At 69.2% G+C, this 57671-nt stretch carries 48 protein-coding genes and 1 tRNA gene (2 of these 49 only partly in view); 29 read left to right on the plus strand and 20 right to left on the minus strand.

The window, feature by feature from the left end:
• The 4 genes from MTAB308_RS03645 to MTAB308_RS03660 all read left to right on the plus strand — a co-directional run.
• A protein-coding gene (locus MTAB308_RS03645) for an alpha/beta hydrolase (protein WP_216823642.1) crosses the window boundary here: on the plus strand, positions 1–707 show its 3' end. 814 nt of this gene lie to the left of the window's left edge; 707 of the gene's 1521 nt are visible here — the last part of the coding sequence; the start codon falls outside the window, past its left edge; the stop codon is at positions 705–707.
• 146 nt (positions 708–853) lie between these two features.
• The gene (locus MTAB308_RS03650) at positions 854–1519 is read left to right on the plus strand and encodes a TetR/AcrR family transcriptional regulator (protein ID WP_077098182.1); all 666 of its coding nucleotides are present in this window, start codon (positions 854–856) and stop codon (positions 1517–1519) included.
• A gap of 98 nt (positions 1520–1617) precedes the next feature.
• Positions 1618–3744, plus strand: a complete 2127-nt coding sequence (locus tag MTAB308_RS03655) for an Rv1355c family protein (RefSeq protein ID WP_077097970.1) — start codon at positions 1618–1620, stop codon at positions 3742–3744.
• 67 nt (positions 3745–3811) lie between these two features.
• Entirely contained in the window at positions 3812–5695 is a 1884-nt protein-coding gene (locus MTAB308_RS03660; protein WP_077097972.1) for a putative bifunctional diguanylate cyclase/phosphodiesterase, read from the plus strand.
• A gap of 57 nt (positions 5696–5752) precedes the next feature.
• Here the strand turns inward: MTAB308_RS03660 and MTAB308_RS03665 are convergent, their stop codons facing one another.
• Complete coding sequence (locus tag MTAB308_RS03665) at positions 5753–6352, minus strand: class I SAM-dependent methyltransferase (RefSeq protein WP_077097974.1); 600 nt, start codon at positions 6350–6352, stop codon at positions 5753–5755.
• Positions 6353–6430: 78 nt separating this feature from the next.
• Between MTAB308_RS03665 and MTAB308_RS03670 the strand changes: the two genes are divergently transcribed.
• Positions 6431–7501: a GGDEF domain-containing protein gene (locus tag MTAB308_RS03670; protein ID WP_077097976.1), complete on the plus strand. Its 1071-nt coding sequence runs from the start codon at positions 6431–6433 to the stop codon at positions 7499–7501.
• 22 nt (positions 7502–7523) lie between these two features.
• Here the strand turns inward: MTAB308_RS03670 and MTAB308_RS03675 are convergent, their stop codons facing one another.
• Together MTAB308_RS03675 and MTAB308_RS03680 are read right to left on the minus strand one after the other, a co-directional pair.
• Positions 7524–8897 carry a cytochrome P450 gene (locus MTAB308_RS03675; protein ID WP_077097978.1) on the minus strand — a complete coding sequence of 458 codons (1374 nt, stop codon included), beginning with the start codon at positions 8895–8897 and terminating at the stop codon, positions 7524–7526.
• Positions 8898–9009: 112 nt separating this feature from the next.
• Positions 9010–9726: a hypothetical protein gene (locus MTAB308_RS03680; protein WP_077097980.1), complete on the minus strand. Its 717-nt coding sequence runs from the start codon at positions 9724–9726 to the stop codon at positions 9010–9012.
• Positions 9727–10331: 605 nt separating this feature from the next.
• On the opposite strand from MTAB308_RS03680, the gene MTAB308_RS03685 reads away from it, so the two are divergent.
• Genes MTAB308_RS03685 through MTAB308_RS03695 form a run of 3 tightly spaced genes read left to right on the plus strand, consistent with a single transcriptional unit; the run spans position 10332 to position 12202 of the window.
• A complete protein-coding gene (locus MTAB308_RS03685) occupies positions 10332–10760 on the plus strand; it encodes a DUF6653 family protein (protein ID WP_342744137.1) in 429 nt (142 codons plus the stop codon).
• A 10-nt stretch (positions 10761–10770) separates the two neighbouring features.
• Complete coding sequence (locus tag MTAB308_RS03690; protein ID WP_077097982.1) at positions 10771–11004, plus strand: hypothetical protein; 234 nt, start codon at positions 10771–10773, stop codon at positions 11002–11004.
• Position 11005: 1 nt separating this feature from the next.
• Positions 11006–12202, plus strand: coding sequence for a winged helix DNA-binding domain-containing protein (locus MTAB308_RS03695; protein WP_077097984.1), 1197 nt, complete (start codon positions 11006–11008; stop codon positions 12200–12202).
• Between the two features lie 61 nt (positions 12203–12263).
• On the opposite strand, the gene uvrA is transcribed toward MTAB308_RS03695, so the two are convergent.
• The gene (gene uvrA / locus MTAB308_RS03700) at positions 12264–15167 is read right to left on the minus strand and encodes an excinuclease ABC subunit UvrA (RefSeq protein ID WP_077097986.1); all 2904 of its coding nucleotides are present in this window, start codon (positions 15165–15167) and stop codon (positions 12264–12266) included.
• A gap of 121 nt (positions 15168–15288) precedes the next feature.
• Between uvrA and MTAB308_RS03705 the strand changes: the two genes are divergently transcribed.
• On the plus strand, positions 15289–15975 hold the full coding sequence (locus tag MTAB308_RS03705; RefSeq protein ID WP_077097988.1) for an MBL fold metallo-hydrolase: 687 nt from the start codon (positions 15289–15291) through the stop codon (positions 15973–15975).
• A gap of 13 nt (positions 15976–15988) precedes the next feature.
• Here MTAB308_RS03705 and MTAB308_RS03710 read toward each other — a convergent pair whose 3' ends face one another.
• Positions 15989–16432, minus strand: coding sequence for a universal stress protein (locus tag MTAB308_RS03710; protein ID WP_077097990.1), 444 nt, complete (start codon positions 16430–16432; stop codon positions 15989–15991).
• Between the two features lie 294 nt (positions 16433–16726).
• Between MTAB308_RS03710 and MTAB308_RS03715 the strand changes: the two genes are divergently transcribed.
• Both MTAB308_RS03715 and MTAB308_RS03720 read left to right on the plus strand, forming a co-directional pair.
• Positions 16727–18310 (plus strand): mannosyltransferase, encoded by a 1584-nt coding sequence (locus tag MTAB308_RS03715; protein ID WP_077098186.1) that lies wholly within the window; start codon positions 16727–16729, stop codon positions 18308–18310.
• Positions 18311–18348: 38 nt separating this feature from the next.
• Entirely contained in the window at positions 18349–19068 is a 720-nt protein-coding gene (locus tag MTAB308_RS03720) for an MgtC/SapB family protein (protein ID WP_077097992.1), read from the plus strand.
• A gap of 2 nt (positions 19069–19070) precedes the next feature.
• Here the strand turns inward: MTAB308_RS03720 and MTAB308_RS03725 are convergent, their stop codons facing one another.
• From MTAB308_RS03725 to MTAB308_RS03735, 3 genes are all read right to left on the minus strand, one after another.
• Entirely contained in the window at positions 19071–20468 is a 1398-nt protein-coding gene (locus MTAB308_RS03725) for an MFS transporter (RefSeq protein ID WP_077097994.1), read from the minus strand.
• On the minus strand, positions 20465–22633 hold the full coding sequence (gene uvrB, locus MTAB308_RS03730) for an excinuclease ABC subunit UvrB (protein ID WP_077097996.1): 2169 nt from the start codon (positions 22631–22633) through the stop codon (positions 20465–20467). Before uvrB ends, MTAB308_RS03725 begins: the two co-directional genes overlap by 4 nt.
• Before the next feature lie 123 nt (positions 22634–22756).
• Entirely contained in the window at positions 22757–24835 is a 2079-nt protein-coding gene (locus tag MTAB308_RS03735) for a serine/threonine-protein kinase (RefSeq protein ID WP_077097998.1), read from the minus strand.
• Positions 24836–25012: 177 nt separating this feature from the next.
• On the opposite strand from MTAB308_RS03735, the gene MTAB308_RS03740 reads away from it, so the two are divergent.
• From MTAB308_RS03740 to MTAB308_RS03770, 7 genes are all read left to right on the plus strand, one after another.
• A complete protein-coding gene (locus MTAB308_RS03740) occupies positions 25013–27739 on the plus strand; it encodes an ATP-binding cassette domain-containing protein (RefSeq protein ID WP_077098000.1) in 2727 nt (908 codons plus the stop codon).
• An 85-nt stretch (positions 27740–27824) separates the two neighbouring features.
• A complete protein-coding gene (locus tag MTAB308_RS03745; protein WP_077098002.1) occupies positions 27825–28265 on the plus strand; it encodes a ribonuclease FAU-1 family protein in 441 nt (146 codons plus the stop codon).
• Between the two features lie 58 nt (positions 28266–28323).
• On the plus strand, positions 28324–28725 hold the full coding sequence (locus tag MTAB308_RS03750; protein ID WP_077098004.1) for a DNA polymerase ligase N-terminal domain-containing protein: 402 nt from the start codon (positions 28324–28326) through the stop codon (positions 28723–28725).
• Complete coding sequence (gene ligD, locus MTAB308_RS03755; protein WP_077098006.1) at positions 28722–29720, plus strand: non-homologous end-joining DNA ligase; 999 nt, start codon at positions 28722–28724, stop codon at positions 29718–29720. The genes MTAB308_RS03750 and ligD (MTAB308_RS03755) overlap by 4 nt, the downstream gene beginning before the upstream one ends.
• Positions 29720–30613, plus strand: a complete 894-nt coding sequence (gene ligD / locus MTAB308_RS03760; RefSeq protein WP_077098008.1) for a non-homologous end-joining DNA ligase — start codon at positions 29720–29722, stop codon at positions 30611–30613. The genes ligD (MTAB308_RS03755) and ligD (MTAB308_RS03760) overlap by 1 nt, the downstream gene beginning before the upstream one ends.
• Positions 30606–31385 (plus strand): Fpg/Nei family DNA glycosylase, encoded by a 780-nt coding sequence (locus MTAB308_RS03765; protein ID WP_077098010.1) that lies wholly within the window; start codon positions 30606–30608, stop codon positions 31383–31385. The genes ligD (MTAB308_RS03760) and MTAB308_RS03765 overlap by 8 nt, the downstream gene beginning before the upstream one ends.
• An 11-nt stretch (positions 31386–31396) precedes the next feature.
• Positions 31397–31813 carry a hypothetical protein gene (locus tag MTAB308_RS03770; RefSeq protein WP_077098013.1) on the plus strand — a complete coding sequence of 139 codons (417 nt, stop codon included), beginning with the start codon at positions 31397–31399 and terminating at the stop codon, positions 31811–31813.
• Here the strand turns inward: MTAB308_RS03770 and coaE are convergent.
• From coaE to polA, 3 genes are all read right to left on the minus strand, one after another.
• The gene (coaE, locus tag MTAB308_RS03775; protein WP_077098015.1) at positions 31810–33024 is read right to left on the minus strand and encodes a dephospho-CoA kinase; all 1215 of its coding nucleotides are present in this window, start codon (positions 33022–33024) and stop codon (positions 31810–31812) included. The two genes, MTAB308_RS03770 and coaE, sit on opposite strands and share 4 nt — an antisense overlap.
• A gap of 12 nt (positions 33025–33036) precedes the next feature.
• Positions 33037–34482, minus strand: coding sequence for a 30S ribosomal protein S1 (rpsA, locus tag MTAB308_RS03780; RefSeq protein WP_077098017.1), 1446 nt, complete (start codon positions 34480–34482; stop codon positions 33037–33039).
• 172 nt (positions 34483–34654) lie between these two features.
• On the minus strand, positions 34655–37318 hold the full coding sequence (gene polA / locus MTAB308_RS03785) for a DNA polymerase I (protein ID WP_108637196.1): 2664 nt from the start codon (positions 37316–37318) through the stop codon (positions 34655–34657).
• Positions 37319–37427: 109 nt separating this feature from the next.
• Between polA and MTAB308_RS03790 the strand changes: the two genes are divergently transcribed.
• Together MTAB308_RS03790 and MTAB308_RS03795 are read left to right on the plus strand one after the other, a co-directional pair.
• Entirely contained in the window at positions 37428–37868 is a 441-nt protein-coding gene (locus tag MTAB308_RS03790) for a Zn-ribbon domain-containing OB-fold protein (RefSeq protein ID WP_077098021.1), read from the plus strand.
• Positions 37865–39073, plus strand: coding sequence for a lipid-transfer protein (locus MTAB308_RS03795; protein ID WP_173842116.1), 1209 nt, complete (start codon positions 37865–37867; stop codon positions 39071–39073). Before MTAB308_RS03790 ends, MTAB308_RS03795 begins: the two co-directional genes overlap by 4 nt.
• A 233-nt stretch (positions 39074–39306) precedes the next feature.
• Here the strand turns inward: MTAB308_RS03795 and MTAB308_RS03800 are convergent, their stop codons facing one another.
• A complete protein-coding gene (locus MTAB308_RS03800; protein ID WP_077098188.1) occupies positions 39307–39933 on the minus strand; it encodes an ANTAR domain-containing response regulator in 627 nt (208 codons plus the stop codon).
• A gap of 94 nt (positions 39934–40027) precedes the next feature.
• On the opposite strand from MTAB308_RS03800, the gene MTAB308_RS03805 reads away from it, so the two are divergent.
• The 8 genes from MTAB308_RS03805 (at position 40028) to cydC (ending at position 48545) form a co-directional block, all read left to right on the plus strand.
• A tRNA-Leu gene (locus MTAB308_RS03805) sits at positions 40028–40101 on the plus strand.
• 10 nt (positions 40102–40111) lie between these two features.
• The gene (locus tag MTAB308_RS03810; RefSeq protein WP_077098025.1) at positions 40112–40609 is read left to right on the plus strand and encodes a DUF488 domain-containing protein; all 498 of its coding nucleotides are present in this window, start codon (positions 40112–40114) and stop codon (positions 40607–40609) included.
• 34 nt (positions 40610–40643) lie between these two features.
• Positions 40644–41972: an adenylate/guanylate cyclase domain-containing protein gene (locus tag MTAB308_RS03815; RefSeq protein ID WP_077098190.1), complete on the plus strand. Its 1329-nt coding sequence runs from the start codon at positions 40644–40646 to the stop codon at positions 41970–41972.
• 30 nt (positions 41973–42002) lie between these two features.
• The gene (locus tag MTAB308_RS03820; protein ID WP_108637180.1) at positions 42003–42617 is read left to right on the plus strand and encodes an HdeD family acid-resistance protein; all 615 of its coding nucleotides are present in this window, start codon (positions 42003–42005) and stop codon (positions 42615–42617) included.
• Positions 42618–42666: 49 nt separating this feature from the next.
• Positions 42667–44133 carry a cytochrome ubiquinol oxidase subunit I gene (locus tag MTAB308_RS03825; protein WP_077098029.1) on the plus strand — a complete coding sequence of 489 codons (1467 nt, stop codon included), beginning with the start codon at positions 42667–42669 and terminating at the stop codon, positions 44131–44133.
• A gap of 11 nt (positions 44134–44144) precedes the next feature.
• A complete protein-coding gene (gene cydB, locus MTAB308_RS03830) occupies positions 44145–45194 on the plus strand; it encodes a cytochrome d ubiquinol oxidase subunit II (protein WP_077098032.1) in 1050 nt (349 codons plus the stop codon).
• Between the two features lie 47 nt (positions 45195–45241).
• A complete protein-coding gene (gene cydD / locus MTAB308_RS03835) occupies positions 45242–46855 on the plus strand; it encodes a thiol reductant ABC exporter subunit CydD (RefSeq protein WP_077098034.1) in 1614 nt (537 codons plus the stop codon).
• Positions 46842–48545, plus strand: a complete 1704-nt coding sequence (cydC, locus tag MTAB308_RS03840) for a thiol reductant ABC exporter subunit CydC (RefSeq protein ID WP_083746432.1) — start codon at positions 46842–46844, stop codon at positions 48543–48545. Before cydD ends, cydC begins: the two co-directional genes overlap by 14 nt.
• A gap of 11 nt (positions 48546–48556) precedes the next feature.
• On the opposite strand, the gene MTAB308_RS03845 is transcribed toward cydC, so the two are convergent.
• Positions 48557–49408 carry a LysR family transcriptional regulator gene (locus MTAB308_RS03845; RefSeq protein ID WP_077098036.1) on the minus strand — a complete coding sequence of 284 codons (852 nt, stop codon included), beginning with the start codon at positions 49406–49408 and terminating at the stop codon, positions 48557–48559.
• Positions 49409–49576: 168 nt separating this feature from the next.
• On the opposite strand from MTAB308_RS03845, the gene MTAB308_RS03850 reads away from it, so the two are divergent.
• Positions 49577–50488 carry a DMT family transporter gene (locus tag MTAB308_RS03850; RefSeq protein WP_077098194.1) on the plus strand — a complete coding sequence of 304 codons (912 nt, stop codon included), beginning with the start codon at positions 49577–49579 and terminating at the stop codon, positions 50486–50488.
• On the opposite strand, the gene MTAB308_RS03855 is transcribed toward MTAB308_RS03850, so the two are convergent.
• The 7 genes from MTAB308_RS03855 to trpB form a co-directional block, all read right to left on the minus strand.
• The gene (locus tag MTAB308_RS03855) at positions 50485–51879 is read right to left on the minus strand and encodes a bifunctional lysylphosphatidylglycerol flippase/synthetase MprF (RefSeq protein ID WP_077098038.1); all 1395 of its coding nucleotides are present in this window, start codon (positions 51877–51879) and stop codon (positions 50485–50487) included. The genes MTAB308_RS03850 and MTAB308_RS03855 overlap by 4 nt on opposite strands.
• Positions 51880–52007: 128 nt before the next feature.
• A complete protein-coding gene (locus tag MTAB308_RS03860) occupies positions 52008–52883 on the minus strand; it encodes an acyl-CoA thioesterase II (protein ID WP_173842117.1) in 876 nt (291 codons plus the stop codon).
• A gap of 36 nt (positions 52884–52919) precedes the next feature.
• Positions 52920–54338 (minus strand): pyruvate kinase, encoded by a 1419-nt coding sequence (gene pyk, locus MTAB308_RS03865; protein WP_077098040.1) that lies wholly within the window; start codon positions 54336–54338, stop codon positions 52920–52922.
• Positions 54339–54401: 63 nt separating this feature from the next.
• Positions 54402–54788: a DUF2752 domain-containing protein gene (locus tag MTAB308_RS03870; protein ID WP_108637181.1), complete on the minus strand. Its 387-nt coding sequence runs from the start codon at positions 54786–54788 to the stop codon at positions 54402–54404.
• 87 nt (positions 54789–54875) lie between these two features.
• On the minus strand, positions 54876–56774 hold the full coding sequence (locus tag MTAB308_RS03875; RefSeq protein ID WP_077098042.1) for a prolipoprotein diacylglyceryl transferase: 1899 nt from the start codon (positions 56772–56774) through the stop codon (positions 54876–54878).
• A complete protein-coding gene (trpA, locus tag MTAB308_RS03880) occupies positions 56771–57586 on the minus strand; it encodes a tryptophan synthase subunit alpha (protein ID WP_077098044.1) in 816 nt (271 codons plus the stop codon). The genes MTAB308_RS03875 and trpA overlap by 4 nt, the downstream gene beginning before the upstream one ends.
• Positions 57583–57671: the 3' portion of a tryptophan synthase subunit beta gene (trpB, locus tag MTAB308_RS03885; RefSeq protein WP_216823643.1), read on the minus strand. The gene runs 1186 nt beyond the window's last position; only the last 89 of its 1275 coding nucleotides appear in the window; its start codon lies off the right edge, out of view — the gene reads right to left on this strand; the stop codon is at positions 57583–57585. Before trpB ends, trpA begins: the two co-directional genes overlap by 4 nt.

Here is a 57671-nt window from a genome sequence, read left to right on the forward strand (position 1 = left end):
TCAACAACGACACCGAATGCGTCAACGGCGTTCGCGGCAACGCCGCCGACCACCTCACCAAAGACGTTGTTCCCTACATGATTTCGAAGTTCGGCGTCAGCCCCGACCGGTCCAACTGGGGCATTGCCGGCTGGTCGATGGGCGGGACCTGCGCCGTGGACCTGACCGTCATGCACCCCGAGATGTTCAGCGCGTTCGTCGACGTCGCCGGCGACTTCTACCCCAACGCGGGCACCAAGGCCCAGACCATCGCCAGGCTGTTCGGCGGAAACGCCGAGGCCTGGGCGGCATTCGACCCGACCACGGTGATCAACCGCCACGGCCGCTACCGCGACGTGTCCGGCTGGTTCGCCATCTCCTCGGACGGCCCGCCCGCACCGCGGCGCGACGCGTCGGTAACCGATGCCGGCGCAATGCGCCTGGTGAGTCGTGACGCCGCGGCCAACCCGAGCAACCAGACGGCGGCCGCCTACTCGCTGTGCGCGCTCGGCCGCGCCAACGGCATCGACTGCGCGGTCCTCCCCCAGCCGGGCAAGCACGACTGGCCGTTTGCGGACAGGGCTTTCGCGGCCGCGCTGCCGTGGCTGGCCGGCCGGCTCGGCACCCCCGGGGTCACCCGGACCCCGCTGCCGGCCGCCTCCGCCCCGCCCGCACCACCCAGCCAGGTCGTGGTCCCCGCCCAGCATTCCGGCACCGCCGGCAAGTAGCGGTCGCGGTCGCTTCTCGAGTTGCTCGTCGAAGCAGGTGGCCGTCCGACGCCTGCTCGCGCGCAACGCAAATGCGGGGGACGATACGCGAATACGGTAATTCGATACCCCCATATTGGGATGCGATGCGGGTGTATTGTCCGGCCGTGGGAACCACCCGCCTGTTTCCGTACGACCCGCCCGAGCCGCCCGAGCCGTCGGCCAAGGAGCGGATCCGTGACGCCGCGTTGAGCTGCTTTGGTCTTCGCGGTATCGCTGCCACGCCGCTGCGCACGGTCGCCGAGACCGCGGAGGTGTCGATTGGGCTGGTGCAGCACCACTTCCGCACCAAGGCTGCGCTGACCGCCGCCGTCGATCAGTACGTGCTGCAAGTGGTCGGTGAGGCACTGCAATCCAGAACGCTGCCCGAGCCACCCTCCGACGGGCTCAACGAAGCCGGGCGCCGGCTCACCGCACTGATGGTGGAACGTCCCGACGTCATGACCTATCTCGGGCGCGCGCTCGCCGAGGGCGGCGCATTCGGGTCGGTCATCTTCGAGGGTCTGCTGGGTATCAGTACGGCCCAGCGCGAACATTTCGTGGCGCAGGGCAATACACACCCGGACCTCGACCCCGATTGGGCGGCGATCAACGTCGTCATCCTGCGCATCGGCGCCATCATTCTGCACCCGTACATCGAGCTCTACCTGGGCAACTCGTTCTTCAGCGAGCCGCAGCTGCGACGCTGGGACGCCTCGGTCACCAGCCTGCTCCGGCACGGCCTATTCCTCGAGGAAACCGAACGCCCAGGCGGCGACATCGTCGCTTGGTGAGCCCATTCGGCGAGCGTTTATTGCCCGCGTCACATTTTTCGCCCGAGCGCGACGTCTGACCCGCCGAGCCACCGGCCGGGTGCTATACACGAACCACCATGGACGCGTCCGAGAAAACCGCCTACACCGCGCAGATTCTCGACCCCGGCGACTTCGGCGACAGTTCCGTGCTGCAACGGCTCAGAGCCGACCCCACCGTGGAGTTCATCGACCACCGCGACACCCAGCTGGCCAACCTGCGCGGCCTTCGGCCGGCCCCGGATGCCGAGTTGCTGGCGGAAGGCGGTCGGTGGGCGTACTACCCGTGGCGGCGCGCGGTCGTGGCGGTGCTGGGCCCCCGCGGGTATCGCGCGGTGCGCCTGGACCGCAATCGCAACAACATCACCCCACCCGAACAGGAACAGCTCGGCCGGCTGCGCATCGGCGTGGCCGGCCTCAGCGTCGGCCACGTGATCGCGCACACGCTGGCCGCACAGGGATTGTGCGGCCGCCTGCGGCTGGCCGACTTCGATCACCTCGAGCTGTCGAACCTGAATCGGGTGCCCGCCAGCGTGTTCGACATCGGCATCAACAAAGCCTGTGTGGCCGCGCGCAGGATCGCCGAGCTCGACCCCTACCTCCCGGTGGAGGTCGTGGACGCCGGCCTGACGCTCGACACGGTCGACGCGTTCGTGGACGGGCTCGACATCGTGATCGAAGAATGCGATTCGCTCGACATGAAGGCGGTTCTGCGCGAAGGCGCCCGCGCCCGCCGCATCCCGGTGCTGATGGCGACCAGCGACCGTGGACTCGTGGATGTGGAGCGCTTCGATCACGAGCCCGACCGCCCGATCCTGCACGGATTGCTCGGCGACCTCGACATCGGGTTGCTGCCCGGCATGAGCAGCCGTGAAAAGGTCCCGCATATCCTGCGACACCTTGAGGCCGAACGACTTTCGCCCCGGGCGGCCGCTTCGTTGATAGAGATCGACCGCACCGTGTCGACCTGGCCCCAGCTGGCCTCCGATGTGGTCCTGGGCGCGTCGGCACTGGCGGAGGGGGTGCGCAGGATCGGGCTCGGCGAACCACTGCGCTCGGGCCGCACGCGCGTCGATATCGCCTGGGCGCTCGACCAACTCGACGAGCCCGACATGGCCCGGCACCGCCCGGCGCCGGCAGAAAATCACGAGCCGGCGGAGCTACCCGGGATACCCGGAGTTATCGCCGCCGCCGCGGTCCGTGCCCCCTCCGGCGGAAACGTACAGCCCTGGTATGTACAGGCCGGGCCCACCGGCATCACCATAGACGTTGCCGCCCAACACACTTCGACCATGGACGTCGGGTTTCGTGGCAGCGCCGTCGCGGTCGGCGCCGCGCTCCAGAACGCCAGGATCGCCGCGGCGGCGCACCACGCCCTGGGGCCCGCCACGCTGACCGATGACGTCGACGGAACGCCACTGCGCGCCACCCTGACATTTGCCGACGGCGCCGACCCGACACTTGCCGACCTCTATCAACCGATGCTGCAGCGTTCGACCAACCGCCACCACGGAACGCCCGAGCCGATCGACGCCGCCACCATCGAGGCGCTCACCGCCGCCGCCCAACGGGAAGGCGCGCGGCTGCGCGTGATCATCGATCGGGACGACATCGTGCGTGCGGCAACGATTCTCGCAGCATCCGACCGCACCCGCTACCTGACGCCGCACCTGCATCGAGAGATGGTCTCCGAATTGCGCTGGCCCGGCGATGCCGACCCCGACACCGGCATCGAGGTGCGCAGCCTCGAATTGGATGCCGGCGATCTGGAGCTGCTCGAAGTCCTGCGCCGCCCGGACGTCATGGCTCACCTGGCCCGGTGGGACGCGGGCAGCGCGCTCGGGGAGGAAACCCGCGACCGGATACTGGCCAGTTCGGCCCTGGCCGTTGTCAGCGTGCCCGGCGGGGAGCTACGCGACTACGCGAGGGGGGGCTCGGCCGTCGAGCTGGTCTGGATCATCGCCCAGCAGCGCGGGCTCGCCGTGCAGCCGGTCTCACCGGTCTTCCTCTACGCGCACACCCCGGCCGACTTCGACGCGCTCTCGCCACAGTTCGCCGATCAGCTAAGGCAGTTGCAGCGTGACTTCCGCGGCCTGATCGACATCCCGGACGAAGAATCCATCGTGCTGGTACTGCGGTTCACGGTCGGACCACCGGCATCGGCACCGAGCCGGCGCAGCCTGGACAGGGCTCGGGTGCTGAGTTGAGCGAATCATTGCTAGACGCGCTAGCTAATACCGTCGCCGCGCGCCAGTTAACGCTACGGTAAGGGCAATGTCGGGCGCATTAGACCACCTGGTCACCGCTGCTGCCGCCGAGTTGATGGCGGCCAGCGCGGCTGACTCTGCGGCGATCAGCCAACGGGTGCTCGGCAACCTGGTGAGCGACCTGGGCGTCGACTTCAGCTTCCTGCGCCACAACGATCACACGATCCGCGCCACGGTGCTCGTCGCCGAGTGGCCGCCGCGCAACGCCGACCCCGACCCGATCGGCGTGGTGTACTTCGCGGACGCCGATTCGGTCTTCACCCGGGCCGAAAACCTCAAGGTGCCCGAAGTGGTACGCCCCGAGGCCGCGAACGCCGACTACCAGAGCAATATCGACGAGGGCACGGGGTGGGGTGCGGTCTCCCTCGCCGCCGTCCCGCTGCTGTCTGGAGACGTGACGACCGGCACCCTGGCGTTCGGCAAGGTCGGCGACCGCGAATGGCTACCGGAAGAGCTCAATGCGCTGCAGGCGGTCGCCGCCCTCTTCGCTCAGCTGCAGGCCCGCATCGTCGCCGAAGAGCAGCTGCACTACCTCGCCGAGCACGACGACCTCACCGGCCTGCTGAACCGCCGGGCACTCATCGCGTACCTCGACAAACGGCTTGCCGCGGGGCAGCCGGGCTCCGTCTCGGTCGTGTTCCTTGCGCTGGACCGATTCAAGGTGATCAACGAACGCCTCGGGCAAAACGCGGGCGACCGGTTCATCGAGGCCTTCGCCGCGCTGCTGCGCGCCGCCACCGACGTTCCCTCGGTGATCGCCCGTTTCGGCGGTGACGAGTTCGTCGTCGTACCGGCCGCATCCATGGACGTCGAGGCCGCCGAGGAATTCGCGCAATCGATACACTCCCGGGTTCAGCGGAAGGTCGTGATCGACGGCGAGATGCTCAGTCGCACCGTGAGCATCGGTGTCGCGGCCGGCATCCCGGGGTCGGAAAGCACGTCCGATCTGTTGCGCCGAGTCGATCAGGCCACCCGGACGGCCAAGAGCTCCGGCGGCAACAAGGTCGCGATCTTCAGCCCGGAGATGTCCAGGACGGACATGATCCGCAACGACATCGAGCTGTACCTGGAAGGGATCATCGACAACGATAGCGACGCCCTGGTGCTGCATTACCTCCCGGAGTTCGACATGCGCACCGGAGAGATCCTGGGCACGGAAGCGCTCATCCGTTGGCAACACCCCACTCTGGGACTGTTGATGCCCGATTCGTTCATCCAGGTGGTGGAATCGATCAACCTGGGCGCAAAGCTCGGACGCCTGGTAATCCGTTCGGCGTGTGCGCAGTTCGGCATGTGGCAATCACGCGGCGTCGGGCACGGTGCCGTGCTGCGTATCAACGTGTCGCCCGTGCAGCTCGTCACGGAGGGCATCGTCGACACCGTCACGACGACCCTCGAGGAGTTCGGCCTCGATCCCAGCACCGTGTGCCTGGAGATCACCGAAAGCGTCGTGGTCCAAGACATCGACGCGACCCGCAAGACGCTGTTCGGCCTGAAGGACATCGGTGTACAGATCGCCATCGACGACTTCGGCACCGGTTACAGTGTGCTGACCTATCTGAAGTCCCTCCCCGTCGACGCACTCAAGATCGACAAGGGGTTCGTCCACCACCTCGACACCAATCCCGGCGACCTGGCCATCGTGCGGTCGACACTGGCGCTGGCCGACGCCTTCGGGCTCGACGTCGTCGCCGAAGGCGTCGAAACGGTGGCGGCGGCCAAGACGCTGTTAGCCCTGGGTTGCTCTCGGGCGCAAGGCTTTCTGTTGTCACGTCCGCTCGACAGCGCGGCGATGGAGTCGCTGCTCGCCAAGCGCGTCATCCCGATGGACTTCTCCGACGCCAGCGACGCGCCGCAGCCTGAAACACCGGGGAGAAAGGACGTTGTCTAGGCCCGCGGGGAGCGGAGCCCACGGCCAATTCCCCTCGCACCCACGGCCGATCGAGGTTTAAGGGCGGCGTTGAAACAGGTAGTAGTACGTCGGGGTCTTGTCGTCGAGTTCCCGCTCGTCACCCGTGGACAGCAGCGTCCAGCCGGGGGCAAATCGTCGTTCCATTTCGGCGTGGTCGATCCCCGGCACCCCGAACCTCCCGCCCGGAGGGAACGCGACGATGTACAGCCGCGCGTCGGGTGCCGCCACGGCGCTGACCTCCCGGACGTACGCCTCGCGATCGGTGCCACTCATGTTGTGGATGCAGCCGTTGTCGACGATCAAGTCGAAACCGCTACCGATCCCCTCCTGGCTCAACTGCGTGACGTCGGCACGGGCAAAGTTGACCGAGGCACCGGCGGCGCCGGCCTTGGCGCGCGCCTTTTCGAGCGGCTTCGCGACGTAGTCAACCCCGGTGACCTTCCACCCGTGCTGGGCGAGGTAGATCGCGCTATCCCCGGTACCGCATCCAACGTCCAGTGCCGAGCCCGTGGGCAGCGCGGGAGAATCGGCGGTTCCCTCGATCAGATCCCGCAGGCCCTGCCCGATCGCATGACCTTCCCACGGCGTGAAACCGATGCGGTAAAACAACCGAAATCGCGTGTGTCGAGAAGCCATAGCGGCAATCATGGCATTGCCGCGCGCGGGGCGCGCGCGGCGGCCGCCGGTGCGGGCGCGAGAAAGGTTCGCTGACCGATGTCACGGCTGAAGGCGTGGTGGAACCAGCCCGACCAGTACGACTGGACCACGACGTTCCTGCGCCAGCGCGGGATCCTGCGCCCGGCGCGAACGATCATCGCCGTCATCGCCGGTTCGTCGGCACTGGTGCCGCTCACCGTGTTGCCGAGCCAACACCACCCCAGCCCCGCGGAGGTGATCACCGGTGCCGTCGCGGCCGCGTTCACCGCCGGCGTGACCGCGTTGTGCCTGACGCGCTGGCCTACGCGCCGGCAGTCGCAGGTCGGCGTAGCGGTGGGCGCGTTGTGCGTAGGCGGGTGGAGCGTCGTCCAGCCCACCGCGGCCCTCGCCGCCCTGGCTTGTACCGCCATGGCGATCCCCGGCTGCTACATCGCGCTGTTCCACGGTCCCAGACTTCTGGTGTTCAACGGTGTCGTCGCCGTCGCGGTCACCACCGTGGCGGTGCTGCGGCTGACCCAGGAGGCCAACGTGGCCAGCGCGGCGTCCGCGTTCTGGCTCAACATCTTTCTCAACCTGTGGTTGCCCCTTGGGGTTTGGGGCATCTCCCGGGCCTTGGGAACGTATGCCCTTCGCTCCCAAGAGGATCCCCTCACGGGGCTGCTGAACCGCCGCGCGTTCACCGACGAGGTCGGCAGCCGCTTGACGGATCCGCCGCCGGAGCACAGCCACCTGGCGGTGGTGATGGTCGACCTCGACAACTTCAAACGCATCAACGACACCCTTGGTCATTCGGCCGGTGACCGCGCCCTGCGGCAGGTGGCCGACCTGCTGCGGGAGCGCACCCCGTCCGATGCGGTCATCTGCCGCGCCGGAGGGGAAGAATTCTTGGTCGCGCTGACCTCGGCGACCCCGGACGTCGCGCCGCTGGCCACCGAATTTTGCACCGCGCTCGCCGAGCTCTCCCCCGAGATCACGGCCAGCATCGGCACCGCAAGCGCGGAACTGCGCCTCCTGACCGGTCGCGATATCGCGTGGCTGGTCGACGAGCTGATCGTGATCGCCGACACCGCGATGTATGCCGCCAAACGCCGCGGCGGAAACCAGGCCCACCACGGCGTACGGGCCTAGCGCCGGCGTGTGGCGCGCCGGGTCACCGACGCAGCCGCACCTTGGCCATGATGGGAGCCGCCGCGACCATGGTGAACGGCACGGCCAGCGGGAAATCCTCCGACAGCGACTCGATTTCGACTCGGCGAACGATGGTCGCCAACGCGAGGGTGGCCTCCAGCATCGCGAAGTGATCTCCGATGCAAGAGCGGGGGCCGCCGCCGAACGGAACGTATTGCCAACGATCGCGGCTTTGATCAAGCTCCGGACTGAATCGGTCCGGGTCGAAGCGCAGCGGGTCGTCCCACAGCGTCGGATCGGTCTGTACCGCCATCCTTCCGAACGCCAGCATGGTGCCGGCCTTGACGCGATAGCCCGCGACTTCGACATCGCGCGTCGCCATGCGGGTTCCGGTCGGCCCCGGCGGGCACAACCGCAGCGCCTCCTGCAGGACCCGCACCGTGAAAGTAAGCCGCGCGACGTCGTCGGGGGTGAGCTGGCGATCGCCGAGCTCCGCGACTTCGCTCGCCACGCGTTCCTGCACGTCGGGATGGCGGCCCAGCGCCCATAGCGCGTAGGTCAGAGTCGTGGCGGTCGTGTCGTGGCCGGCGAACAAGAAGATGATCATCTCGTCGCGAATCTCGGTGTCGCTCAACGACTGCCCGGTTTCCGGGTCGGTGGCGGCGATGAGCGCGTGGACCAGGGGCGCCTCCCTGTCGGGGTCGGCGCGGCACGCTTGCAGGATCTCGTCGGCGAGGTCGCGAATCGCCCGCGCGGCGGCCCGGGCGCGCCGCCGCGCGGGCGTGGGCAGCCACTCCGGCGCGCGCAGCGGCCGTAGGGCTCGCCGTACCGCGTAACTCGTGGCCACCCGCAGCGGCTCGGCGATCGCGTCGGATCGCTCATCGAGGTCCAAACCCAGCACCGAGCGACCCAGTGCCCGCAACGTCAGCGTGCGGCACTGCGCGTCGAGATCGATCTCGGAGCCGTCTGCCCACGTGGCACACACCGTTTCGGCGGCCTCGGCCATGTGTCCGCCGAACTGGCGGACCCGCTGGCGGGTGAACACCGGCTGCAGGGTTCGCCGGCGCGGCAACCACTCGGTGTGGGGCAGCACGAACAGGTTCCCGCCCAGCAGCCGGCGCAGCTCGGTGGCCACCGTGCTCGTCTTGTCGACCGAACCGTCTCTCACGCTGACGATGTCGCGGATCCCCTGCGGTGAGGTCGCCAACACGATCGGGGGAATCAGCCAGCCGGGTCCCAATGTGACCCGGGTGACGGGTCCGCCGGCGTCGCGAAGCTTGGTCGTGCCGGTGTGGAATTCCCTGATCGCCTTCACGCGTTCGCGATACGGAAGCGGATTTTTCGGGGCCAGCGGCAACGTCGCGACGTCCCGCACGGGCCGCTCGGTGATGGACACCCCTCGACCCTAGACCGTCGCCAGCATCGCCCCGGCGTCCACCGGTGGGTCCGCGCCTGCCGAATTCCGCTCGGTGCCAGCGGGATAGGCGTGCTGAGCGCGCGCCCTCCCCCTAGGCCGAAGCACGGCGAAGGATGACCGCGTCCTCGGCGCACATCAGCTTGAACTGGTCGGGCTCGGCGTGGATGGCCAGGGTCCGGCGATCCCACCACATGACTTTGGTTCGGTAGTTGTCATTGGGATAGGCGGCCGCCGGTATCCGCGAGGCCACCACGCCCCCGGAGGATCGCCACTGTTCCAAGACGTGGGCCGCCGCGGTGGCCATGACGAACTGGACACCCATCAGCGTCATCGTCGGCAGCGCGGTGCGCGCCAACACCCGGGAAAGCGCCCGGCTGCCGTACTCCTGGGAGTTGGCCCAGGCGCTTTTGACCTCGACGACACCGAACGGGATGCGGTTGGCGATCATGTAGCGCAGCACGGCGGCGCCTGGGTTGCCGTTCCACTCCTCGAGCGCGTGCGAATCCTCAGGCGCCCGCAGCGGCCCCACGACGCGGGTGCCCCCGACGACCCGGCCGTCTGGATCGGTCGCGGCGAAGAACAGCGCCGTGTCGTTGCCGTCCCACACCGCGTCGAGGTCGAGGACCCATTCCAGTCCGTGCCGCTTGTAGCTCTGAAACGCGCCGTCCAGGTATTGCTCCCACAGCTCGGGTTGCGCCTGCGGCGTCGACGCGGTGACCCGGCATCCGGTCGCGTCGTCCCGCCATCCCCAACTGCCCTCCAGCCAAGGGCCATCGGTCGCCCTACGTGCCAGTTGAGCCGCTTCCATAGTTGTCCCTTCATTCCCGATCTGTGCTGCTCGGACCATTTGTGCGAACGCTCTTGAAGTATTTCGTTATCTCAGCGCAATAAATTACCGTCGCAATTGCGCGATGGACCCCCGCTTGTGGTGACGACACCGCCGCTTTAGCCGAGATCATTGTCCACATTCCTGTACTACTGTGAACGAAAATTTGCCTGTAACGGTACAGCGGTGCTCGCTGCGCCGCGGACCAGGCGATCGCCGCGTCGGCTGCATTTCGGTTAACCACGTGTGTACGCGTCCACGTGGCTGGGTACGAACGGGGCGATTAGGCCTGTTCGAGGCCCCTAGGCCCCTTCTCACTTAGATGATTTAACCGGACGAAGCTGGCTGCTTCTAGTTCCAATTTTTCCGCGCGGCGGCCGCGGGGCGCCGCGGAGTTAGCTGGTTTCTGACCGCGCGCATCGACTCCGGCGACCACAAATCGGCGAAGTTGTCGCGGCGGCCCCCCGAAGACGACGAATTTCGGCCGGCGCAATTATGGAGAGGCGTTTAGGCCGCCCACCCGAATCGATTGTGCGGCGGGCGCCGGAAACTTCGCCAAAGCCGGGCGGGGGCGCACACTCGAAGCCGTGACCCCGCGCTCGCAGGCCGCCCGCAGCAGGCGCGCGATGTTTGCCCGGCACTGCAATCCGTGGAGCGCCTGGACGCGCTGGGCGAGCACGCCGCTGACGCTGGTGCCGGTGTGGACATGGCGCTGGAGCCACGCGGCGCTGGTCGCGCTGTCGTTCGCCGCCAACCCGTTCGTCTTCGGCAAGCCGGCGTACGAACGCGCCTGGTCAGCCAGGGCGATGCTGGGCGAGGAGCTGTGGATCAGCCGTCGGCCCCGGGACGCGGCCATGCTCTTCAGCGCGGTGACCTCCGCGGCTGCGCTGAGCGCCGGCGTCGCCGCCAGCCGTCGTCGCCGCATCCCGGCGGCGATCGCGACCGCGGTGCAGATGGCCCTCACCCTGGTGTATTGGCAGCAGATGGCGCGCTATTTCGATCGCCAGGCGCAGTAGCGTGACACCCATGCCCGACGAACCAACGACGCCCGACCCCGGGTACGACGCGGCCGGCGTGCCGACGTTCGAATCCGTCAGGGAGAAAATCGAATCCCGCTACGCGACGGCGCAGGGCGCGGCCGAGCTCGACGCCGATACCGCGGAAGGCCGCTCGGTCGAAGAGGAGTACGAGGAGCGTGAGCGCGCGGCGGCCGAGCGGTTGAGGCAGATCCGGGAGTCGATGCGCTCCGACGAGCGCTGAGGTGCGCACATTCACCATCGCGGAGCGACGAAACCGCCTGGCACGCAGGCATTTCCTCTCCCCGGGCGACCCGCCGCCACTGACGCGGGTGATCGCCGGGCTGGTCGGGCTGCATGCGACCGACCCCGCCACCCCGTACCTGTCGCTGTGGGCGCGTTTCCAGGGTTTCGCGACCGCCGACCTCGACCTGCACCTGTACCGGAAGCGCGCCGCGGTCAAGCAGCTGGCGATGCGGCGCACGCTGTGGCTGGTCAGCAGCGACGACTTGCCCGCGATTCAGTCCGCGTCCAGTGCGCGGGTCGCCGACAACGAATGGCGCCGGCTGGTCGCCGACGTGCACAAGGCCGGTGTGGCCGCCGACGGCGAGCGCTGGCTCGATGCCGCCTGTTCGGCGGTGTTGCGGCATCTCAGCGACAGCGGGCCGGCCAGCGGCACCGAACTGCGCGCCGCGCTACCCGAGCTGGCCGGGAGTTACGACCCGGCTCCCGGAAAGCGCTGGGGCGGCCAGGTTCCGCTCGCCCCGCGGGTGCTTACGGTGCTTTCGGCGCGCGGCGAGATCGTGCGCGGGCCGAATGACAGGGCTTGGACCACGTCGCGGCCGCGCTGGGCCAGGACCGGGGATTGGCTCGGCATGCCCGTGCAGGCCCCCTCCCTGCACGCCGCGCAGGCCGACCTGACCCACCGCTGGCTGGCGGCCTTCGGACCCGCCACCGCCGCCGACATCAAGTGGTGGTTCGGCACCACGCTGACCGCTGCCCGGAAGGCCCTGAGCGATATCGGGGCGGTGGAAGTCGAGCTGCAGGGCAGCCCCGGGGGCACCGGCTGGGCGTTACCCGACGACCTCGATCCCGAGCCCGAGGCGCCCCCGTGGTGCGCCTTGCTGCCCGGGCTGGACGCCACCACCATGGGCTGGTTTCACCGCGAGTGGTATCTCGGGGACCATCGCGCGCAGGTGTTCGACCGCAACGGCAACGCGGGCCCCACCGCGTGGTGGAACGGCCGCGTGGTGGGCGGCTGGTATCAAGACGACGGCGCCCGCGTCCGGTTGCAGCTCCTCGAGGATCCCGGCCGCGACGGACGGCGCGCCCTGCAGCGCCGCGCCGACGAGTTCACCTCGTGGCTGGACGGCGTGCGCATCAGCCCCCGCTTCCCGTCGCCGCTGTCGAAAGCCGGTGGGGCCGCGGGCCGCGAAACATAAACGGTTGCGAGGTGTTTCGGCGTGTCGTGTGCGACGTTTACGTGTCGCGATGCGCCCCGGTTCAGGCGGTGACTTTGCGGCGGCGGGTCGCCCGCCGCGGCGCCTCGGCCCGGCCCACCACCTCGGCGAGGAACTTGCCCGTGTAGCTTTCGGGCACCGCGGCGACGTCCTCGGGAGTGCCCTCGGCGACGACGGTTCCGCCCTCGGCCCCACCCTCGGGGCCCATGTCCACGATCCAGTCCGACGTCTTGATGACGTCCAGGTTGTGTTCGATGACGATGACCGTATTGCCTTTGTCGACAAGGCCATTGATGACCTTGAGCAGCTTGCGGATGTCGTCGAAATGCAGCCCGGTGGTGGGCTCGTCGAGGATGTAGATGGTGCGCCCGGTCGAACGCTTCTGCAGTTCGGCGGCCAGCTTGACGCGCTGCGCCTCACCACCGGACAGCGTCGGGGCGGGCTGGCCGAGTCGGACGTAGCCCAGCCCGACGTCGACGAGCGTGCGCAGGTAGCGGTGAATGCCCGTGATCGGCTCGAAGAACTCCGCCGCCTCCTCGATCGACATGTCCAGCACCTCGGAAATGGTCTTGCCCTTGTAGTGCACTTCCAGGGTTTCGCGGTTGTACCGGGCGCCGTGGCAGACCTCGCATGGCACGTACACGTCGGGCAGGAAGTTCATCTCGATCTTGATGGTGCCGTCGCCCGTGCACGCCTCGCAGCGACCGCCCTTGACGTTGAACGAGAATCGGCCCGGCTGATACCCGCGCACCTTGGCCTCGGTGGTGGCCGCGAACAGCGTGCGGATCTTGTCGAACACCCCGGTGTAGGTGGCCGGGTTGGACCGCGGCGTGCGGCCGATCGGCGACTGGTCCACCCGCACCAACTTGTCCAGGTGGTCCAAGCCGGTGACCCGGGTGTGCCGGCCCGGGACCTGCCGGGCGCCGTTGAGCCGGTTGGCCAACACCGTGGCCAGGATGTCGTTGACCAGCGTCGACTTGCCGGAGCCGGACACCCCCGTCACCGAGGTGAGCACCCCGAGCGGGAACGACACGTCGATGCCGCGCAAGTTGTGCTCGCGGGCGCCGACGACGGTGACCTGGCGGCGCCGCTCGACGGGCCGGCGGATCGCGGGGATCTCGATGCTCTCCTTGCCCGACAGGTAGGCGCCGGTGATGGAGTCCTTGTTGGCCAGCAGGTCGGCGTAGGTTCCGCTGTGCACGATCTCGCCGCCGTGCTCGCCGGCCCGCGGGCCGATGTCGACGATCCAGTCGGCGTGGGCGATGGTGTCCTCGTCGTGCTCGACGACGATCAGCGTGTTGCCCAAATCCCTTAGGCGGGTGAGGGTTTCGATGAGCCGACGGTTGTCACGCTGGTGCAGGCCGATGGACGGCTCGTCGAGCACGTAGAGCACGCCCACCAGGCCGGACCCGATCTGGGTGGCCAGCCGGATGCGTTGGGCCTCACCGCCGGACAGCGTGGCCGCCGCGCGCGACAGCGACAGATAGTCCAGTCCGACGTCGAGCAAAAAGCCCAGCCGCGACTGGATTTCCTTGAGCACCTGCCCCGCGATGGCCTGCTCGCGCGTTCCCAGCGTGAGCGCGTTCAGGAAGTCCGAGCAGTCCGAGATGGACAGCTCACACACCTCGGCGATGGACTTCTTGCCGCGCCCCCCGGCGGACAGGGAGACCGCCAGGATCTCCGGCTTGAGCCGGGTGCCCTCGCACACCGGGCACGGCACGTCGCGCATGAAGCCCTCGTAGCGCTCCTTCATCTGCTCGGACTCGGTTTGCGCCATCTTGCGCTGCAGGAACGCCAGCACTCCCTCGAAATCCGCGTAGTACGACCGGGTGCGGCCGTAACGGTTGCGATACCGCACGTGCACCTGGTGATCGGAGCCCTCCAGGATCGCCTTGCGGGCCTTGGCCGGCAGCTTGCGCCATGGCGTGTCGACATCGAAGCCCAGCTCGTCGCCGAGCCCGGCCATCATGCGGGTGAAGTACTCCGCGGTGTGGCCGGTCGACCACGGCGCCACCGCGCCCTCGGCCAGCGTGCGTTCCGGGTCGGGCACCACCAGGTCGGGGTCGACCTCCTTGCGGATGCCCAGGCCGGTGCACTCCGGGCAGGCGCCGTAGGGCGAGTTGAACGAGAAGGACCGCGGCTCCAGGTCGTCGACCGCCAGCGCGTGCCCGTTGGGGCAGGCGAGCTTCTCGGAGAAGCGCTGTTCCCGGTTGTGGGCGTCGTGTTCGTGGTCGACGAATTCGAGCACCACGATGCCGTCGGCCAGATTCAGCGCGGTCTCCACCGAGTCGGTGAGCCGCTGCTTGGCGCTGGCCTTGACGGTGAGGCGGTCGACCACCACCTCGATGTCGTGCTTCTCCTGCTTCTTCAGCTTGGGCGGATCGGTCAGCGAATGCACCACGCCGTCGACCCGCACCCGGCTGTAGCCCTGGGCGTTGAGCTTCTCGAACAGGTCGGCGAACTCGCCCTTGCGGGTGCGCACCACCGGCGCGAGCACCTGGAAGCGGGTGCCCTCCGGCATCGCCAGCACCTGGTCGACGATTTGCTGCGGCGTCTGGCGGGCGATGCGCTCGCCGCAGACCGGGCAGTGCGGGGTGCCCGCTCGGGCGTACAGCAGCCGCAGGTAGTCGTAGACCTCGGTGATGGTGCCGACGGTCGACCGCGGGTTGCGGTTGGTCGACTTCTGGTCGATCGACACGGCCGGGGACAGACCCTCGATGAAGTCGACGTCGGGCTTGTCCATCTGCCCGAGGAACTGGCGGGCGTAGGCCGACAGCGACTCGACGTAACGGCGCTGGCCCTCGGCGAAGATGGTGTCGAAAGCCAGGGACGACTTGCCCGATCCGGACAGCCCGGTGAACACGATCAACGCGTCGCGCGGCAGGTCGAGGTCGACGCCCCGCAGGTTGTGCTCGCGGGCGCCCTTGACGATGAGGCGGTCAGCCACGCTGCCTTCTTTCAGCAACTATCAGCGAATGGTTCACGTGCTGCAGCAGTTATTGCGCACGGCGCATTCCATGCTATGTGCCCGTACCGACAGGCAACGTTTGACCAGTAACGTGGCCGCTATGAGTGCCTCGGTTGTGCCCGACGACGACTACACCGGACACGTCGAACCCGGTACGGCGGCCCGCCGGACCCTACCCGGCGCCACGATTCTAAAGGCGTCGGTGGGCCCGATGGACAACAATGCCTATCTGGTCACGTGCGCGGAGACCGGGGAGACGCTGCTGATCGACGCCGCCAACGACGCCGACCTCCTGATCGACCTGATCCGGCGCTATGCGCCGAGGCTGTCGCTGATCGTGACCACCCACCAGCACTTCGATCACTGGCAGGCGCTGGAGGCCGTCGCCGCCGCCACCGGCGCCCCGACGGCCGCCAACCAGATCGATGCCGGACCGTTGCCGGTCCAGCCGGAGCGTTTGCTCGCGGGCGGCGACACCCTGCACATCGGCAAGCTCAGGTTCGACGTCATCCACCTGCGCGGGCACACGCCGGGCTCGATCGCGCTGGCCCTGGACGGTCCCGCGACCGGCGGGGTCACACAGCTGTTCACCGGCGACTGCCTGTTCCCGGGCGGGGTCGGCAAGACGTGGCAGGCCGGAGACTTCGCCCAGCTGCTCGACGACGTCACCAACCGGGTGTTCGACGTGTACGACGACTCGACCGTCATCTACCCCGGCCACGGCGACGACACCGTGTTAGGCGAAGAGCGACCCCACTTGGGCGAATGGCGCGAACGCGGCTGGTAGGGCCGCCCTCGACCTAGTTCGTGGTGTGCACGATCAGCACGTCCACCTTCGCGCGACGTGAGACGTTGGCCGGCACCGATCCGAGCAGGCGGCCGGCGATCGTGCTCAGGCCGACGTTGCCGACGACCAGCAGGTCGGCCTTTTCGTCCTCGGCCAGCTTGACCAGCGCGTCGACCGGGGCGCCGACGACCGACCGCTCCTCCACGTTCTTGGCTCCCGCTTTGTGCGCGCGCTCCTTGGCGTCCTGCAGGATCGCGTAAATCGGGGCGGTGCCCGACACCTTGTAGCTTTCTTCCCTCAGAGCGTCGGCGGCCCGGGTGTCCTCGTGCTGCGGCAGGTACGCCGACGCAATGATCAGCTTGGCGTCGTCTCCGGCAATCTGCGCTGCCTTGTCTACCGCACGAAACGATGAATCCGAGCCGTCCGTCCCGACCACCACGGTCCGATAGGCACTCATTTACCCTCCCAGTTTCGGTTGGTCCGCCAACCCAAGACAGTATCGTGTTTGCCGGAAAAAGAGGGATCTCATTCGTGGGTCAGCGCGGCGTGGCGCGACCGTCAATTGCGGGGCATTGCTGCGCCACTGAATAGTTTGCCCGCAGCCGAAACGGCCGATTGACCACGGCAAAGCGGAAACCCTTGCATTCCGGACCTTTTCGCGGACCGCGGCGCCGCGGCGTGCATGCCGGGTCCGGCGCGGCGGAATCATCGTGAGCCGGTTCATCCGGCGCGCCCTACAGTGACAAGCATCATGGCCATGTCCACCGCTGAGCAGCTGGCCGGCGACGCCCCGGGCGTCGCTGACCGGCCCGAGCCCGCGCGCCCGCGCGGCAGGTTGCTCGATCCGTGGGCGATCGCGGCGTTCGCCGCCGTCATCAGCGCCGCCTGGGCCTGCCGGCCGTCGTTGTGGTTCGACGAGGGCGCCACGATCTCGGCTTCGGCCAGCCGGACCCTGCCCGAGCTGTGGAAGCTGCTGGGCCACATCGACGCCGTTCACGGGCTGTATTACCTGTTCATGCACGGTTGGTTTGCGATATTTCCGCCGACCGAATTCTGGTCGCGGGCGCCCAGCGCCCTGGCGGTCGGGGTCGCCGCCGCCGGCGTCACGGTGTTCACCAGGCAGTTCGTCCCCGGGCGCGCCACCGCGGTGTGCGCGGGTGCCGTCTTCGCGATCCTGCCGCGCACCACCTGGGCGGGCATGGAAGCGCGCTCGTACGCGTTCGCGGCCGCCGCGGCCATCTGGCTGACGGTGTTGCTGGTCGCCGCCGTCCGGCGCAACAGGGCGCGCCTGTGGGTGTCCTACGCGGCGGCGCTGGCGGCCTCGATCGTGCTGAGCCTCAACCTGGTCCTGCTGGTGCCGGTATACGCCGCAGCCCTGCCGGTGCTGGCACCGCAGGGATCCCGCAAGTCCGCGGTCATCCGGTGGGCCGTCGGCTCGGCCGTCGCCGTCGGCGCGGTGACGCCGTTCATCGTCTTCGCCCACGGGCAGGTGTACCAGGTCAACTGGATCTTCCCCGTCAGCTGGCACTACGCGTTCGACATCATCCTGCGGCAGTACTTCGACCACAGCGTTCCGTTCGCCATCCTCACGGGCGTCGTCGTCGTCGCGGCGCTGGCGGCCCGGCTCAGGGGCGCGCGGGTTCCGGCCGGCGACACCCGTGGCCTGTTGACCGTGTGCCTGGTCTGGATCGTCCTCCCCACCGCCCTCGTCGTCGTCTACTCGGCGGCCATCGAACCGATCTACTTTCCGCGTTACCTGATCCTCACCGCGCCGGCCGCGGCCGTCGTCCTGGCCGTCTGCATCGTGACGATCGCCCGCAAACCATGGCCGGTTGCGGCCGTGGTGCTGCTGTTCGCCGCGGCCGCGCTGCCCAATTACCTGTTCATTCAGCGCTGGCCCTACGCCAAGGAGGGCTGGGATTACAGCCAGGTCGCCGACCTGGTCAGCTCCCACGCGTCGGCCGGGGACTGCGTGATGGTGGACAACACCGTGCCGTGGCGGCCGGGGCCCATACGCGCCCTGCTGGCCACCCGGCCGGCGGCCTTCAGGTCGCTGATCGATGTCGAGCGCGGCGCCTACGGACCCAAGGTCGGCTGGCTGTGGGACGGACACGTGGCGGTGTGGCTGACGACGGCCAAGATCAACAAGTGCACGACGATCTGGACCGTCACCAATCGGGACCCGGCGCTGCCCGATCACCAGGCCGGACAAGCGCTGCCGCCGGGAGCCGCCTTCGGGCGCGCCCCGGCGTATCGATTCCCCAGTTACCTCGGGTTCCGCATCGTGGAGCGTTGGCAATTCCACTACTCGCAGGTCGTCAAATCGACGCGATGACGGGGCATAGAAGCGCCGGCTGTGGGTAGTTGACGGTCATGCAGATCTGGCTGGCCGGCCCGCTGCTGGGTGGCGAGGTGCAGGACGCGCGGCACCTGGTCGAACTTCTGGCCGCGTTCGGGTTGACGGCGCTCATCGGCCTGGAGCGGACCGTTCAGGGCAAGAGCGCCGGGCTGCGGACCCAGACCATCGTCGGCACGTCGGCGGCGTTGATCATGCTGGTCAGCAAGTACGGCTTCGGCGATGTGTTGCACGCCGGGTCTATCGTGCTCGACCCCTCCCGTGTCGCGGCCCAAATCGTCTCGGGCATAGGGTTTTTGGGCGCCGGACTCATCATCACCCGGCGCGGCGCGGTGCACGGACTCACCACGGCCGCGGCGGTCTGGGAATCGGCCGCGGTGGGCATGGCGGCGGGCGCCGGGCTGTTGCTGCTCGCCATCGCCGTGGTGGTCCTGCACTTCATCAGCGCGCTCGCCTTCAACACGGTGGAGCGCCAGCTCGCGGCCAAGCTGCGCGGGACCACGCGCGTGCACATCATCTACGAGAACGGCCGCGGCGTGTTGCGGGAGGTGCTGCGGATCTCCGGACAACAGAACTGGCAGCTCACCGAGCTCGACGCGGACGCCTATGACATCGACGACGGCGAGGTCAGGGTGACGATGACCCTGTCGGGCAACAAAATGGGAAACGCGCGGGACGTGTTCGCCGAACTCGACGGGGTGATCGCGGTCCTGCGCGCCGACGAGGAAACGGACTGAGCTCAGCGGCCGCCGCGGGTGGCGCGATAGGAAGCGACCACACCCGCCGCGGTCAGCGCGGTGAACACGGCGAACAGCCAGCGGGCGGCGACCGCGTCGCCGCCCTGGGTGGTGTTGACCACGACGCCGGCCACTCCCGCGCCGAAGGCTCCCGAAACGAGCTGCACCGTGTTGATCGCCGCGGCCGCCGCGACGCCCTCGGCCGGGTCGTCGACGGAATCCATTGCGCGCACTGACAAATGGGGCCAGGCCATCCCGATCCCGATGCCGGCGACCAGCAACGCGAGCGTCCAGGCCGCGACCACCGCGGCGGACGCGTTGTCGCGCTGCGTGAACGCGCCCAGCGCCAGGCCCGACGCCACCACCACCGGAGCGACCGCGATCACCCGACCGATCGCCCGCGGGCTCTCCAGCGACGCGCTGACGATCTCGGAGACGGTCCAGCCGACCGCCAGCGCCGCACCGAGGAACCCGGCCGCCACCGGCGTCAGATGCGCCAATCGCTGCCCGAACAGCGGCACGTACGTGTCGACCATCGCCCCGACCATCAGCAGGCCCATGGTCAGGTAGATCCACTTCAACGGTCCGGGCCCGAAGACGCTGGGCGGCAACACCGCGGCGCGCATCCGCTTGTCGACGATCGCGAACAGCCCGGCCAGCGCGACGCCCGCCGCGAGCAGCCCGGCGGTCGCGACGATGTTGTGCGGGATCTGGGCGACGCTCACCGCCAGCGCCGCCGCGCCGATCAGCACCAGCGACCACACCGGCACCCCCAGCGCCGGCGTCTCGGCGCCCCGGCCGGCCCGGCCCGCCGGCAGCGCGACCGGCACCAGCATCGCCATCAGCGCCGTCAGGATCGCCATCGCGACGAACGCCCACCGCCACAACCCGAACTGCGCGAACAGGCCGCCCGTCGCGGGCCCCACCACCGTCGCGACGCCCCACATCGCCGACACCAGCGCGGAGGCCCGGGTCCACAGCGATCGCGGCAGCGCCGCGTTGATGACCGCGTAGCCGAGGCCGGCCAGCAGCCCGCCCGCCACGCCCTGCAGGGCCCGGGCGGCGATCAGCACTTCCATGTTGGGGGCGGCCCCGCAGGCCAGGCTGGAGGCACCGAACACCGCGAGCCCCATCAGGTACGACGGCCGCGCCCCGACGCGCACCAGCATCGGGTTGACCATCGTCGCCGCCACCACCGACCCGACCAGGTACAGCGTGGTCACCCACGCGTAGAGGCGGCTGCCGCCGATCTCGGCGACGGTGTTCGGCAGCAGGCTGATGGTCAGGAACTCGTTGGTGGCGTACAGCCCGACGCCGCCGGCCAGCACGACGGACGTGCCCAGATACCTGGCCCCGAGCAGCTCCCGCCAGCTGCCGGTGATGTTCGCGGCGTGCGTCACTTCAGGCCGGCGGCGTCCATCCCGCGCAGTTCCTTTTTGAGGTCGGCGATCTCGTCGCGGAACCGCGCCGCCAGCTCGAACTGCAAGTCGCGCGCGGCGGCCATCATCTGCGCGGTGAGGTCCTTGATCAGGTCGGCCAGTTCGGCGCGCGGCATGTTCGACGTGTCGCGGCCCTCGAACACACCGGCGCTGACCGCGCGGCCGGGCTCGCCCTGGGCGCGGCGGCCGCGGGACATGCTGCGCCCGGAACCGATTTCGACCGTCTCGGTGTCCTCGGCCTCGCGGTAGACCTGGTCGAGGATGTCGGCGATCTTCTTGCGCAGCGGCTGCGGGTCGATGCCGTTGGCCTCGTTGTAGGCGATCTGCTTGGCCCGGCGACGTTCGGTCTCGTCGATGGCCTCCTTCATCGAGTCGGTCATCGAGTCGGCGTACATGTGCACCTCGCCGGACACGTTGCGGGCGGCGCGGCCGATGGTCTGGATCAGGCTGCGCGTCGACCGCAGGAAGCCCTCCTTGTCGGCGTCGAGGATCGCCACCAGCGACACCTCCGGGAGGTCCAGGCCCTCGCGCAGCAGGTTGATGCCGACCAGCACGTCGTATTCGCCCAGCCGCAGCTGGCGCAGCAGCTCCACCCGGCGCAGGGTGTCGACCTCGGAGTGCAGGTAGCGCACCCGGATGCCCATCTCCAGCAGGTAGTCGGTGAGGTCCTCGGCCATCTTCTTGGTCAGCGTCGTCACCAGCACCCGCTGGTCGGCCTCGGCGCGCTTGCGGATCTCGACGATGAGGTCGTCGATCTGGCCCTTGGTGGGCTTGACCACCACCTTCGGATCCACCAGCCCGGTGGGCCGGATCACCTGCTCGACGAACTCGCCACCGGACTGGCTGAGCTCGTACGGGCCGGGCGTCGCCGACAGGTACACCGTCTGCCCGATCCGGGCGGCGAACTCCTCCCAGGTCAGCGGGCGGTTGTCGACCGCCGACGGCAACCGGAAGCCGTACTCGACCAGGTTGCGCTTGCGCGACATGTCGCCCTCGTACATGCCGCCGATCTGCGGCACCGTGACATGCGACTCGTCGATGACCATCAAGAAGTCTTCCGGGAAGTAGTCGAGCAGCGTCGCCGGCGGCGAGCCGGGCCCCCGGCCGTCGATATGGCGGGAGTAGTTCTCGATGCCCGAGCAGAACCCGACCTGGCGCATCATCTCGATGTCGTAGTTGGTGCGCATCCGCAGCCGCTGGGCCTCCAAAAGCTTGCCCTGGCTTTCGAATTCGGCGAGCCGCTCGGCGAGCTCCTCCTCGATGGTGGAGATGGCGTGCGCCATCCGCTCGGGACCGGCCACGTAGTGGGTGGCGGGGAAGATCCGCAGCGAGTCGACCTGGCGGATCACCTCGCCGGTCAGCGGGTGCAGGTAGTACAGCGCCTCGACCTCGTCACCGAAGAACTCGATGCGGACCGCCAGCTCCTCGTAGGACGGAATGATCTCCACGGTGTCGCCGCGCACCCGGAACGAGCCGCGGGTGAACGACAGGTCGTTGCGGGTGTACTGGACGTCGACCAGCAGCCGCAGCAACCCGTCCCGCGGCACCTCGCTGCCGACCCGCACCTCGACGGAGCGGTCGAGGTAGGACTGCGGGGTGCCCAGGCCGTAGATGCACGACACCGAGGCCACCACCACCACATCGCGGCGCGACAGCAACGACGACGTCGCGGAGTGCCGCAGCCGCTCCACGTCGTCGTTGATCGAGCTGTCCTTCTCGATGTAGGTGTCGGTCTGCGCGATATAGGCCTCCGGCTGGTAGTAGTCGTAGTACGACACGAAGTACTCGACCGCGTTGTGCGGCAACATCTCTCGCAGCTCGTTGGCCAGCTGGGCGGCCAGCGTCTTGTTCGGCGCCATCACCAGGGTGGGGCGCTGCAACCGTTCGATGAGCCAGGCGGTGGTGGCCGACTTCCCGGTGCCGGTGGCGCCGAGCAGCACCACGTCGCGCTCCCCCGCCCGGATCCGGCGCTCCAGCTCGTCGATGGCCGCCGGCTGGTCGCCGGCCGGGGCGTGCGGGCTGACCACCTCGAAGCGGCCGCCGGCGCGCACCAACCCGGCCACCTCTTCGGCGGCGGGGCGATATTCCGAGTGCGCGACTACCGGGTGTTCAGTGGCGAAGGCCATGCCCCCAGGGTAGAGGCGGGCACCGACAAGTGTCCCGGCGCCGAGCGTGCGCAGAATGCCAACCCGCGCGGCGTGTCGGCGTACAGACACGCTCGCTGGCGCCAAATGGGCAGTGAGCCCGGCCTAGGCCGAGGGGCGCGTCCAGGTGCGCGTCACCGGATCGCACTGCAGCAGGTGGCCGTCGTTGGAGGTGCTCATGGCGAACACCGAGGTGCTCGGCCGGGCGCAGGAGCTGCCCGAGGCGTGCACACCCATGGTGATGGGGGCCTTGGACCAGGTGTTGCCCTCGCAGACGACCTGCTCGTTGTTGGTGGGGTCGTAGGCGAGCTTGTCGACGTCGCTGCACGCCCCGCCGAGGACGGCGGGCGCCGGGCGCGACGGCGCCGAGGTGTTGACGACCTGGGTGGGGTCGGCCAGGGGCACGCCGGGCGGCACGTCACCGACCCGGGTGGCGATGACGGGCACCCGCACCACCGCGCCCTGCGCGCCACACTCGTTCGACAGAGCGGTTTGGGTCACCGTGCCGCGCAGCGTGCCGTCGGCCTGCGGCGCCAGCGATCCCGCGACGGTTTCCTGCTGGGTGGCCTGCACCTGCCCGTTCGGCTGGGTGCAGCCCGCGCGCTCCTGTTGAAACCCGCCCTGCCAATAGCCGCCGACGAAGCGCAGCGCGTACGTGTGGCCGCCGTCGGTGGTGCTGGCCACCTGGTGGTTGGTGTCGTCGAGCTGGGTCCCGGTCGCCGCGCATCCATCGGTGGTGCACACCGAGCGGAACGCCCACCAGCTGGTAGCCGGGCCGTCGTGCCGGATCGGGATGCCGTTGGTGGTCTGCTTGCTGCGGTCGTAGGTGAGCCGGTAGGTGCCGTCGAGCGTCGGTCCCCCGGGCCTAACGGGCGCCGCGCTCGGCGCGGGCACCGACGGTTTGGAGGCCAGCGCCGGGACGTTCGGCGCGGGGCTGTCCGGCTGAAACGAGTACAGGGCCGACCAGGTCGCCGCGATCGCGATCAGCACCGCGCACAGCAGCGCGGTCGCCCAGCGCGCCCGGGACGAGAACCGCCGGTTCATCGCCGCGATCGCGCCGCGAGGTCCGCGTCGCCGCGGAGGCGTCGGCTCGGCGGATCGGGCGGCGCCGTCGTCGGAGTCGGCGTCCTCGTCGCAGACACCTTCGCTCAGCGCCGCGGCGAAGGCGCGGCACCGGTCGAACCGATCCGCGGGTTGCTTGGCCAGGGCCTGGAAGAAGACGTCGTCGAGGTGCGCCAGCTCGGGGCGGTAATCGCTGAGCCGGGGCGGATCCTCGTGCAAATGCTGGCTGATCACCGCGATCGGGTTGGAGTGCTGGAAGGGCGGCGCGCCGGTCAGCAGGTGAAAAGCCGTGGCGGCCAACGCGTATTGGTCGGCCCGGCCGTCGATGTTGGAACCCGTCAGCTGTTCGGGAGCGGCGTAGGCCACCGTCCCCACGGCGACATTCGTCTCGGTGATGCCGCTGATGTTGGCCAGGTGGCGCGCGACGCCGAAGTCCGCCAACAGGATTCGGCGCTCCCCGTACTCGGGGTGGGTGAGCAGGATGTTGGCGGGTTTGACGTCCCGATGCAGCAGGCCGCGATCGTGGGCGTAGTCGAGCGCGCCCGCAACGGCCTGCACGATCGCGCACACCTCGTCGATCGGCATCCCGTCCTGGTAGCGCTCCTTGACCAGCCGGGCCGCGTCGGTGCCCTCGACGTAGTCCATGGAAATCCAGAGCTGGCCGTCGAATTCGCCGCGATCGTGAACGCCGACGATGTGCGGGTGCCACAGCGTCGCCGCGAGGTCGGCCTCCCGGTTGAACCGTTCGCGGAATTCCTGATCCGCGGTGACCGCCTCGGCGAGGACCTTGATCACGTCGCGCCGCGGCAACCGCGGGTGTAACGCCAGATAGACCTCGGCCATCCCGCCCGCACCGAGCTGGCGCAGGATCGTGTAGCCGGCGAACGGCGCGCCGTTGCTCAGCGCGAGCCGCGACCCGCTGACCTCGGCGGGGGGCGCCGAGGCGGGCTGGGCGTTCGGGGTGGAACTGACGGGCGGGATGCGGCGAAACAGGTGCGCGACGGTCGCCGAGGGTATCGACTCGAAGCCGGCGCGCAGGGCCTCGCGGGCCAGCCGCGGATTGCTGAGCAGCCGTCGCCCGACGTCAATGCGCCGGGTCGTCCCCTTGTGTCCGTCAGTCAACGCTTGTCCCCTCGTTTCCCTGCCTTCACTCCCCTCACGCTGGAATCATGCCGGATCTCGGTGGGCGGCGGGTCTCCGCAGGCTATGAATGAGCTATGAGTGGCCAAACCGAAATAAAGACAAATCACAGGCGAGTCCCATGGAGACCACTCGAACCGCGGACCGATACTTGATTATGTGACCCGACCCGCCCCGCCTGTCCTGACCATTCGGCACGACGGGTCTCAACGCTCGTTCGCGGCCGGCCACGAGGTCGTCGTGGGGCGTGACACCAACGCCGATATGCGGATTCCAGATCCGCGGATCTCCCGGTCGCACCTGATCGTGCGGTTCGAGCAGGGCCGGTGGCTGGCGATCGACAACGGCTCGCTCAACGGAACCTACGTCAACGGCTACCGGATGCCCGTGATCGACATCCACGACGGCCAGAGCATCAACGTCGGCAACCCGCAGGGACCGCGGCTGACCTTCGCCGTCGGGCCGCAGCAGGGCCAGGCCAACCGGCCACCCCAGCCGAGGCCGGCGCGGGACTCCGGGCCGCCCACCCTGGCGTGGTCCGCGCTGCCGGAGCAGACCAACCCGACGGCGCCGCCGCGCGGCCAGACCGGCAGCCAGCCGCGCAGCCAGCCCATGCGCGGTGGTCCCCAGCCCGCGCCGCCGCGACCGATGCCGCCCAGGCAGCCGGCCCGACCGCTGGGGCCGCCCGCGCCGCGGCCGCCCGTCGCGACGCCTCGCCAGGCGCCGCCGCCCGCGCGGATCCAGACGTCGGGGATGCCGCCCGCCAAGGGGCCGCTCCGTAGCGCGCCGCCCGACCCGCTGACCGTGGTCGACGCCCAGACGGCGGAACGGCCCGACGCGCCGCCGCCCGCCGAGTCCACCGTGATCGACGCCAGGACGGCCGACGTGTCGAACCTGGCCACCCGCTTCGTGAAGCTGCTCTCGCCGCGCATGTCGGCCGCCGCGGGCACGGCCGGCGCCATGACGATCGGCCGCGCGGCCGAAAGCGACATCGTCGTCTACGACGTCCTCGCGTCGCGCCACCACGCGACGCTGCTGCAGACGCCGCTCGGCACCGAGATCCGCGACAACAGCGTCAACGGGACGTTCGTCAACGGCACCCGGGTCGGGTCGGCGATCCTGACCGACGACGACATCGTCACCATCGGCAACGTCGACCTGGTGTTCCGCGGCGGCACCCTGGTCCAGCGCAGCGAGGCCGCCTCGCGCACCGGCGGCCTCGAGGTGCGCAACGTCCGCTACGTCGTCGACAACGGTAAGCAGCTGCTCGACGACATCTCGCTGACCGCCCGCCCGGGGACGCTCACCGCGGTGATCGGCGGCTCGGGCGCCGGCAAGAGCACGCTGGCCAGGCTGATCGCCGGCTACACCACCCCGACGTCGGGCTCGGTGACCTTCGAGGGCCACAACATCCACACCGAGTACGCGTCGCTGCGCAGCCGCATCGGCATGGTGCCGCAGGACGACGTGGTGCACCGCCAGCTCACGGTCAACCAGGCGCTGGGCTACGCCGCCGAACTGCGGCTGCCCCCCGACACCAGCAAGGCCGATCGTGCCAAGGTGGTCGCCCAGGTGCTCGACGAGCTCGACCTGACCAAGCACGCCGACACCCGCGTGGACAAGCTCTCCGGCGGCCAGCGCAAGCGGGCCTCGGTCGCCCTGGAACTGCTCACCGGGCCGTCGCTGCTGATCCTCGACGAGCCCACCTCCGGCCTCGATCCGGCGCTGGACCACCAGGTGATGACGATGCTGCGCCAGTTGGCCGACGCCGGCCGCGTGGTGATCGTCGTGACGCACATGCTGTCCTACCTCGACGTGTGCGACCAGCTGCTCCTGGTGGCGCCGGGCGGCAAGACCGCCTACTTCGGGCCGCCGGACCACATCGGCGACGCGATGGGCACCACCAACTGGGCCAAGATCTTCACCCAGGTGGGGGCCGACCCCGAGGAGGCCAACCGGCGGTTCCTCGAGCAGCGCGACGCCCAAAAGCGGCCGCAGAAGCTGGTCCCGGACAGGACCGACGAGCCCGGCGCGCTGGGTGAACCGGTGCACACCAGCGTGCGGCGCCAGATCTCGACGGTCGCGCGCCGGCAGGTCCGCCTGGTCGTCGCCGACCGCGCCTACTTCGTCTTCCTGGCGCTGTTGCCGTTCATCCTGGGCTCGCTGTCGCTGACCGTTCCCGGCGGCAACGGCTTCCACGCGCCCGGCCCCAACGCCGGGACACCCGACGAGGCCGCGCAGATACTGGCCCTGCTGCTGCCCGCCGCCGCGTTCATGGGCACTGCGCTGACGATCCGCGACCTGGTCGGCGAGCGCGCCATCTTCCAGCGCGAGCAGGCGGTCGGGCTGTCGACCACCGCGTACCTGCTCGCCAAGACGGCCGTGTTCTGCGGGTTCGCGATCCTGCAATCGGCGATCATCACCGCGATCGTGGTGGTCGGCAAGAGCGCCCCGACCCGCGGCGGCGTCCTGCTCGGCCACTCGACCTTCGGCGCCACCGCCGAACTGTTCGTCACCGTCGCGGCGACGTGTGTCGCCTCCGCCATCCTCGGATTGGCGATCTCGTCGCTGGTCCGGTCCAGCGAGCAGATCATGCCGCTGTTCGTGGTGACGGTGATGGCGCAGCTGGTGCTGTGCGGCGGGATGGTCCCGGTGACCGGCCGGCTCGGGCTCGACCAGCTGTCCTTCGCGATGCCCGCGCGCTGGGGCTACGCCGCGGCGGCGTCGACCGTCGACCTGCGCAACCTGGTGCCCGGCTCGCTGGTGTCCCAGGACCGGTTCTGGCAGCACACGTCGACGGTGTGGCTGCTCGACATTGGCATGTTGGCCGCGCTGTCGCTGTTCTACGCCGGCTTCGTGCGGTGGAAGATCCGACTGAGGCGCTGAGCGCCGATAGGGTGGGACCATCCATCCGCCGAAGCACGAGACGTTCGACCTGGTCGAGGGCACCAACACCGATCCGAAAGGCATTGTGCGGGCCGTCGACGAGTACGTCGTGCGGCCGTGGGGCCTCTACCTGGCCCGTCCCACCCCGGGCCGCGCCCAGTTCCGCTACCTCGAATCGTGGCTGCTGCCGTCGCTGGGCTTGCGCGCCACCGTCTTTCACTTCAATCCCGGCCATGAACGCGACCACGACTACTACCTCGATGTGGGCGAATACACACCCGGGGAGAAGGTGTGGCGCTCGGAGGATCACTACCTCGACATCGAGGTGCGCAGCGGCGCCGGGGTGACGCTGGCCGACGTCGACGAACTGCTGGACGCGGTGCGCCACGGCCTGCTGACTCCCGAGGTCGCCGAGCGGGCGATGCGGCGCGCCGTCACCGCCGTCGAGGGCCTGGCCCGCAGCGACTATGACCTTTGCCGGTGGCTGGCCACCCGGGGCATGGAGCTGACCTGGCATGGGGCATAGCCGTTTCCACACCGTTTCCGGGTCGTTTCCGCACATTGGCGACGGGTATTCCCACGGGATGCGCTTGAGCTTGACCGACCGCCGGCGCCGGCGCCGGACCGGCGGCCAGCCGTGTTTCGTCATCCAGCACGATGCGGCCGCCGGAGACCACTACGACCTTCGCCTGGAGATCGACGGGGTGCTGGTGTCGTGGGCGATACCCAAGGACGGCCGGCTGGCCCGCCGCACCGACGACCGACCGCTGGACGACACCGCGGGAGACGTCGTCGTCGCCGACAGCGGCACCTACGCCAATGTGACGCAGTACGAGATGGCCGAATGCCTTGAATGCGGACATCTTTCGTTCCGGCTCAGCGGCGAGCGGCTGCGCTGCTGCTACTCGTTGACCCGGGTCCGGGAGGGCGAGGACGAAACGTGGCTGCTGATCAGGCGCAAGGAAGAAGAGGACGACTGGTCATGACCGACCTCGCCGCGCTGCCCGCGCCCGTGCGCGCGGCCCTGCGCGACGAGCCGGTGCCCGACTGGCGGGCCCCGACGCTGGCCACCCTGACCGAGAGGCGGTTCTCCGACCCCGGCTGGATCTTCGAGCGCAAATTCGACGGGATGCGCTGCCTGGCATACCGCGACGGCGACCGGGTGCGGCTGCTGTCGCGAAACCGCCAGCCGCTCAACGGCACCTACCCCGAACTGGTCGACGCGCTCGGCGCCCAGCGCTCGACACGGTTCGTCGTCGACGGCGAGGTGGTGGCGTTCGAGGGGCGCCGCACCAGCTTCGCCCGGTTGCAGGGCCGCCTGGGCATCACCGACCCCGAGGTGGCCCGGGCATCGCCGGTGCGCGTCTTTTACTACCTGTTCGACCTGCTGCACCTCGACGGCAAGTCCACCACCGAAGTGCCGCTGCTGTGGCGAAAACGGTTGCTGCGCAAGGCCATCGAATTCGACGATCCGCTGCGCTACACTGCCCACCGCGTCGGGGATGGCATCGCGGCCTACCGACAAGCCTGCGAGCGCGGCGACGAAGGGGTGATCGCCAAGCTGGCCGACTCCACATATGACGGCCGGCGCTCGCCGAACTGGTTGAAGTTCAAGTGCGTTCGCGATCAGGAGTTCGTGGTCGGCGGCTACACCGCCCCCAAAGGCAGCCGCATCGAGTTGGGGGCGCTGCTGCTCGGCTACCACGACGGGCGGGACCTGGTGTACGCCGGCAAGGTGGGAACGGGTTTCGACGAGGCCACGCTGCGCCGCCTGCACGGGCGGTTGTCACCCATCGAGCAGGATGCCGCGCCGTTCACGCGGGGCCTGGTGCGCGAGAACGGCGCCCGCTGGGTGCGTCCGGAGCTGGTGGTCCAGATCGGCTTCACCGAGTGGACGCGTGACGGCAAGCTGCGCCACCCGCGCTATCTTGGCCTGCGCACCGACAAGGAGCCCGCCGACGTGGTGCGGGAGACACGCTGATGCCCCGCATCACGATCGAGGTCACCCACCCGGACCGGGTGGTGTTCCCGGCGGACGGGATCACCAAGGGCGAACTGGTCGACTACTACGGCGAGGTCGCCGACACGATGCTGCCGCACCTCAAGGGCAGGGCGCTCACCGTGCAACGGTTCCCGCGCGGCATCGGCGAGCAAGGCTGGGTGCAGCAGGATTTCGCCGATTCGCTGCCCGGCTGGATGGGCCGCGTCGAGGTCGCCAAAGAGGACGGCGGCACCGTGGTGCATCCCGTGGCCGAACGCCCGGAAGCGTTGCGCTGGCTCGCCAACCAGAACTGCGTCACGCTGCACGTGTGGCAGTCGCGGCGCCACCGACTGGATAACCCCGACCGGCTGGTCTTCGACCTCGACGCGTCCGACAGCGACTTTGCCGTGGTGCGCGCGACGGCACGCGCGGTGGCCGGGGTCCTGGACGACCTCGGGCTGGCGTGCTACGTGCAGACCACCGGATCGCGAGGGTTGCACGTCGTGACGCCCCTGCGCCCCGACACCGATTTCGACGCCGCGCGGCAATTCGCCCGCGGTGTGGCCGAGGTGGTCGCCGCCGATGACGCCGCGCATCGCACCGTGGAAGCCCGGAAGAACAAGCGCGGCGACCGGGTGTACCTCGACATCATGCGAAACGCCTACGCGCAGACCGCGGTTGCCCCGTACGCGGTGCGGGCCCGCCGGGGCGCGCCGGTGGCGACGCCGCTGGAGTGGGACGAGCTGGACACCCGCGGCCTGCGGGCGGATCGCTTCACGATCCGCGATATTCCCAAACGGCTTGCCGGGCAACCGGACCCGTGGGCCGGCATGTACCGGCGCGCCCGCTCGTTGACCGGTCCCGCGCGGCGCCTGGCGAAGCTTCGTGCCTGAACTGCCCGACGTGGAGGGGTTTCGGCGCCAGCTGGCCGACATGCTGCCGGGGCGGCGGATTCGTCGGGTGCAGGTCCACGATCCCGGCGTGTTGCGCAACACCACCGCCGCGGCGCTGGGCCGGCGCCTGGGTGGCCGGCGTTTCGATCCCCCACGGCGGCATGGCAAGTGGCTGATGCTGCCGACGGACGGCCCGACGATGCTGGTGCACAGCGGGATGACGGGGCACCCGTACTACGCCGCCGACGGCGCCGCCCGGGAGCCCCACGAGCGGCTGGTGCTCGCGCTGGATCGGGGGGAACTGCGCTACGCCGACCTGCGCAAGCTGCGCGGCGTGTGGCTGGCCGATACCGACGCGGCCATCGCGCGGGTGACCGGCCCACTGGGCCCCGACGCCCTGGGCCTCGGCCTGCCGGCGTTTCGCGAGCTGCTGACGGGCCGGCGCGGTCGAGTGAAACCCACGCTGATGGACCAGTCGGTGATCGCCGGGCTGGGCAACCTGCTCACCGACGAGATCTGCTGGCGCGCCCGGATCGCGCCGAACCGCCCGGTTCCCGGCTTGGACTCCGACGACGTCAAACGCCTGCACGCCGCCATGACGTCGGTGCTGCGCACGTCGGTGCGGCACCGCCGGGTCCCAGGGCTGCCGCGGTGGCTCACCGGCGTGCGCGACGAGCCGGACCCGTCCTGTCCGCGCTGCGGCACCCGGCTCGCGCAGGGTCGGGTCGGCGGCCGGACGTCGCGGTGGTGCCCGCGGTGCCAGCCCGGGTAATCTCGGCTGCTATGAGCCCCAGCAACCACAGGTGGACGACGATCGCCGCCCTGACCGTCATCGCGGCCGGCTCCCAGCTAAGCCCGGCAACCGCGCGGGCGGACCTGCACAACATCACCTACCGCGCCCGGATCGATGCGCTGACCACCGGCAGCCAGGCCGTTTTCGTGATCAACGGCAACCGGACGAACAGCACCAACCTTCCCTCGATGCCCGGCAACGTGTTCGAGGCCAACACGGTGTTGCCCGATCCGCAGCAGGCCGGCATGCAGATCGTGCTGCACTTCCCCTACTCCGCGAACGTGCACTGCGAGATCGACGTGGACGACAACGTTTTCACGCAGCTCGATCAGTTCGTCAGACCCACGCCGGGGAATTCCGATCCGAAAAACGGCGTGCTGCAGTGCGGCGCGACACCGACCGGCTAGGGCCGCCATCCGGTTGAGTCGGCCCACGCCCACGCCCGCCGGTAGGCGTCGGGGTACCACGGCTCCTTGGCGGCGACGTAGCGCGCGATGTCACCGCCCGCCGACCGTTCGGCCTTGAGCTTGACGGCCAGGTAGTCGGCGCGCGCGCCGGTGTCGGCCCGCAGCCACGCGACGAACAGCAGGGCGAATTGCTGGTTGGGCCAGCCGTCCACCCGGAGGTGCACGTTGGTGGGCCGGCCCGGGTCGGCGGAGGCGTGAATGCGCTTGCGCCACAGGCCCGGATCGTCGCTGTGGTCGTAGCGCTCGACGGTGCTGCGCGCATCGTCCTTGGCGACGTCTTCGGTGAGGTGCTCGATGCGTGGGTAACCGGCGGCCAACAAGGGTTCGGCGAGCTCGTCGGCGACCGCGAGCGATTCGACGGTGATCTGTATGTCGATCACGTCCTTGGCGTCCAAGGCGGGCAGCGCGGTGGAGCCGATGTGGTCGACGCGCAGCGCCCGGTGGCCGCAGGCCGTGTGCAGCCGGTTGACGATGCACCGCGCCTGCTCGGGCCAACTCGGGTCGGCCGGCACCAGCCGCGCGGGCGCCCTGGCGATCTGGCGCGCGCTCAGGTTGTGGGCGAACGGCACGATCCGGTTGTTCCACACGTCGTGGGCCCGCTGCGCCAGGTCCTCCGGGCTGCCCGAGTTGTCCAGCCAGATGTCGGCGACCGCGCGGCGCTGCTCGTCGGTGGCCTGGGCGGCGATCCTCGCGCGGGCGTCCTCTTCGGGCATCCCGCGTTGGTCGACCAGCCGTCGCACCCGCACCTCGACGTCGGCGTGCACGACCACCACGAGCGGGAACAGCGGCGCCATGCCGGATTCCACCAGCAGCGGAATGTCTTCGATGACCACCGAGTCGTCGGGGACCGACGCGATGATCTCCGCGCGCCGCTCGCCCACCAGCGGGTGCACGATCCCGTTCAGCCGCTGGCGCGCCTCGTCGTCGCGAAAAGCCTTGGCGGCCAGGGCCGGACGGTCCAGCGATCCGTCGGGAAGCAGGATGTCGTCACCGAACGCCTCAACCAGCGCCGCCAGCCCCGGGGTGCCCGGCTGGACCACCTCGCGCGCGATGACGTCGCCGTCGACGATGACCGCACCGCACTTCGCGAAGGTGGCCGACACCGCCGACTTGCCGGCGCCGATGCCGCCGGTCAGCCCGATGCGGAGCATGCGCGAGGGCGGTTACGCGTTGCCGGCGAGCTTTTCCCGCAGGGCCGCCAACTGGGCGTCGCTGGCCAGCGATCCACCGGCCGCCTTCTCCGGCGGAGCGCCGTTGCCCGGCGACTGCTCGCCACCGCCGTGCCCGGCCGCCTCGGCCGCGGCGAACTTCTCCATCTGCGCGGTGTGCATCTTGTGCCGGCGCTCGGCCTCGGCGTAGCGGGCCTCCCACTCGTTGCGCTGCTTGTCGAAGCCTTCGAGCCATTCGTTGGTCTCGGAGTCGAAGCCCTCGGGGAAGATGTAGTTGCCCTGCTCGTCGTAGCTGTCGGCCATGCCGTACTTGGCCGGGTCGAATTCCTCGGTGTAGTCCTCGTTGGCCTGCTTGAGCGACAACGAGATTCGGCGGCGCTCCAGGTCGATGTCGATGACCTTGACCATCGCGTCGTCGCCGACGGCGACCACCTGGTCGGGCACCTCGACGTGACGCTCGGCCAGCTCGGAGATGTGCACCAGGCCCTCGATGCCCTCCTCGACCCGCACGAACGCGCCGAAGGGAACCAGCTTGGTGACCTTGCCCGGCACGATCTGGCCGATGGCGTGCGTGCGGGCGAAGTGCCGCCACGGGTCTTCCTGGGTCGCCTTGAGCGACAACGAAACCCGCTCGCGGTCCATGTCGACGTCGAGCACCTCGACGGTGACCTCGTCGCCCACCTGCACCACCTCGGACGGGTGGTCGATGTGCTTCCAGGACAGCTCGGAGACGTGCACCAGGCCGTCGACACCGCCGAGGTCGACGAACGCGCCGAAGTTGACGATGGAGGACACCACACCCTTGCGGATGCTGCCCTTCTGCAGCTGGTTGAGGAACTCGCTGCGCACCTCGGACTGGGTCTGCTCCAGCCAGGCCCGGCGCGACAGCACCACGTTGTTGCGGTTCTTGTCCAGCTCGATGATCTTGGCTTCGATCTCCTTGCCGATGTACGGCTGCAGATCGCGCACGCGGCGCATCTCGACCAGCGAGGCGGGCAGGAAGCCGCGCAACCCGATGTCGAGGATCAGGCCACCCTTGACCACCTCGATGACCGTGCCCTTGACGGCCTCGTCCTTCTCCTTGAGCGCCTCGATGGTGCCCCAGGCGCGCTCGTACTGCGCGCGCTTCTTGGAGAGGATCAGCCGGCCCTCTTTGTCCTCCTTGGTGAGGACCAGGGCCTCGACCTCATCGCCGACGGAAACGACCTCGTTGGGGTCGACGTCGTGCTTGATGGAGAGCTCGCGGGCGGGGATGACCCCTTCGGTCTTGTAGCCGATGTCGAGGAGCACCTCGTCCCGGTCCACTTTGACGATGGTGCCCTCGACGATGTCGCCATCGTTGAAGTACTTGATCGTTTTGTCTATTGCGGCGAGAAAATCCTCGCTCGAGCCAATGTCGTTGACGGCTACTTGCGGCGAGGTGACGGTGGGACTCGGCATGTTGTTGGGTTGCTCCGGACAGGTGAGGTCGTAGGGATAAAACTGGGATTTACCTGTCGAGGCTACTCGACAGGGCACTAGCTGGACAAACTCGGCCGCTACATGCTGAAGGGAATGTAACGCCAGGGCGAATTTCCGGCCGATTTTTCGCCCTCACGTTACACCGGCGGCCCTAGTGCGCGGCGGAGTCCCAGGAGCGTCCGTAGCCCACCGACACCTCGAGCGGGACGTCCAGCGGGTACGCGCCGCCCATCTTCTCCCGGGCCAGCGCCTCGACCCGCTCCCGCTCACCGGGCGCGATTTCGAACAACAGTTCGTCGTGCACCTGCAACAGCATGCGCGACGCCAGCCCCGCCTCCTTGATCGCCTTGTCGACCTCGATCATCGCCACCTTGATGATGTCGGCGGCGCTGCCCTGGATGGGCGCATTGAGCGCCGCCCGCTCGGCGGCCTCGCGCACCTGCCGGTTGCTGCTGTCCAGCTCGGGCAGGTAGCGCCGGCGGCCCAGCACCGTCGAGGTGTAGCCGTCCTTGCGGGCCTGCTCGACGACGTCCATCAGGTAGTCGCGCACCCCGCCGAAGCGGGCGAAGTACTGGTCCATCTGGACCTTCGCCTCCTCGGTGGAGATCTTCAGCTGCGCGGCCAGCCCGTAGGCGCTCAACCCGTAGGCCAGCCCGTACGACATCGCCTTGACCCGGCGCCGCAGCTCGGCGGTGACCTCCTCGATCGGCACCCCGAACGCCCGCGAGGCGACGAACGAGTGCAGGTCCTCCCCCGTGTTGAACGCCTCGATGAGGCCCTCGTCGCGGGACAGGTGCGCCATGATCCGCATCTCGATCTGGCTGTAGTCCGCCGTCATCAGCTCTTCGTAACCCTTGCCGACGACGAACGCGTCGCGGATCTGGCGGCCTTCCTCGGTGCGGATCGGGATGTTCTGCAGGTTGGGTTCGGTCGACGACAGCCGGCCGGTGGCGGCGATCGTCTGGTTGAACGTGGTGTGGATGCGGCCGTCGGCGGCCACCGAGTTCAGCAACCCGTCGACGGTGACCTTGAGCCGGGTGACGTCGCGGTGGGCCAGCAGGTGCTGCAGGAACGGATGCCCGGTCTTGTCGAACAGCGACTGCAGGGCGTCCGCGTCGGTGGTGTAGCCGGTCTTGGTGCGCTTGGTCTTGGGCATCCCGAGCTCGTCGAACAGCACCACCTGCAACTGCTTGGGCGAGCCCAGGTTGATCTGCTTGCCGATCACGGCGTAGGCCGCCTCGGCGGCGTCGCGGATCTGATCGCCGAACTGGCTTTGCAGCTCGCCCAGCAGCTGCAGATCGACGGCGATGCCGGCGCTTTCCATGTCGGCCAGCACCTGCTGGACCGGCAGCTCCATCTCGCCCAGCAGCGCGGTGGAGTCGATGCGATCCAGCTCGGCGTCCAGCGCGTCGGCCAGGTCCACCACGGCGCGCGCCCGCAGGATCAGGGTCTGCACGGCCTGCTCGTCGGTGCCCTCGACGTCGTCGAGCAACGAAAGCTGTTGCTGTTCAGGGCTTTCCGCGCGCAGCTCGCGGCGCAGGTAGCGCAGCGAGAGGTCGTCGAGGGTGAAGCTGCGCTGCCCGGGCCGCACCAGGTAGGCCGCCAGCGCGGTGTCGGAGCTGATGCCGTTCAGCGTCCAGCCGCGGCCCGCCAGATCGTGGATGGCGAGCTTGGCCTCGTGCAGCGCCTTGGGCTTCGCGGGGTCGGCCAGCCAGGACGCGAGCGCGGCGTCGTCGTCGGGGGTCAGCGTCGCGGTGTCGACGTAGCCGCCCTCGCCGTCGGCGGCCGCGATGCCCAGACCGGTGGCGTCCCCGCCGTGCGGCAGGTGGGTGCCGGCCACGGCCAGCCCGGCCCGGCGCCCGTCGCCGGCGTGCGCGGCCAGCCATTGCCCGACCGTCCCGGGCTCCAGCGCGCCGCCGCGCACGTCGAAACCCTCGTCGACCTCGGGCTCGACGGCGACCAGGGTGTCGAACAACCGGTCGCGCAGCACCCGGAACTCCAGGTCGTCGAAGAGCCGGTGGATCTGGTCGCGGTCCCAGGGCTGCAGCCGCAGCGTGTCCGGGGTTTGGGCCAGCGGCACGTCCTTGACCAGCTCGGTGAGGTCCCGGTTGCGGATGACGCCGGCCAGGTTGGCCCGCAGCGCGTCGCCGACCTTGCCGCGCACCGAGTCGACGTGGTCGACCAGCGCCTGCAGCGAGCCGAATTCGGCGATCCACTTCGACGCGGTCTTCTCCCCGACCCCGGGGATGCCGGGCAGGTTGTCGCTGGGATCGCCGCGCAGCGCGGCGAAGTCGGGGTACTGCGTGGGGGTCAGCCCGTATTTTTCGACGACCGCCTCGGGGGTGAACCGGGTCAGCTCGCTGACCCCCTTGCGGGGATACAGCACGGTGACGTCGTCGCTGACCAGCTGCAGGGAGTCGCGGTCCCCGCTGACCACCAGCACGCGGTAGCCCTCGTGTTCGGCCTGGGTGGCCAGCGTCGCGATGAGGTCGTCGGCCTCGAAGCCCTGCTCGGAGAGCACCGTGATGCCCAGCGCGCCCAGCACTTCCTTGGTGATGTCGATCTGGCCGTGGAACTCGTCGGGGGTCGACGACCGGTTGGCCTTGTATTCGGGGTACCGCTCGGAGCGGAAGGTCTGCCGCGACACGTCGAACGCCGCCGCGATGTGCGTCGGGGCCTCGTCGCGCAGCAGGTTGATCAGCATGGCGGTGAAGCCGTAGACGGCGTTGGTGGTCAGGCCGCCGCGGGTCTTGAAGTTCTCGGCCGGCAGCGCGTAGAACGCCCGGAACGCCAGCGAATTGCCGTCCAACAGCATCAGTGTCGGTTTGGTTTGTTCCTCGGTGGCGGCGGGCACGGCATTCACTCTAGGCACTTGGTGTGACGAGCCCTGGCGTGCCCAAACAAGCGCTTGGTAGTGTTGGCGGGTGCCCGAGGTCACCAGCCAACAACCCGCGATCGACGGATGGTTCGCCACCGACGAGGCCGGCAGCCCCCATTTGATCGGCAGCAAGTGCCCCGAGTGCGGCACCTACGTCTTCCCGCCCCGGGAGAACAACTGCCCCAACCCGGCCTGCGCCAACGACGCGCTGGAGTCCGTTGCGCTGTCGGCGCGCGGGACTTTGTGGAGCTACACCGAAAACCGTTACGCGCCACCGCCGCCGTACCCGTCCCCGGACCCCTTCGAGCCGTTCGCCGTCGCCGCGGTGCAGCTGGCCGACGAAGGTTTGATCGTGCTCGGCAAGGTGGTCGAGGGCACGCTGGCGGCCGACCTGAAGGTCGGCATGGAGATGGAGCTGACCACCATGCCGCTGTTCACCGATGACGACGGCGTGCAGCGCATCGTGCATGCGTGGAAGGTGGCCTGACCATGAACACGCCCGAACCGCTCTACATCCTCGGCGCCGGAATGCACCCCTGGGGCAAGTGGGGCCGCGACTTCACCGAATACGGGGTCGTCGCCGCGCGCGCCGCGCTGGCCGAGGCCGGCCTGGACTGGAGCCAGATCCAGCTGGTCGCCGGGGCGGACACCATCCGCAACGGCTACCCGGGGTTCGTCGCCGGCGCGACGTTCGCGCAGAAGCTGGGCTGGAACGGCATCCCGGTCAGCTCGAGCTACGCCGCATGCGCCAGCGGCTCGCAGGCGCTGCAGAGCGCGCGGGCCCAGATCCTGGCCGGGTTCTGCGACGTCGCGCTGGTGATCGGCGCGGACACCACGCCGAAAGGCTTCTTCGCCCCCGTCGGCGGCGAACGCCGCAACGACCCCGACTGGCAGCGCTTCCACCTCATCGGCGCCACCAACACGGTGTATTTCGCGCTGCTGGCGCGGCGGCGGATGGACCTCTACGGCGCCACGCTCGAGGACTTCGCCCAGGTGAAGGTCAAGAACTCCAAGCACGGGCTCAACAACCCGAATGCCCGCTACCGCAAGGAGAACTCGATCGAGGACGTGCTGGCCAGCCCCGTGGTCTCCGACCCGCTGCGGCTGCTGGACATCTGCGCCACCTCCGACGGGGCGGCGGCGCTGATCGTGGCGAGCAAGTCGTTCACCGAGAAGCACCTCGGCTCGGTCGCGGGCGTGCCGGCGGTGCGCGCGGTCAGCACCGTGACCCCGCACTACCCCCAGCACCTCCCCGAATTGCCGGACATCGCAACGGATTCCACCGCGGCGGTGCCCGCGCCCGAGCGCGTTTTCAAGGATCAGATCCTCGATGCGGCCTACGCCGAAGCGGGCATCGGGCCCGAGGACCTCAGCCTGGCCGAGGTTTACGACCTGTCCACCGCCCTGGAGCTCGACTGGTACGAGCACCTGGGGCTGTGCGCCAAGGGCGAGGCCGAGGGGCTGCTGCGCAGCGGTGCCACCGCCATCGGCGGCAAGATCCCGGTCAACCCGTCGGGCGGGCTGGCCTGCTTCGGCGAGGCCATCCCGGCCCAGGCCATCGCGCAGGTGTGCGAGCTGACCTGGCAGCTGCGCGGCCAGGCCACCGGCCGGCAGGTGGAGAACGCCACCGTCGGCGTCACCGCGAACCAGGGCCTGTTCGGGCACGGCTCGTCGGTGATCGTGGCGCGCTAGTCGCCGGTCGCCTCTTCCGTCGAGTGTGGGCACACGGCTTTCGGTGTGTACCCAGGGCGGGATCTGGGCGGTTTTACCGCCCTGGACTCACACGCGAAGCCCTCACACCACAATCAATGCCCGACTCGCCTCGATCGCACCGAAAAGCGGCACCCGCCGTCGGCCGAGACTGCGACCAGCGGGTCGAAGCGCCCAAATTCGCGATCTGAGCGCAGTTCCGACGGCTATGCCCGCTAGCCCGATTCCTCTTTGGGCGCGTCGCCGAGGGTTTCCAGCACGACCTCGGCCACCCGCTTCATCGTGGTCCGCCGGTCCATCGCCGCGCGCTGAATCCACTTGAAGGCCTCGGGCTCGGTCATGCCTTGCTTGGTCTGCAGCAGGCCCTTGGCGCGTTCGACGACCTTGCGGGTCTCCAGCCGGTCGGACAGCGTCGCCACCTCGCGTTCCAGCTCGGTGATCTCGCTGAACCGGCTGAGCGCCAGCTCGATGGCCGGGATCAGGTCGCTGATGGTGAACGGCTTCACCAGATAGGCCATCGCGCCCGCGTCGCGGGCCCGCTCGACCAGGTCGCGTTGGCTGAACGCGGTCAGCACCACGATCGGCGCGATGCGCTTGCTGGCGATCTCCGAGGCCGCGTCGATGCCGTCGCGCCGCGGCATCTTCACGTCCATGATCACCAGGTCGGGCTGGTGGCGCTCGGCCAGTTCGACGGCTTCCTGGCCGTCGCCGGCCTCGCCGACGATCTCGTACCCCTCCTCTCGGAGCATTTCTGCCAGGTCCAGCCGGATGAGCGCTTCGTCTTCCGCGATCAGGACCCGGCGCGGCGCAGCGGCGTCGGTGTCGGTCGTGGGGCCTGTCATGACGGACATTGTGTCCTGCACGCCCACGACCAGCGCACTCGGGGGCGGTGAGAATCGATCGGCGCGCCGATCCTCTATGGTGGGAGGCTGCCCAGCCCTCGTATCCCAACTGGCAGAGGAAACGGACTCAAAACCCGTCCAGTGTGGGTTCGAATCCCACCGAGGGCACTCCCCACCCATGCTGTACACCATCGGGCACGGCGCGAAAACCGCCGACGAACTCACCGCCGCGCTGCGGCAACACGGCATCACGCTGCTGGTCGACGTGCGCAGCTTCCCGGGCTCGCGCCGCAACCCCGACGTGTCGAAGGAAGCGATGCCGGGCTGGCTGGGCACCGCCGGAATCGCCTACCGCCACGAGCCTGACCTCGGTGGGCGACGCAAACCGCCGGTTTCCCCGGTGCCGCGGGACGAGTGGTGGGAGAACCGCGCATTCGCCAATTACGCGGCGCATACCCGCACACCAGGCTTCCAGGCGGCCTTCCGGCGGCTGCTAAAAGATGCCGAGGCCGGCGACGTCGCCGTCATGTGCGGGGAACCGACCTGGTGGCGCTGTCACCGGCGGATGATCGCCGACCTGGCCGCCCGGGACGGCCACCCGGTGCAGCACATCATGCCCAATGGCTCGCTGGCGCCGCACCGGCCGTCGGAGTGGCTGACCCACGAGCTTGGCTAGGACAAACGGCGAGGTCAACGGTTAGGCTTTGATGGTGGTGGCCAAGAAATGCGGGGCCCCACCCCGGAAAGACGGCTCGTCGAATCGCCCGGACTGCGTGGCCGCGGTGCGGGCGCAGACGCGCGACCGCAACCAGCACTACGCGGCCAGCGCCGCGCGCCGGGGCCGGATCCTCATGATCACCGCGTGGCTGGCCGTGATGGTCAGCGTGAGCTTCGTGCTCGTCCAGATCGCCACCGATTCCTGGACGTGGCAGGTCAGCTCGATCAACGTCATCGGCGCCATGGTCTTCGCGATGGTGCCGTGGCTGCAGCGATTCGGCGAATTGGTTGCGCCGCTTACCTTTATCGGCGCCGCCTACGTCTCGGTGTTCGCCAGCTGCCTGGACGTGGGCACCGGTTCGGGGTCACAGTTCTTCTTCCTGGTCGGCGCCTGCATCGTGGTGCTGCTGCTGGGCATCGAGCACATCGTGCTGGCGGCCGCGCTGGCGGCCGTCGCGGCCGGGCTGATCATCGCGGTCGAGTTCCTGGTGCCGGAAAACACCGGGCTGCAGCCCGCCTGGGCCCAGTCGGCGGGGTTTGTCGTCACGGCCATCTCCAGCGTCGTGATGGTAGTCGTGACGGTGTGGTTCGCCCTGCGTGACACCGCGCGGGCCGAGGCCGTGATGGAGGCCCAGTACGACCGCTCCGAGACGCTGCTCGAAAACATGTTGCCGGCCAGCATCGCCGAACGGCTCAAGGAGCCGGGCCGCGGCGTCATCGCCGACAAGTACGACGACGCAACGGTCTTGTTCGCCGACATCGTCGGGTTCACCGAACGCGCCAGCGCCACCCCGCCTGCCGATCTGGTGCGCTTTCTCGACCGCCTTTACGGCGCTTTCGACGCCCTGGTGGACAAGCACGGGCTGGAAAAGATCAAGGTGAGCGGCGACTCGTACATGGTGGTCAGCGGCGTCCCGCGCCCGCGGCCGGACCACTCCCAGGCGCTGGCGGATTTCGCGCTCGACATGGCCAATGTCGTTGCGGGACTGAAGGATCCGCACGGCGAGCCGGTGCCGCTGCGCGTGGGCATGGCGTGCGGGCCGGTGGTTGCGGGTGTGGTGGGTTCTCGCCGGTTCTTCTACGACGTGTGGGGCGACGCGGTCAATGTCGCCTCCCGGATGGAAGCCACCGACTCGGTGGGCCGGATTCAGGTGCCCGAGGAGCTGTATGAGCGCCTCAAAGACGAATTCGTGCTGCAGGAGCGGGGCAGCATCGACGTCAAGGGCAAGGGCCCCATGCGCACCTGGTATCTGATCGGCCGCAAGGCAACCGAGCAATCCGCGGACCTGCGTTCCGAGGAACCGCGCACCGCGCGCGTGTGAGCCGAAAGTCCCTATCCCGCGCCCCGCGGGGTGTGTCAGACTGCGGCCATGCAAACCACTCCTGGAACCGCTCCGGTTCCAAGCTTGTTGCCGCACTTATGGAAATCGACGCTGGTGTCGGGAATCCTGTCGCTGATCGTCGGCGCCGTGATCCTCGCGTGGCCGGGGATCACGATCCTGGCAGCCGCCGTCGCGTTCGGCGTCTACCTGTTGATCACCGGCGTCGCGCAGGTGGTGTTCGCGTTCAGCCTGCATGTTTCGGCGGGCAGCCGGATCCTGCTGTTCATCAGCGGGGCGGCGTCACTCATCCTCGCAGTCTTGGCGTTTCGCCATTTCGGCCAGGGCTACGCCGTGTTGTTGCTCGCCATCTGGATAGGCATCGGTTTCATCTTCCGCGGGGTCGGTACGACGGTCTCGGCCATCAGCGATCCGGCGCTGCCCGGGCGCGGGTGGTCGATCTTCGTCGGCGTGATCAGCCTGCTCGCCGGAATCGTCGTCCTGGCCTCGCCGTTCGATTCGATCGTCACCCTGGCGCTCGTGGTCGGCGTGTGGTTCGTGGTGATCGGCGTGTTCGAGATCGTGTCTTCATTCGGCATTCGCAAAGCGTCCAAACAACTCGGTGGGCAAGACATAGCGCCGGTCTGACCTAACTACTACACTGTGTCGTAGCTGGCCGTAGTCTCAGGAGATGACAATGAATGTCGTCGATATTTCGCGGTGGCAGTTCGGTATCACGACCGTCTACCACTTCATCTTCGTGCCGCTCACCATCGGCCTGGCCCCCCTGCTCGCCATCATGCAGACGGTGTGGGTGGCCACCGGCAACGCCGCGTGGTATCGCCTCACCAAGTTTTTCGGCAAGTTGTTCCTGATCAACTTCGCCATCGGCGTGGCGACGGGAATCGTCCAGGAATTTCAGTTCGGGATGAACTGGAGCGAGTACTCCCGCTTCGTCGGCGATATCTTCGGCGCCCCGCTGGCGATGGAGGGCCTGTTCGCCTTCTTCTTCGAGTCCACCTTCATCGGCCTGTGGATCTTCGGGTGGAGCCGGCTACCGCGGCTGGTGCACCTGGCGTGCATCTGGATCGTCGCGATCGGCGTGAACGTGTCCGCCTTCTTCATCATCGTGGCGAACTCGTTCATGCAGCACCCGGTCGGCGCGCACTACAACCCGGCGACCCATCGCGCCGAGTTGGACAGCATCTCCGCTTTGCTCCGCAATAACACTGCGCTTGCTGCCTTTTCGCACACCGTGACCGGATCGTTGTTGACCGCCGGGACGTTCGTCGCCGCCGTCAGCGCGTGGTGGCTGATCCGCTCGCGCACGCCGGGGTCCACCCTCCCCGAGGCGGACGCCCGCAACGTGTTCCGCCCCGCGGCCATCCTGGGCTGTTGGGTGGTGCTGCTCGCCGCCGCCGGCCTGTTCTTCACCGGCGACCGTCAAGGCAAGCTGATGTTCGTTCAGCAGCCGATGAAGATGGCGTCGGCGGAATCGTTGTGCAGCACCGAAACCGATCCCAACTTTTCCATCCTGACCGTCGGCACCCACAACAACTGCGACAGCATCACCCGGGTGATCGAGGTGCCCTACGTGTTGCCGTTCCTGGCCGAGGGCAAGACCAGCGACGTGACGCTGCAGGGGGTGCGCAACATCCAGCAGGACTTCGAGCATCGATTCGGACCCAACGATTACCGGCCCAACCTGTTCGTCACCTACTGGTCGTTCCGCGCGATGATCGGATTCCTGGCCGTTCCGGTGTTGTTCGCGCTGGCCACCTTGTGGTTCACCCGGGGTGGCCGGGCGCCCGATCGGCGTTGGTTCTCCTGGCTGGCGCTGCTCACCATTCCCACGCCGTTCCTCGCCAACATCTCCGGATGGGTCTTCACCGAGATGGGCCGCCAGCCATGGATCGTCGCTCCGAACCCGACCGGGGACCAGCAGGTCCGGTTCACCGTTCGCCAAGCCGTTTCCGACCACGCCCCCGGCATGGTCGTCACGTCCCTGGTGACCTTCACCCTGGTCTACGCGGTGCTCGCGGTCATCTGGTTCTGGCTGCTCAAGCGCTACGTCGTCGAAGGCCCGCAGGAACACGACGCCGAACCGGCACCGCCTCGCGCACCCAGCGACGACGAGGTGGCCCCGCTTTCGTTCGCGTATTAAGGAGCTGACCGGTGGCATTGCAACAGTTGTGGTTCGGCATCATCGGATTGCTGTTCCTCGGTTTCTTCATCCTCGAAGGTTTCGACTTCGGCGTCGGCATGTTGATGGAGCCGCTGGCCCGGTTCAGCCTTTCGGACGTCGGTGAGCCGGAACTGCAGCGGCGCACGGTGCTCAACACCATCGGCCCGGTGTGGGATGGCAACGAGGTCTGGCTGATCACCGGCGGCGCGGCGATGTTCGCCGCGTTCCCCGGCTGGTATGCCACGGTGTTCTCCACGCTGTACCTCCCGCTGCTGGCGATCCTGTTCGGCATGATCCTGCGCGCGGTGGCCATCGAATGGCGCGGCAAGGTCGACGACACGAGATGGCGCGGCTGGGCCGATTTCGGGATCGCCGCCGGGTCGTGGCTGCCCGCGGTGTTGTGGGGCGTGGCGTTCGCCATCCTGGTCCGCGGGCTGCCGGTGGACGCCGCCGGCCACATCCACCTGTCGATCACCGACGTGCTCAACGTTTACACGCTGCTGGGCGGCCTGGCCACCGCGGGGCTGTTCTTGTTCTACGGCGCGGTGTTCGTCGGCCTGAAGACCTCGGGCACGATCCGCGACGACGCGCACCGATTCGCGGTGCGGCTGTCGCTTCCGGTCACCGGACTGGTTGCGGCGTTTGGGCTTTGGACGCAGCTGGCCCACGGCAAGGGCTGGACGTGGTTGGTGCTGGGCGTCGCGGTTGTCGCGCAGCTGGCCGCGGTGCTGTTGGTGTGGCGGCGCGCGTCGGACGGGTGGGCTTTCGCCTGCACGGCGTTGGTGGTCGCCGCCGTCGTCGTCCTGCTGTTCGGCTCGCTGTACCCGAACCTGGTGCCCTCGACGCTGAACAGCCAATGGAATGTCACGATCTACAACGCGTCGTCGACCCCCTACACACTCAAGATCATGACCTGGGTGACCGCGATCATGGCGCCGCTGACGGTGATCTACCAGGCGTGGACGTATTGGGTTTTCCGGCAACGGATCTCGTCCGACCGGATACCGCCGTCGATCGGGCTCGCGAGGCGTCCGTCCTGAGCGGCCGGGCGCCGCTGGACCCACGGCTGTGGCGCGCATCGACCGCGTTGCGGCGCTATCTGCTCGCCAGCGTGGGCTGCGGGGTGGTGATCTCGGGCTGCGCGATCGGCTCGGCGATCGTGCTGGCGGGCACCGTCGCGCGCATCGTCGGCGACCCCTCGGCGCGCGGCCTGCGTTCCTGGCTTTCGCCGTTGTCGATCCTGTTGGCGCTGTGGGTCTTTCGCACGCTGACGCAGTGGCTGCAGGCCCGTCTTGGTCAGCGGGGCTCCAGCGCGGTCATCGCCGACCTCAACGGGCAGGTTCTCGCGGCGGTGACCGCCCGCCAGCCACGCGAGCTCGCCGCCCAGCGCGATGCCGCCGCGGTCGTGGTCACCCGCGGCCTCGACGGGTTGCGCCCCTACTTCGCGGGATACCTGCCCACCCTGCTGCTCGCCGCGATCCTGACCCCGGCGACCGTCGCCGTGATCGCCGCCTACGACCTGAAATCGATGGTGATCGTGGCGATCACCCTGCCCCTGATCCCGATCTTCATGGTGTTGATCGGGATCGCGACCGCCGACCGCTCGGCGGCGGCCCTGGAGGCCATGACGACCCTGCAGGCCCGATTGCTGGACCTGATCGCCGGCATCCCGACACTGCGGGCGCTGGGACGCGGCCGGGGCCCCGAACATCGCATCGCCGAACTGGCCGCCGCCCATCGGCGTTCGGCGATGGCGACGCTGCGGATCGCTTTCCTGTCGGCGCTGGTGCTCGAATTGCTGGCCACCCTGGGCGTCGCGCTGATCGCGGTCGGCATCGGCCTTCGCCTGGTGTTCGGTGAGATGACATTGACCACCGGGCTCACGGTGCTGCTGCTGGCGCCGGACGTCTATTGGCCGCTGCGCCGGATCGGCGTGGAATTCCACGCCGCCCAGGACGGTAGGACCGCGGCCGACAAGGCGTTCTCCCTCATCGGCGAGCCGGCCGACCCGACGGTGCGCGACCAAACCGTGAACGCGCGCGGCGGCGAGATCCGCGTGGAAAACCTCAGCGTGGCGGGCCGGGACGGCCGCGCGCCGCGCGATCTGACCGCGGCCATCGAACCCGGCCGGGTGACGGTGCTGACCGGACCCAACGGCGCCGGCAAGAGCACCACGCTGCAGGCCATCGCCGGGATCACCGCGCCGTCCGCGGGCCGGGTCACCGTGGGTGGAGTCGACGTCACCGACCTGGCCCCGGCGGCGTGGTGGCGGCAGCTGTCCTGGCTGCCGCAGCGCCCGGTGCTGGTCCCCGGCTCCGTGCGCGACAACCTGCTCCTGCTCGGGCCGCTGGCCGACCTCGACGGGGCCTGTGCCGCATCCGGTTTCGACGCGGTGCTGGCCGACCTGCCCGACGGGATGGACACCCTGCTCGGGCGCGGGGGCGTCGGGCTGTCGCTGGGACAGCGCCAACGGCTCGGCCTCGCGCGGGCGCTCGGGTCGGCGGCCCCGGTGCTGCTGCTCGACGAGCCGACCGCGCACCTGGACGCGCGCACCGAGCAGCGGGTCCTGCGGGCCGTCGTCGAGCGGGCGCGCGCCGGCGCGACGGTGGTCGTCGTCGGCCACCGCGAGCCCGTCGTGGCCATCGGTGACCGGGTGGTCCGGGTGGCCGCCGAGGCCGGGGTGGATCATGCCGCGGTCTGATCCCCTCCCGACGATCGCAAGCGCGGCGAAGCCGGGCGACGCGGGTCGCCGCCAGCCCGCGCTCGTAGACGCGTTCACACTGCTGCGCCCGCGGCTGACCAGGATCCTAGCCGCCATCGCGCTGGGCGTGCTGTCGCTGGGCAGCGCGCTTGCCCTGGCCGGGTTTTCGGCGTGGCTGATCACCCGGGCCTGGCAGATGCCGCCCGTGCTGGACCTTTCGGTCGCGGTGGTCGCGGTGCGCACGTTCGCGATATCGCGGGGCGTCCTGCACTATTGCGAGCGGCTGGCCACCCACGACACCGCGCTGCGCGCGGCCGGCACGGCCCGAGCGCAGATCTATCGCCGGCTCGCCCGCGGGCCCGCGGCATCCGCCGTCCGGCTGCACAGCGGCGAGCTGGTGGCCCGGGTGGGCGCCGACGTCGACGAGCTGGCCAACGTCCTGGTGCGCGCCGTGGTGCCGATCGCCGTCGCGGCGGTGCTCGGGTTGGCGGCGACCGCGGTGGTCGCGGTCATCTCGCCGCCGGCCGCGGCGGTGCTGGCGATGTGCCTGCTCCTCGCCGGCTTCGTTGCCCCGCGGCTTGCCGGGCGGGCCGCCGTCGCGCAGGAAGAGCTTGCCCGGCAACACCATTCCGATCGCGACACGTCTGCGATGATCGCCCTCGAGCACGCCCCGGAGCTGCGCGTCGCCGGCGCCCTGTCCGGCGTCATCGCCGATGCGCAGCGCCGCCAACGCGACTGGGCCGACGCCCTCGACGCCGCGGCGCGACCGGCCGCCGTCGCCGAGGCGATGCCCACCGCGGCGATCGGGGCCAGCGTGCTCGGCGCCGTGGTGGCCGGCATCGCGCTGGCGCACACGGTCGCGCCCACCACGCTGGCGGTGCTGATGTTGTTGCCGCTGTCCGCTTTCGAGGCGACGACGGCGTTACCCGCCGCGGCGGTGCAGCTGACGCGGTCGCGGATCGCCGCGCGCCGCCTGCTCGAGCTGGCTCCCCCCGAGAGCCCGACGGTGCCCGGCGAGGCGGTCCCCGCCGGCGGGACGCTGTTTGCCGATGTCCGCTCCGGTCACGACGGCGCGTCGCGAGCGGTCCCGGTGCGCCTCGGCCTGCCGCCGGGCGCCCGGCTTGCGGTCACCGGAGCCAGCGGTTCGGGCAAGACCACGCTGCTGATGACGCTCGCCGGGCTGATCCCCCCGGTCGACGGGCGGGTGACGCTGGACGGAACCGACATCAGCCGCTTCGATGAAGACGAATTCCACAGGACGGTAAGCTTTTTCGCCGAGGACGCGCACGTCTTCGCCACCACCGTCCGGGACAACCTGCTGGTGGCCCGCGGCGACTGCCGCGACGACGAGCTGACCGCGACGCTCGACGCCGTCGGCCTCACCGGGTGGCTGTCCGGCTTGCCGGAGGGCCTGTCGACGGTGTTGACCGGTGGCGCGCAGGCGCTTTCGGCGGGCCAGCGCAGGCGGCTGCTGCTGGCCCGCGCAGTGCTTGCACCGGCCCGCATCGTGCTGCTCGACGAGCCGACCGAGCACCTCGACGCGGTCGACGCCGAACGGGTGCTGTGCGAACTGTTGGGCCCAACGTCCACGCTGATGTCGGCCCACCGGACCGTCGTGGTGGCTACTCACCAGCTGCCCAAGGGCATCGGCTGCCGCGAAATGCGAATCCGTCAGGCGCAGTTGTCCTGACCGGCCGCGGCTCAGTTCTCGGTGGCCAGCACGTCACGCACCGCGGCGTCGACCGTGTTCAGCAGGTCGGGGTCGATACCGACGCGGCCGCGCACCAATATCGACGCGCTGTTGACCGGCGGCAGCCCCTCGGCCAGGCACAGCCCGTCGGGAAGCTTGCCGATCATCGGCAGCAGCGCGACGCCCAGCCCCGACCGCACCGCCGCGTAAAGACCGGACAGATCGCCGCATTCGGCGGCGATGTCGTAGGCGATGTCGCGCTTGTCCAGCGCCGAGAACGCGGGCTCGCGCAACGTACACGGTTCGGAAAAGATCACCAGGGGCAGCGGATCCCGAGTCGAGGCCGCGAAGGTTCGCGCTGAAATCCATTGCAGCCGAACGAGTCCGGACGCGTTGGCGCGATCCAGTCCCGCCCCGTCGAGCATGATCGCCAAGTCCACCAGCCCGCGTTCGATCGAGTCGGCCAGCGACACATTGCGGTCGAGCCGGAAGCGCACCCGCCGGTCGGGAAGTCGCTCACGCAACGCGCTGGTCAGGCCGGCCAGCATCACGTCGGCGCCGTGCTCGGTGGCGCCGATCGTCAACAGCGCCGGCTCGGTGGCGCCCAGGTCGTCGAGCGCCGCGTCATGCGCGGACAGTATCGCGCGGGCATGCCGCAGCACCTTGTGTCCCGCCTCGGTGAACACGATGCCGCGGCCCGAGCGTTCGACCACCGTCTGGCCGATCACCGCCTCGATTCGGCGCAGGTGCTGACTGACCGCGGACTGGCTCAGGTGTAGCGCGGCGGCCGCACGGTGAAACCCGCCACAATCGGCGACGGCGACGAGGCTGCGCAGCGGCGCGATGTCGAGGGCCTGGGCCATTTCCGCACCATAGTTCGATTCGTATGAATGATCAATAGCGGGCATCGCGGGCTGGAAGTGCGTTTGCTCCCCGCTGACCGATAAGTGCTGACGATCATTCATGACCGCCAATAATCGTTGGACTGAATGGGTTGACCAAGCGAGCATGGTGACATGGACTTGCCACGCATGCCGCTGTCCACCGCCTCGGCGGTGACATTCCTCTACGCGATCGGTTATCCCATCGGCGCGCTCGCGGTGGCCGCGATGACCCCGATGGCCGCCCTCGTGCTGCGGTTCGGATTGGCGGCTTCGATCCTGGCGGTCTGGACCGTGGTGGCGCAGGCGCCCTGGCCGCGCGGGGCGCGGCTCGGTCACGTCGTGATGGCCGGCCTGCTGATCCAAGGGGTCCAGTTTTGCAGCCTCTACGAGGCCGTCGAGCTCGGAGCGCCGGCGGTGCTGTGTGCGGTGGTCATCGCGATGAATCCGGTCACCACGGCGATCCTCACGACCGTGTTCCTGCGGGAGCCGCTGGGTCTGCAGCGGCTGGCCGCGCTGGCCCTGGGCGTCGCCGCGGTGCTCGCCGCATGCGCCCGGCGGCTGATGGCCACCCACGGCGTCGACCCCGTCTTCTTGCTGCTTGTGCTTGGCCTGCTTGGCCTTTCGGCCGGCGGCGTCTACCAGCAGCGCTTCTGCGCCGGAGTCGACTTCCGGGCGATCAGCGCGGTGCAGAACGCCGTCGGCCTCGTGCCGGCCGCGGCGCTCGCCGCCTGCACACCCTTCACCGTGCACAACGCGGCCAAGGCCGCCGTCGCGGTCAGCGCCGTGGTGCTGTTGAACGCCACGCTGGCGGTCAGCCTGTACGTGCGGGCCATCAACACGCACGGCGCGGCGGCGGTGGCGATGCTATTTGCCGTCATTCCGGCGGTCGCCGGCGTGCTGTCATGGGTGATGTTGGGGCAGCGCCCGGACGCCGGTGTCGCGGTCGGCCTGCTCGTCGGCGGGCTCGCCTGCTGGCTCAACAGCCGGGCAGCCACCCGGCCCCGCCCGGCGAACGCCGCCGAACCCGAAGCGCTTCACCAGACCTGCGCCGTCGGCTAGAGGTGACGCCGGCGTGGCATGAACTCCAGCGTCAACAACACGACGATCAGCGGGAGCAGCTGCGTCATCGAGATCACCGCGTAGCGCCGGGCGTCCATGGCGTGGAACTTGCGCACGTAGCGGAACAACGACTCCAGCGCGATCAACGGGTCGAGGATGTGGATCAGGCGGTAAAAGACGCGCTGCAGCCGACCGCGATCCTTGTCCTCGAAGATCTCGGGGAACGCCGCGAAGGACAGCGATACCCGCTGCGCGCCGGCGTCTTTGGCGGCCATGATCATGTCGACGCTGAGCCGCTCGTCGATGCCGTTGGGCGATCCGCGGCGACGCCACGGGACGTCGAGGCTGACATCGCTGCCACCGCCGGCGGTCGCGTAGCGATGGAAGCCCTGCACGCACCCCTCGGCGTCCCGGGCGATGATGAGCTTGATTCCGGGGAACCGGCCCTCCAGCACGCCGTCGAGGTTCATGTAGAAGCCGCGATCGTGGTGGGCGCCGCTGGGGGACGCCCGCACCACGTCGGTCAGCTCCGCGAGCAGCCTGTCGTCGAGTCCCTGCTCGTCCACGATTTCGGTGGTGATGCCGAAGTTGTGGGTGCGCTTCACGGCCTGGCGCAGGTTGCGGAACTTGCGGCCCACCATCTCGAAACCCTCCACGTCGACGACGACGTCGCGGCCGATCGGTATGGCCCGCAGCGATTGCCCGATGACCGCGGGGTCGCGCCACAGGCCGAGTCGCCGCTCGCTGCAGCCCACGACGGCGATCCGCCAGCCGTGGGTGTGACACATGGCGGCAAAATCGGCGACCAACTCGGGAAATTTCGCTTCGTCACCGATGGGGTCGCCGCCGACCGCGGCGTATCCCAGCCGGGTCCGGTACGCCAGCGCGGCCGTCCCGTCGGCGGTGAAGTGGTAGCACTTGCCGGTCTGCATCGCGAAGGGCGCGAGCGGGTCGTCGTCGGTGACATCGATCAACGACCACACCCGGGGCAGGTCCGCGGCTCGCGGATGCGCCGACGTCGGCCACATCAACACGATCCCGGACCCGACGATCAGCACGTTGCCCAGCAGGTCGAAGGACAGCACGTGCGCCCCCAGCCCCGCCACGACGAACAGCGCAGCGGCGGTGGCGTGCATGGTCGTCACCGGGCGACCGAGGAAGATGCCGCGGGCGAGGAACGCGACCGCGCCCAGCACCGTCAGCGACCAGCCCAGCCGGTCGGTGTAGTGCCAATCCGGCTGCTGGTGGTGCCGGGCGAGGATGACGACCAGCCAGCCCGCCGCGCAGAGCAGGGCCGACGCGCCGACCCAGCGGGCTGCCAGTGAATCGACATGGACGACAACGCGTTCTCGCGCGCGGGGCTTCGCTGCGACGTCGACCGGTCCGTTCACTTCACCTCCCGATGCGATCAGCTCCCATTCGCACCGAATACCCGGCTGGTTGGAACTTACCCCCGATCACGGCCGCGGTGGGCCCAAATCAGGCGGTCTTCCTGCGGGTATGCCGTACTGTGACCTGTCTATCGCTGGGCGGGCGGGAAATATAACAGCAGGCCTTCCTGCGAGACCGTGGCGATGGCTTGGCCGGCCGGGTCGAAAAAATGCCCGGTGCCCAGCCCGCGCGAATCCGCGGCCACCGGCGACGACGTGGAGTACAGCACCCAGTCGTTGAAGTTGACCTGCCGGTGAAACCACACGGAATGGTTGGCGGACGCGGCAAAGATGCGGTCGAAGCCCCACGACAGCCCGTGGGTGGTGATGACCGAGTCCAGCACCGTGGTGTCCGAGGAGAACAGCATGGTCGCGGTGTGCAGCACCGGGTCTTCGGGCACCGTACCCAGTGCCTTCATCCAGACCCTGTTGTGCGGCAGCCGCTCGCCCTTGTCGCGCATGACCCAGGAGGGATCGTTGGTGAAGCGCCATTCGATCGGCTGCAGGGCGTTGACGAAGTGCGGGACGACCTTTTCGTAGCCGCGCAACAGCTCGCCGAGCGACGGCTGCGTGTGGGGCTGCGCCACCTGCGGGGGGTCGACGGCGTGCTCGAGGCCGGGGCCCCCCGCCATGTAGGAGATCAGCGCCGAGGACAACACGATGCCGTCCTGCACGGCGTCGACGCGCCGGTTGGCGAACCGGCGCTCGTCGCGCAGCCGGGTCACGTGGTATTCGATGTCTTTGGCGGTGTCCCCGCCGTTGACGAAGTGCACGGACAGCGCGCTCGGCGGCAGGCCATCCTGAGTCAGCGTGCGGCTGCTGGCGACGAACGACTGCGCCATGAGCTGGCCGCCGAACGTGCGCATCGGGTTCTTGCTCGGATGGGATCCGACGAACCGGTCGTCGGCGACCCGGTGGAGGTCGAGTATCGCCAGCAGTTCCTCGAAATCAGAATTGGTGCTGATCGCGGCATCTCCTATTGGGTCCTGCGGGTCCACGCGCTAGACGTCGTCCTCCCCGATCCGGTGCACGTGGATCAGATTTGTCGACCCTACTGTGCCAGGTGGCGCGCCGGCGACGATGACCACCAGGTCGCCGCGCTTGTAGCGGCCGAGCTCGAGCAGCGACTTGTCGACCTGGCGGATCATGCCGTCGGTCGACGTCATCATCGGGACGATGAAGGTTTCGGTGCCCCAGGTCATGGCGAGCTGGCTGCGGACCTCGGGCCACGCGGTGAAGGCGAGCAGCGGCAGCGGGGTGTGCAGGCGCGCGAGCCGTTTGACGGTGTCACCGGATTGGGTGAAGGCGACCAAGGCCTTCGCGTCGAGCCGCTCGCCGATGTCGCGGGCGGCGTAGGAGATCACGCCCCGTTTGGTGCGGGGCACGTGCGTCAGCGGCGGCGCGGCGGTGGAGTTCTCCTCGACCGCGCAGACGATGCGCGACATCGTCCGAACCGCGGCCATCGGATACTTGCCCACCGACGTCTCCCCCGACAGCATCAACGCGTCGGCGCCGTCGAGCACGGCGTTGGCGACGTCGGAGGCCTCGGCCCGGGTGGGCCGCGAGTTCTCGATCATCGAGTCGAGCATCTGGGTCGCCACGATGACGGGTTTCGCGTTCTCCCTGGCGATTTGGATCGCCCGCTTCTGCACCAGTGGAACCTCTTCGAGGGGCAGCTCGACACCCAGGTCGCCGCGGGCCACCATGATGCCGTCGAATGCCAGCACGATGGCTTCCAGGTTGTCGACGGCTTCGGGCTTTTCCAGCTTGGCGATCACCGGGACCCGCCGCCCGATCCGGTCCATCACCTCGTGCACGAGCTCGACGTCGGACGGCGAGCGCACGAACGACAGCGCCACCAGGTCGACACCCAGGTTGAGCGCGAAGGTCAGATCCTCGATGTCTTTTTCCGATAGGGCGGGGGCGGACACGTTCACGCCGGGCAGTGAAAGGCCCTTGTTGTTGCTCACCGGCCCGCCTTCGACGACGGTGCAGACCACGTCGTCGCCGTCGATGGCCTCCACCACGAGGCACACCTTGCCGTCGTCGACCAGGATGCGGTCACCGACCACGGCATCCTTGGCCAACTTTTTGTAGGTGGTCGAGACGCGGTCGTGGCTGCCTTCGCATTCGGCGACGGTGATGCGGACCGTTTCCCCGTCCGCCCAAAACGTGGGGCCGGTGGCGAAGCGTCCCAGCCTGATCTTGGGGCCCTGCAGGTCGGCCAGCACGCCGACCGCGCGGCCGGTCGTGTCGGAGGCGGCCCGCACGCGGTCGTAGGCGGCCTTGTGGTCGGCGTAGTCCCCGTGGCTGAAGTTCATTCGAGCGACGTCCATTCCGGCCTCTACCAGCGCCAGGATCAGTTCGTCGGAGTTTGTTGCCGGGCCTAAAGTGCAGACGATCTTCCCGCGTCTACTCACGGCGAACCAGCATAGTCGTGCGGCGCGGGCGCAGCCCGAGTTAACCGATTGGACGCAGCGCGGCTACCCACTGAGGACGGTCGGAACAAGAGGGAAGCCCGGCAGGTTGCGCAGCACCGTCCACGCGATCGCCACGGCCGTGACCGTCACCACCGCGGGCGTCGACAGCACCGGCTTGCCGCGACGGCGGCGCAGCAGAATCCAACCGGCGAGCGCCGGGATGGCAAACAGGAGCAAGACGTTGTCGTTGATGGTGGCCATCAGGTCACCGTGCAGCAGGTCGTGCGTCATGCGAAGGCCGCCGCACAGCGGGCAATTCCAGCCGGTGAGCCACTTGAACGGGCACAGCGGATAGACCGAGTGCGTGTTGTGCGGATCGACCAGCGCGACGTAACCGACCGCGCCAGCCAGCAGCGCGCCGGTGCCCGCCGCGGCGTACGTCCGGTTCACGTTCTCAACCTTAGTGCGCCGAACGTCGAGTAGTTGCGCGGAACCACGGATCTGGCGCAACAACCCGACGTTGGACGGGCTTGGCCGCTAGCGGCCCCGCCGGTTCCGCAGTCGGAAGCTCACTCGCCTCCGCGTTGCGGCCGAGGTCTCCACCGCGGCCTCGTCGGCCGCGGCGTCCGCGGCGTCCGGCTCGGGTTCCGAATCGGCTTCGGGCTCTTCGTCTTCGGGCTCGGCTTCAAGGTCTTCAGGCTTCGCTTCAAGGTCTTCGGGTCCGGGTTCGGCAACCTCGGCCTCCGTGGCCTCCGTGGCCTCGGCCTCCTCGGCCTCCTCGGCCTCCTCGGCCTCCTCGGCTTCCGGTTCTTCCTCCTCGGCCTCCTCGGCTTCCGGCTCCGCGGTTTCGGTTTCCCCGGCCTCCGCCACGGCGGCCTCGCCCTCGGCGACTTCGGCTTCCGCCTCCTCGCCCTCCTCGGCCTCCTCGGCTTCCGGCTCCTCGGCCTCCTCGGCTTCCGGTTCTTCCTCCGTGGCCTCCTCGGCTTCCGGCTCCGCGGTTTCGGTTTCCCCGGCCTCCGCCACGGCGGCCTCGCCCTCGGCGACTTCGGCCTCCGGCTCCTCGGCCTCCCCGGCCTCCTCGGCCTCCGGTTGTTCCGCTTTGGTCTCTTCGGCTTCCGCTTGTTCCGCTTCGGCCTCCGCGACTTCGGCTTGCGGCTCCTCGGTCTCGGCCTCTTCCGCTTCGTGTTCCGGCTCTTGAGATTCGGGCGCCGCAACCTCGGCTACGGCGGCGTCGGATTCGGCCGCTTCTTCCGCTTCGGGTGGGGCAACCTCGGCGGTTTGGGCCTCATCGGCCACCGGTTCCGCGCCCGCGGTCTCGGCCTCTGCCGTTTCAGGCTCGGCGGTGTGCGACTCCGGAACTTCGGCTTCCGTTTTCACGGCCTCGGTTTCGGCTTCCGCTTCCACGGCCGCGACCGGTTTCGACCGTCTCCGCGGAATCAACCGTCTCGCCGTCTTGCCCGCCGACAGGACACCGGCGACCGTGGCCGCCGCCACCACCGAAGCGCCGGTGATCGGCTCGGGTTCGGGTTCGGTCTGCGGCTTGGGTGCCGGCGCGTTCTCCGGCACGGGATAGCCGGTGTGCAGGCTCGCGGGGTCTTCGCGGCCCTTCGGCGCCAGGATGATGTACACCACGGCCCCGATGAACACGAAAGTCGATGTGAACACGTTGATCCGGATCCCGGCGATCAGCGTGGCCGTGTCGTTGCGCAGCAGCTCGACGCCGAAGCGCCCGACGCAGTAGCCGGCGACATACAACGCGAACAGTCGCCCGTGACCGAACTTGAACCGCCGGTCCACGTAGATCAACGCGACGAAAACCAGGACGTTCCAGATCAATTCGTAGAGGAACGTCGGGTGCACCACGAACGCGACCTGCCCGGTCGAAACGCCGTCGAGCGAATGCGGATCCACGTATCCGGAGGGGTCGCGCCGGTAGAAGATCTGCAAACCCCACGGCACCGCGGTTTCGCGGCCGTAGAGCTCCTGGTTGAAATAGTTGCCGAGCCGACCGATGGCCTGCGCCAGGATAATTCCCGGGGCAATGGCATCCCCGAAGGCGGGCAGCGGAATTCCCCGGCGCCGGCAGGCGATCCACGCGCCGACGCCGCCCAGCGCCACCGCGCCCCAGATGCCCAGGCCGCCGTCCCAGATTCGCAGCGCCGCGCCGAACCCGGCGCCGCCCGGACCCCAGTAGGTCCGCCAATCGGTGGCCAAGTGATAGAGCCGGCCGCCCACCAATCCGAACGGCACGGCCCACAGCGCGATGTCGTAGATGACGCCGCGCTGGCCGCCTCGGGCCTCCCAGCGCCGGTCGCCGATCATCAGCGCAACCACGATGCCGGCGATGATGAACAGCGCGTAGGCGCGAATGGGCAGCGGCCCGAGGTGCCACACGCCCCGCGGCGGGCTGGGGAAATACGCGAGCACCCGCGTCATGACGCGGCCGCCCGATGGCGCACGCCGGCGGCCAACTCCTCGGTCAGCGCGCGCAGGGCGGGCAGACCGCCGTCGCCCAGCGCCGATACCAGCGCGGACCCGACGATGACGCCGTCGGCGTAGCCGGCGATCTGCGCGGCCTGGTCCCGCGACCGCACACCCAGGCCGACGCCGACGGGGATGTCGGACACCTCCCTGACCCGACGCACCAGCTCGGGCGCGGCGTGCGACACCGCGTCACGAGCCCCGGTGACACCCATCGTCGAGGCCGCATAGACGAAGCCGCGCGATGCCTGCACCGTGGTCGCCAGCCGCTCCGGCGTCGAGGAGGGCGCCACCAGGAAGATGCGATCCAGCCGATGGGCGTCGGAGGCCGCCAGCCACTGCCCGGCTTCGTCGGGGATGAGGTCGGGGGTGATCAGGCCGTGCCCGCCGGCCGCCGCCAAATCCCGGGCGAACGTGTCAACGCCGTAGCGCAGCACCGGATTCCAGTACGTCATCACCACCGCGCGGCCGCCGGCCGCGCTGATCGCGTCGACCGCGGCCAGCGTGTCCCGTACCCGCACTCCCCCGTGCAGCGCGGCCTCGGTCGCGCGGGCGATGGTCGGGCCGTCCATGCCGGGATCCGAATAGGGCACGCCGACTTCGATAATGTCGCAACCACATTCGACGAGGGCGGTCATCGCGTCGATGGAGGTGGGCACGTCGGGGTAGCCGGTGGGCAAATAACCGATCAGCGCCGCGCGGTGCTCACCGCGGCAGGACTCGAAAGCCGGGCCCAGCCGGCTCGCCTCGCTCTGTTGCACGGTCATTGCTCGTCGGACCCCAAGATGCCGAACCACTTCGCGGCCGTCGCGACGTCCTTGTCGCCGCGGCCCGACAGGTTGACCACGATGA

Source organism: Mycobacterium terramassiliense, from assembly GCF_900157385.1.
GTDB classification, from domain to species: domain Bacteria; phylum Actinomycetota; class Actinomycetes; order Mycobacteriales; family Mycobacteriaceae; genus Mycobacterium; species Mycobacterium terramassiliense.

What these genes read in the sequence shown, in the direction of transcription:
- MTAB308_RS03655 (WP_077097970.1), top strand. Translation starts at nt 1,618, where the DNA reads ATGGACGCGTCCGAGAAAACCGCCTACACCGCGCAGATTCTCGACCCC.
- MTAB308_RS03660 (WP_077097972.1), top strand. Translation starts at nt 3,812, where the DNA reads ATGTCGGGCGCATTAGACCACCTGGTCACCGCTGCTGCCGCCGAGTTG.
- MTAB308_RS03665 (WP_077097974.1), bottom strand. Translation starts at nt 6,352, where the DNA reads ATGGCTTCTCGACACACGCGATTTCGGTTGTTTTACCGCATCGGTTTC.
- MTAB308_RS03670 (WP_077097976.1), top strand. Translation starts at nt 6,431, where the DNA reads ATGTCACGGCTGAAGGCGTGGTGGAACCAGCCCGACCAGTACGACTGG.
- MTAB308_RS03680 (WP_077097980.1), bottom strand. Translation starts at nt 9,726, where the DNA reads ATGGAAGCGGCTCAACTGGCACGTAGGGCGACCGATGGCCCTTGGCTG.
- MTAB308_RS03690 (WP_077097982.1), top strand. Translation starts at nt 10,771, where the DNA reads ATGCCCGACGAACCAACGACGCCCGACCCCGGGTACGACGCGGCCGGC.
- MTAB308_RS03705 (WP_077097988.1), top strand. Translation starts at nt 15,289, where the DNA reads ATGAGTGCCTCGGTTGTGCCCGACGACGACTACACCGGACACGTCGAA.
- MTAB308_RS03710 (WP_077097990.1), bottom strand. Translation starts at nt 16,432, where the DNA reads ATGAGTGCCTATCGGACCGTGGTGGTCGGGACGGACGGCTCGGATTCA.
- MTAB308_RS03715 (WP_077098186.1), top strand. Translation starts at nt 16,727, where the DNA reads ATGGCCATGTCCACCGCTGAGCAGCTGGCCGGCGACGCCCCGGGCGTC.
- MTAB308_RS03720 (WP_077097992.1), top strand. Translation starts at nt 18,349, where the DNA reads ATGCAGATCTGGCTGGCCGGCCCGCTGCTGGGTGGCGAGGTGCAGGAC.
- uvrB (WP_077097996.1), bottom strand. Translation starts at nt 22,633, where the DNA reads ATGGCCTTCGCCACTGAACACCCGGTAGTCGCGCACTCGGAATATCGC.
- MTAB308_RS03750 (WP_077098004.1), top strand. Translation starts at nt 28,324, where the DNA reads ATGCGCTTGAGCTTGACCGACCGCCGGCGCCGGCGCCGGACCGGCGGC.
- ligD (WP_077098006.1), top strand. Translation starts at nt 28,722, where the DNA reads ATGACCGACCTCGCCGCGCTGCCCGCGCCCGTGCGCGCGGCCCTGCGC.
- ligD (WP_077098008.1), top strand. Translation starts at nt 29,720, where the DNA reads ATGCCCCGCATCACGATCGAGGTCACCCACCCGGACCGGGTGGTGTTC.
- MTAB308_RS03770 (WP_077098013.1), top strand. Translation starts at nt 31,397, where the DNA reads ATGAGCCCCAGCAACCACAGGTGGACGACGATCGCCGCCCTGACCGTC.
- coaE (WP_077098015.1), bottom strand. Translation starts at nt 33,024, where the DNA reads ATGCTCCGCATCGGGCTGACCGGCGGCATCGGCGCCGGCAAGTCGGCG.
- rpsA (WP_077098017.1), bottom strand. Translation starts at nt 34,482, where the DNA reads ATGCCGAGTCCCACCGTCACCTCGCCGCAAGTAGCCGTCAACGACATT.
- polA (WP_108637196.1), bottom strand. Translation starts at nt 37,318, where the DNA reads ATGCTGTTGGACGGCAATTCGCTGGCGTTCCGGGCGTTCTACGCGCTG.
- MTAB308_RS03800 (WP_077098188.1), bottom strand. Translation starts at nt 39,933, where the DNA reads ATGACAGGCCCCACGACCGACACCGACGCCGCTGCGCCGCGCCGGGTC.
- MTAB308_RS03810 (WP_077098025.1), top strand. Translation starts at nt 40,112, where the DNA reads ATGCTGTACACCATCGGGCACGGCGCGAAAACCGCCGACGAACTCACC.
- MTAB308_RS03825 (WP_077098029.1), top strand. Translation starts at nt 42,667, where the DNA reads ATGAATGTCGTCGATATTTCGCGGTGGCAGTTCGGTATCACGACCGTC.
- cydC (WP_083746432.1), top strand. Translation starts at nt 46,842, where the DNA reads ATGCCGCGGTCTGATCCCCTCCCGACGATCGCAAGCGCGGCGAAGCCG.
- MTAB308_RS03845 (WP_077098036.1), bottom strand. Translation starts at nt 49,408, where the DNA reads ATGGCCCAGGCCCTCGACATCGCGCCGCTGCGCAGCCTCGTCGCCGTC.
- MTAB308_RS03850 (WP_077098194.1), top strand. Translation starts at nt 49,577, where the DNA reads ATGCCGCTGTCCACCGCCTCGGCGGTGACATTCCTCTACGCGATCGGT.
- MTAB308_RS03875 (WP_077098042.1), bottom strand. Translation starts at nt 56,774, where the DNA reads ATGACGCGGGTGCTCGCGTATTTCCCCAGCCCGCCGCGGGGCGTGTGG.
- trpA (WP_077098044.1), bottom strand. Translation starts at nt 57,586, where the DNA reads ATGACCGTGCAACAGAGCGAGGCGAGCCGGCTGGGCCCGGCTTTCGAG.